The sequence below is a fragment of the Nocardioides sp. Root122 genome (assembly GCF_001425025.1).
Lineage (GTDB): Bacteria > Actinomycetota > Actinomycetes > Propionibacteriales > Nocardioidaceae > Nocardioides.
This window is the reverse complement of sequence record NZ_LMDE01000013.1, coordinates 1-55,941: the sequence shown is the minus strand read 5'-3', so window position 1 is coordinate 55,941 and position 55,941 is coordinate 1. Positions and strand designations below refer to the sequence as shown.

The 55,941-nt window shown below is 72.0% G+C and carries 55 protein-coding genes (1 of these 55 only partly in view); 35 read left to right on the top strand and 20 right to left on the bottom strand.

Annotated features, from left to right (window positions below):
- Both ASC64_RS17365 and secA read left to right on the top strand, forming a co-directional pair.
- A protein-coding gene (locus ASC64_RS17365; protein WP_235563806.1) for a winged helix-turn-helix domain-containing protein crosses the window boundary here: on the top strand, positions 1–744 show its 3' portion. 489 nt of this gene lie to the left of the window's left edge; 744 of the gene's 1,233 nt are visible here — the last part of the coding sequence; its start codon lies beyond the left edge, outside the window; its stop codon occupies positions 742–744.
- 15 nt (positions 745–759) lie between these two features.
- The gene (gene secA, locus ASC64_RS17360; RefSeq protein WP_056908816.1) at positions 760–3,606 is read left to right on the top strand and encodes a preprotein translocase subunit SecA; all 2,847 of its coding nucleotides are present in this window, start codon (positions 760–762) and stop codon (positions 3,604–3,606) included.
- A gap of 10 nt (positions 3,607–3,616) precedes the next feature.
- Here secA and ASC64_RS17355 read toward each other — a convergent pair whose 3' ends face one another.
- Positions 3,617–4,132 carry an Rv3235 family protein gene (locus ASC64_RS17355; protein WP_056908815.1) on the bottom strand — a complete coding sequence of 172 codons (516 nt, stop codon included), beginning with the start codon at positions 4,130–4,132 and terminating at the stop codon, positions 3,617–3,619.
- Between the two features lies 1 nt (position 4,133).
- Positions 4,134–4,778, bottom strand: a complete 645-nt coding sequence (locus ASC64_RS22205; protein WP_200937871.1) for a LysM peptidoglycan-binding domain-containing protein — start codon at positions 4,776–4,778, stop codon at positions 4,134–4,136.
- Positions 4,779–4,890: 112 nt separating this feature from the next.
- On the opposite strand from ASC64_RS22205, the gene ASC64_RS17345 reads away from it, so the two are divergent.
- Entirely contained in the window at positions 4,891–5,427 is a 537-nt protein-coding gene (locus tag ASC64_RS17345) for a hypothetical protein (protein ID WP_056908813.1), read from the top strand.
- Positions 5,428–5,438: 11 nt separating this feature from the next.
- On the opposite strand, the gene ASC64_RS17340 is transcribed toward ASC64_RS17345, so the two are convergent.
- Genes ASC64_RS17340 through ASC64_RS17325 form a run of 4 tightly spaced genes read right to left on the bottom strand, consistent with a single transcriptional unit; the run spans position 5,439 to position 8,808 of the window.
- The gene (locus ASC64_RS17340) at positions 5,439–5,765 is read right to left on the bottom strand and encodes a sec-independent translocase (protein WP_056908812.1); all 327 of its coding nucleotides are present in this window, start codon (positions 5,763–5,765) and stop codon (positions 5,439–5,441) included.
- Positions 5,766–5,781: 16 nt separating this feature from the next.
- Positions 5,782–6,942 carry an Mrp/NBP35 family ATP-binding protein gene (locus tag ASC64_RS17335; protein WP_056908811.1) on the bottom strand — a complete coding sequence of 387 codons (1,161 nt, stop codon included), beginning with the start codon at positions 6,940–6,942 and terminating at the stop codon, positions 5,782–5,784.
- 31 nt (positions 6,943–6,973) lie between these two features.
- Positions 6,974–7,516, bottom strand: a complete 543-nt coding sequence (locus ASC64_RS17330; protein WP_056908810.1) for a DUF1003 domain-containing protein — start codon at positions 7,514–7,516, stop codon at positions 6,974–6,976.
- Positions 7,513–8,808 (bottom strand): magnesium transporter MgtE N-terminal domain-containing protein, encoded by a 1,296-nt coding sequence (locus tag ASC64_RS17325; protein ID WP_056908809.1) that lies wholly within the window; start codon positions 8,806–8,808, stop codon positions 7,513–7,515. Before ASC64_RS17325 ends, ASC64_RS17330 begins: the two co-directional genes overlap by 4 nt.
- Before the next feature lie 194 nt (positions 8,809–9,002).
- On the opposite strand from ASC64_RS17325, the gene ASC64_RS17320 reads away from it, so the two are divergent.
- The 6 genes from ASC64_RS17320 to ASC64_RS17295 all read left to right on the top strand — a co-directional run bounded on the left by ASC64_RS17320 (position 9,003) and on the right by ASC64_RS17295 (position 16,713).
- Positions 9,003–10,931 (top strand): endonuclease/exonuclease/phosphatase family protein, encoded by a 1,929-nt coding sequence (locus tag ASC64_RS17320; protein WP_156385264.1) that lies wholly within the window; start codon positions 9,003–9,005, stop codon positions 10,929–10,931.
- A gap of 177 nt (positions 10,932–11,108) precedes the next feature.
- Entirely contained in the window at positions 11,109–12,272 is a 1,164-nt protein-coding gene (locus ASC64_RS17315; protein ID WP_056908807.1) for an endonuclease/exonuclease/phosphatase family protein, read from the top strand.
- 84 nt (positions 12,273–12,356) lie between these two features.
- Positions 12,357–13,922, top strand: a complete 1,566-nt coding sequence (locus ASC64_RS17310) for a hypothetical protein (RefSeq protein ID WP_056908806.1) — start codon at positions 12,357–12,359, stop codon at positions 13,920–13,922.
- Between the two features lie 27 nt (positions 13,923–13,949).
- Positions 13,950–14,162, top strand: a complete 213-nt coding sequence (locus ASC64_RS17305) for a DUF6752 domain-containing protein (protein ID WP_056908805.1) — start codon at positions 13,950–13,952, stop codon at positions 14,160–14,162.
- Positions 14,159–15,223 (top strand): hypothetical protein, encoded by a 1,065-nt coding sequence (locus ASC64_RS17300; protein WP_156385263.1) that lies wholly within the window; start codon positions 14,159–14,161, stop codon positions 15,221–15,223. The genes ASC64_RS17305 and ASC64_RS17300 overlap by 4 nt, the downstream gene beginning before the upstream one ends.
- A 38-nt stretch (positions 15,224–15,261) precedes the next feature.
- The gene (locus tag ASC64_RS17295) at positions 15,262–16,713 is read left to right on the top strand and encodes a phospholipase D-like domain-containing protein (RefSeq protein WP_056908803.1); all 1,452 of its coding nucleotides are present in this window, start codon (positions 15,262–15,264) and stop codon (positions 16,711–16,713) included.
- 34 nt (positions 16,714–16,747) lie between these two features.
- On the opposite strand, the gene ASC64_RS17290 is transcribed toward ASC64_RS17295, so the two are convergent.
- Positions 16,748–17,353 (bottom strand): hypothetical protein, encoded by a 606-nt coding sequence (locus ASC64_RS17290; RefSeq protein WP_156385262.1) that lies wholly within the window; start codon positions 17,351–17,353, stop codon positions 16,748–16,750.
- Positions 17,354–17,490: 137 nt separating this feature from the next.
- Between ASC64_RS17290 and ASC64_RS17285 the strand changes: the two genes are divergently transcribed.
- A complete protein-coding gene (locus ASC64_RS17285) occupies positions 17,491–18,687 on the top strand; it encodes an acyl-CoA dehydrogenase family protein (RefSeq protein WP_056908801.1) in 1,197 nt (398 codons plus the stop codon).
- Here the strand turns inward: ASC64_RS17285 and ASC64_RS17280 are convergent.
- The gene (locus tag ASC64_RS17280) at positions 18,672–19,853 is read right to left on the bottom strand and encodes an ROK family transcriptional regulator (protein WP_056908800.1); all 1,182 of its coding nucleotides are present in this window, start codon (positions 19,851–19,853) and stop codon (positions 18,672–18,674) included. The two genes, ASC64_RS17285 and ASC64_RS17280, sit on opposite strands and share 16 nt — an antisense overlap.
- Positions 19,854–19,951: 98 nt before the next feature.
- Here ASC64_RS17280 and ASC64_RS17275 point away from each other — a divergent pair, with 98 nt between their 5' ends.
- The 7 genes from ASC64_RS17275 to ASC64_RS17245 all read left to right on the top strand — a co-directional run bounded on the left by ASC64_RS17275 (position 19,952) and on the right by ASC64_RS17245 (position 28,019).
- Positions 19,952–21,475: a sugar ABC transporter ATP-binding protein gene (locus tag ASC64_RS17275; protein WP_235563805.1), complete on the top strand. Its 1,524-nt coding sequence runs from the start codon at positions 19,952–19,954 to the stop codon at positions 21,473–21,475.
- Positions 21,472–22,566, top strand: a complete 1,095-nt coding sequence (locus ASC64_RS17270) for an ABC transporter permease (protein ID WP_056908799.1) — start codon at positions 21,472–21,474, stop codon at positions 22,564–22,566. The genes ASC64_RS17275 and ASC64_RS17270 overlap by 4 nt, the downstream gene beginning before the upstream one ends.
- A 73-nt stretch (positions 22,567–22,639) precedes the next feature.
- A complete protein-coding gene (locus ASC64_RS17265; RefSeq protein ID WP_056908798.1) occupies positions 22,640–23,716 on the top strand; it encodes a substrate-binding domain-containing protein in 1,077 nt (358 codons plus the stop codon).
- Between the two features lie 84 nt (positions 23,717–23,800).
- Positions 23,801–24,985 (top strand): Gfo/Idh/MocA family protein, encoded by a 1,185-nt coding sequence (locus ASC64_RS17260; protein WP_056908797.1) that lies wholly within the window; start codon positions 23,801–23,803, stop codon positions 24,983–24,985.
- 79 nt (positions 24,986–25,064) lie between these two features.
- Positions 25,065–26,072: a sugar phosphate isomerase/epimerase family protein gene (locus ASC64_RS17255; protein ID WP_056908796.1), complete on the top strand. Its 1,008-nt coding sequence runs from the start codon at positions 25,065–25,067 to the stop codon at positions 26,070–26,072.
- 21 nt (positions 26,073–26,093) lie between these two features.
- Positions 26,094–26,930 carry a DUF1707 SHOCT-like domain-containing protein gene (locus ASC64_RS17250; protein WP_056908795.1) on the top strand — a complete coding sequence of 279 codons (837 nt, stop codon included), beginning with the start codon at positions 26,094–26,096 and terminating at the stop codon, positions 26,928–26,930.
- 57 nt (positions 26,931–26,987) lie between these two features.
- On the top strand, positions 26,988–28,019 hold the full coding sequence (locus ASC64_RS17245) for a MaoC family dehydratase (RefSeq protein WP_056908794.1): 1,032 nt from the start codon (positions 26,988–26,990) through the stop codon (positions 28,017–28,019).
- Here ASC64_RS17245 and ASC64_RS17240 read toward each other — a convergent pair.
- Positions 28,006–29,082: a hypothetical protein gene (locus ASC64_RS17240; protein ID WP_056908793.1), complete on the bottom strand. Its 1,077-nt coding sequence runs from the start codon at positions 29,080–29,082 to the stop codon at positions 28,006–28,008. The genes ASC64_RS17245 and ASC64_RS17240 overlap by 14 nt on opposite strands.
- Before the next feature lie 44 nt (positions 29,083–29,126).
- On the opposite strand from ASC64_RS17240, the gene ASC64_RS17235 reads away from it, so the two are divergent.
- Positions 29,127–29,948, top strand: a complete 822-nt coding sequence (locus ASC64_RS17235; RefSeq protein WP_056908792.1) for a class I SAM-dependent methyltransferase — start codon at positions 29,127–29,129, stop codon at positions 29,946–29,948.
- Between the two features lie 71 nt (positions 29,949–30,019).
- The gene (locus ASC64_RS17230; protein ID WP_056908791.1) at positions 30,020–30,205 is read left to right on the top strand and encodes a DUF5302 domain-containing protein; all 186 of its coding nucleotides are present in this window, start codon (positions 30,020–30,022) and stop codon (positions 30,203–30,205) included.
- Between the two features lie 12 nt (positions 30,206–30,217).
- Here ASC64_RS17230 and ASC64_RS17225 read toward each other — a convergent pair whose 3' ends face one another.
- Positions 30,218–31,402, bottom strand: coding sequence for an MFS transporter (locus ASC64_RS17225; RefSeq protein ID WP_056908790.1), 1,185 nt, complete (start codon positions 31,400–31,402; stop codon positions 30,218–30,220).
- A 49-nt stretch (positions 31,403–31,451) separates the two neighbouring features.
- On the opposite strand from ASC64_RS17225, the gene ASC64_RS17220 reads away from it, so the two are divergent.
- The gene (locus tag ASC64_RS17220; RefSeq protein ID WP_056908789.1) at positions 31,452–32,021 is read left to right on the top strand and encodes a histidine phosphatase family protein; all 570 of its coding nucleotides are present in this window, start codon (positions 31,452–31,454) and stop codon (positions 32,019–32,021) included.
- Between the two features lies 1 nt (position 32,022).
- The gene (locus ASC64_RS17215; protein WP_056908788.1) at positions 32,023–32,862 is read left to right on the top strand and encodes a PHP domain-containing protein; all 840 of its coding nucleotides are present in this window, start codon (positions 32,023–32,025) and stop codon (positions 32,860–32,862) included.
- A gap of 112 nt (positions 32,863–32,974) precedes the next feature.
- Here ASC64_RS17215 and ASC64_RS17210 read toward each other — a convergent pair whose 3' ends face one another.
- A complete protein-coding gene (locus ASC64_RS17210; protein WP_056908787.1) occupies positions 32,975–33,463 on the bottom strand; it encodes a GNAT family N-acetyltransferase in 489 nt (162 codons plus the stop codon).
- Positions 33,460–34,212 carry an SDR family NAD(P)-dependent oxidoreductase gene (locus ASC64_RS17205; protein WP_056908786.1) on the bottom strand — a complete coding sequence of 251 codons (753 nt, stop codon included), beginning with the start codon at positions 34,210–34,212 and terminating at the stop codon, positions 33,460–33,462. The genes ASC64_RS17210 and ASC64_RS17205 overlap by 4 nt, the downstream gene beginning before the upstream one ends.
- 60 nt (positions 34,213–34,272) lie before the next feature.
- On the opposite strand from ASC64_RS17205, the gene ASC64_RS17200 reads away from it, so the two are divergent.
- Complete coding sequence (locus tag ASC64_RS17200) at positions 34,273–35,118, top strand: ParA family protein (protein ID WP_056908785.1); 846 nt, start codon at positions 34,273–34,275, stop codon at positions 35,116–35,118.
- Between the two features lies 1 nt (position 35,119).
- On the opposite strand, the gene ASC64_RS17195 is transcribed toward ASC64_RS17200, so the two are convergent.
- Entirely contained in the window at positions 35,120–36,610 is a 1,491-nt protein-coding gene (locus ASC64_RS17195; RefSeq protein WP_439956816.1) for a DEAD/DEAH box helicase, read from the bottom strand.
- Positions 36,611–36,671: 61 nt separating this feature from the next.
- On the opposite strand from ASC64_RS17195, the gene ASC64_RS17190 reads away from it, so the two are divergent.
- Positions 36,672–37,346, top strand: coding sequence for a ferritin-like fold-containing protein (locus tag ASC64_RS17190; RefSeq protein ID WP_056908784.1), 675 nt, complete (start codon positions 36,672–36,674; stop codon positions 37,344–37,346).
- A 68-nt stretch (positions 37,347–37,414) separates the two neighbouring features.
- Here the strand turns inward: ASC64_RS17190 and ASC64_RS17185 are convergent, their stop codons facing one another.
- The 4 genes from ASC64_RS17185 to ASC64_RS17170 form a co-directional block, all read right to left on the bottom strand.
- Positions 37,415–37,729: a GlsB/YeaQ/YmgE family stress response membrane protein gene (locus ASC64_RS17185; protein WP_056908783.1), complete on the bottom strand. Its 315-nt coding sequence runs from the start codon at positions 37,727–37,729 to the stop codon at positions 37,415–37,417.
- 155 nt (positions 37,730–37,884) lie between these two features.
- Positions 37,885–38,103: a DUF3107 domain-containing protein gene (locus ASC64_RS17180; RefSeq protein ID WP_056908782.1), complete on the bottom strand. Its 219-nt coding sequence runs from the start codon at positions 38,101–38,103 to the stop codon at positions 37,885–37,887.
- 67 nt (positions 38,104–38,170) lie between these two features.
- Entirely contained in the window at positions 38,171–38,770 is a 600-nt protein-coding gene (locus tag ASC64_RS17175) for a TetR/AcrR family transcriptional regulator (protein WP_056908999.1), read from the bottom strand.
- 198 nt (positions 38,771–38,968) lie between these two features.
- Positions 38,969–41,287, bottom strand: a complete 2,319-nt coding sequence (locus ASC64_RS17170) for an immune inhibitor A domain-containing protein (RefSeq protein WP_082550591.1) — start codon at positions 41,285–41,287, stop codon at positions 38,969–38,971.
- Between the two features lie 251 nt (positions 41,288–41,538).
- Here ASC64_RS17170 and moeZ point away from each other — a divergent pair, with 251 nt between their 5' ends.
- From moeZ to ASC64_RS17125, 9 genes are all read left to right on the top strand, one after another.
- Entirely contained in the window at positions 41,539–42,738 is a 1,200-nt protein-coding gene (gene moeZ / locus ASC64_RS17165) for an adenylyltransferase/sulfurtransferase MoeZ (RefSeq protein WP_056908781.1), read from the top strand.
- Between the two features lie 37 nt (positions 42,739–42,775).
- On the top strand, positions 42,776–43,648 hold the full coding sequence (locus tag ASC64_RS17160) for a hypothetical protein (protein ID WP_056908780.1): 873 nt from the start codon (positions 42,776–42,778) through the stop codon (positions 43,646–43,648).
- 74 nt (positions 43,649–43,722) lie between these two features.
- Positions 43,723–44,517, top strand: a complete 795-nt coding sequence (locus ASC64_RS17155; RefSeq protein WP_056908779.1) for a DUF4129 domain-containing protein — start codon at positions 43,723–43,725, stop codon at positions 44,515–44,517.
- Positions 44,514–44,951, top strand: a complete 438-nt coding sequence (locus ASC64_RS17150) for a hypothetical protein (RefSeq protein WP_056908778.1) — start codon at positions 44,514–44,516, stop codon at positions 44,949–44,951. Before ASC64_RS17155 ends, ASC64_RS17150 begins: the two co-directional genes overlap by 4 nt.
- A complete protein-coding gene (locus ASC64_RS17145) occupies positions 44,938–45,960 on the top strand; it encodes an AAA family ATPase (RefSeq protein ID WP_056908777.1) in 1,023 nt (340 codons plus the stop codon). Before ASC64_RS17150 ends, ASC64_RS17145 begins: the two co-directional genes overlap by 14 nt.
- Positions 45,957–47,234 (top strand): DUF58 domain-containing protein, encoded by a 1,278-nt coding sequence (locus ASC64_RS17140; RefSeq protein WP_056908776.1) that lies wholly within the window; start codon positions 45,957–45,959, stop codon positions 47,232–47,234. Before ASC64_RS17145 ends, ASC64_RS17140 begins: the two co-directional genes overlap by 4 nt.
- 32 nt (positions 47,235–47,266) lie before the next feature.
- Positions 47,267–47,752 (top strand): hypothetical protein, encoded by a 486-nt coding sequence (locus tag ASC64_RS17135; protein ID WP_156385261.1) that lies wholly within the window; start codon positions 47,267–47,269, stop codon positions 47,750–47,752.
- A complete protein-coding gene (locus ASC64_RS17130) occupies positions 47,749–48,081 on the top strand; it encodes an MGMT family protein (RefSeq protein ID WP_056908774.1) in 333 nt (110 codons plus the stop codon). Before ASC64_RS17135 ends, ASC64_RS17130 begins: the two co-directional genes overlap by 4 nt.
- 5 nt (positions 48,082–48,086) lie before the next feature.
- Positions 48,087–48,761, top strand: a complete 675-nt coding sequence (locus tag ASC64_RS17125) for a lysophospholipid acyltransferase family protein (protein WP_056908773.1) — start codon at positions 48,087–48,089, stop codon at positions 48,759–48,761.
- Positions 48,762–48,782: 21 nt separating this feature from the next.
- Here ASC64_RS17125 and ASC64_RS17120 read toward each other — a convergent pair whose 3' ends face one another.
- Genes ASC64_RS17120 through ASC64_RS17110 form a run of 3 tightly spaced genes read right to left on the bottom strand, consistent with a single transcriptional unit; the run spans position 48,783 to position 52,443 of the window.
- Positions 48,783–50,177 carry a DUF1116 domain-containing protein gene (locus tag ASC64_RS17120; protein WP_056908772.1) on the bottom strand — a complete coding sequence of 465 codons (1,395 nt, stop codon included), beginning with the start codon at positions 50,175–50,177 and terminating at the stop codon, positions 48,783–48,785.
- Positions 50,174–51,682: an FdrA family protein gene (locus ASC64_RS17115; protein ID WP_056908771.1), complete on the bottom strand. Its 1,509-nt coding sequence runs from the start codon at positions 51,680–51,682 to the stop codon at positions 50,174–50,176. Before ASC64_RS17115 ends, ASC64_RS17120 begins: the two co-directional genes overlap by 4 nt.
- Positions 51,679–52,443: an oxamate carbamoyltransferase subunit AllH family protein gene (locus tag ASC64_RS17110; RefSeq protein ID WP_056908770.1), complete on the bottom strand. Its 765-nt coding sequence runs from the start codon at positions 52,441–52,443 to the stop codon at positions 51,679–51,681. The genes ASC64_RS17115 and ASC64_RS17110 overlap by 4 nt, the downstream gene beginning before the upstream one ends.
- Positions 52,444–52,520: 77 nt before the next feature.
- On the opposite strand from ASC64_RS17110, the gene ASC64_RS17105 reads away from it, so the two are divergent.
- From ASC64_RS17105 to ASC64_RS17095, 3 genes are read left to right on the top strand one after another with little or no spacing between them, the layout of a single operon-like run.
- Positions 52,521–53,780 carry a PucR family transcriptional regulator gene (locus ASC64_RS17105; protein WP_056908769.1) on the top strand — a complete coding sequence of 420 codons (1,260 nt, stop codon included), beginning with the start codon at positions 52,521–52,523 and terminating at the stop codon, positions 53,778–53,780.
- A 3-nt stretch (positions 53,781–53,783) separates the two neighbouring features.
- Complete coding sequence (locus tag ASC64_RS17100) at positions 53,784–55,175, top strand: hypothetical protein (protein ID WP_056908768.1); 1,392 nt, start codon at positions 53,784–53,786, stop codon at positions 55,173–55,175.
- A gap of 53 nt (positions 55,176–55,228) precedes the next feature.
- Complete coding sequence (locus ASC64_RS17095; RefSeq protein WP_056908997.1) at positions 55,229–55,708, top strand: group II truncated hemoglobin; 480 nt, start codon at positions 55,229–55,231, stop codon at positions 55,706–55,708.
- Positions 55,709–55,941: the final 233 nt, after the last annotated feature.

Below are 55,941 nucleotides of genomic sequence, written 5' to 3'. Positions count from 1 at the left end.
CGCAAGGTCCTCGACTACCTCTTCCTCGTCGGTGACGTCGCGATCGCCGGGCGCACCAGCCAGTTCGAGGTGCTCTACGACCTCACCGAGCGCGTGCTGCCCGCCTCGGTGCTGGCCGCCCCCACGCCGACACCCCAGGAGGCGGTCACCGAGCTCGTCCGCCGCGCCGCGCGCTCGCACGGCGTCGCGAGCGCCACCTGCCTGGCCGACTACTACCGCCTGCGCCTGCAGCCGGCCCCCGGCAGGGCCAGCGCCAAGGTCGCCATCGACCAGCTGGTCGAGGAGGGCGAGCTGGTCCCGGTCGCCGTGCAGGGCTGGACGCGCCCGACGTGGCTCCACCGCGACGCCGTGCTGCCGCGCAAGGTCGCCGCGCGCACGCTGCTCAGCCCGTTCGACCCGGTGGTCTGGGAGCGGGCCCGCCTCGAGGCGCTGTTCGACTTCTTCTACCGCATCGAGATCTACGTCCCGGCCGAGAAGCGGCTCCACGGCTACTACGTCCTCCCGTTCCTGCTCGGTGACCGGCTCGTGGCGCGCGTCGACCTCAAGGCGGACCGGGCCGCGGGGGTGCTCCTCGTCCCGGGCGCCTTCGCGGAGCCGCACGCGCCCGCCGGGACCGCCGCCGAGCTCGCCGCCGAGCTGCGCCGGCTGGCAGGCTGGCTGGGCCTGGACGACGTGGTCGTGGGCGACCGCGGGGACCTCTCCGGGCCACTGTCCTACGCATTGGGTCCTGCGTTGGACCGGTAGGTACAGTTACCACTCGTGCCTGCCATCATCGACAAGCTGCTCCGCATCGGCGAGGGCAAGATCCTTCGTGAGCTCGAAGCCATCGTGAAGGCGGTCAACGCCATCGAGGACGACTTCGTCTCGATGAGCGACGACGAGCTCCGCGGCATGACCGCCGAGTTCCGCGACCGCCTGAGCAACGGCGAGACGCTCGACGACATCATGCCGGAGGCGTTCGCGGTCGTCCGCGAGGCGAGCAAGCGCGTGCTGGGCATGCGGCCCTTCGACGTCCAGGTCATGGGTGCCGCCGCCCTCCACCTCGGCAACATCGCCGAGATGAAGACCGGAGAGGGCAAGACCCTCGTCGCGGTCCTGCCGTCCTACCTCAACGCGCTCGCCGGCAAGGGCGTGCACGTGGTCACGGTCAACGACTACCTCGCGAAGTTCCAGTCCGAGCAGATGGGCCGCGTCCACCACTTCCTCGGCCTGACCGTCGGCGTGATCCTGCCGTCGATGCGTCCCGCGGAGCGCCGCGAGGCCTACGCCTGCGACATCACCTACGGCACCAACAACGAGCTCGGCTTCGACTACCTGCGCGACAACATGGCCGACTCGGTCGAGGAGTGCGTGCAGCGCGGCCACAACTTCGCCATCGTCGACGAGGTCGACTCGATCCTCATCGACGAGGCGCGGACGCCGCTGATCATCAGCGGCCCGACCCAGGACGAGGTGAAGTGGTACGCCGAGTTCGCGAAGCTGACCCGCACCCTCGTCAAGGACGTCGACTACGAGGTCGACGAGAAGAAGCGCACGATCTCCGTGCTCGAGCCCGGCATCACCAAGGTCGAGGACCACCTCGGGATCGACAACCTCTACGACTCGGTCAACACCCCCCTCATCTCGTTCCTGAACAACTCCATCAAGGCCAAGGAGCTGTTCCGCAACGACAAGGAGTACGTCGTCATGGACGGCGAGGTGCTCATCGTCGACGAGCACACCGGCCGCATCCTGGCCGGTCGCCGCTACAACGACGGACTGCACCAGGCCATCGAGGCCAAGGAGGGCGTGACCGTCCGCGAGGAGTACCAGACCCTCGCCACGATCACCCTGCAGAACTACTTCCGCCTCTACGAGAAGCTCTCCGGCATGACCGGTACGGCCATGACCGAGGCCTCCGAGTTCGACAAGATCTACAAGCTCGGCGTCGTGCCGATCCCGACGAACCGTCCGATGCAGCGCAAGGACAACGTCGACCTGGTCTACCGGACCGAGGAGGCGAAGTACTCCGCCGTCGCCGACGACATCGCCGAGCGCCATGAGAAGGGCCAGCCGATCCTGATCGGCACCGTGTCGGTCGAGAAGTCCGAGTACCTCTCCAACCTGCTCAAGAAGCGCGGCATCCCGCACACGGTCCTCAACGCCAAGCAGCACGCCGACGAGGCGAAGGTCGTCGCACTGGCCGGCCACAAGGGCGCGGTCACCGTCGCCACCAACATGGCCGGTCGAGGCACCGACATCATGCTCGGTGGCTCGGTGGACTTCCTCGCCGACCAGGAGCTGCGCAAGCAGGGCCTCGACCCGGTCGAGACCACGGAGGACTACGACGCCGCGTGGCCCGCGATGGTCGAGCGGATCAAGGCCCAGGTCGCGGCCGAGCACGACGAGGTCAAGGAGCTCGGCGGCCTCTACGTCGTCGGCACCGAGCGTCACGAGTCGCGCCGCATCGACAACCAGCTGCGCGGTCGTTCCGGTCGCCAGGGCGACCCGGGTGAGTCCCGGTTCTACCTGTCGCTGCAGGACGAGATGATGCGGCTGTTCAAGTCGGAGTGGGTCGACCGGATCCTCACCGTGCTCAAGGTCCCCGACGACGTGCCGATCGACGCCAAGCGCGTCAGCAACGCGATCGCCGGCGCCCAGGCCAACATCGAGTCTCAGAACTTCGAGTCGCGCAAGAACGTCCTCAAGTACGACGACGTGATGAGCCGCCAGCGTGAGGTCATCTACGCCGAGCGCCGTCGCGTCCTCGAGGGTGCCGACCTCGGCGAGCAGATCCGCGGCTTCATCGACGACGTCGTCAGCGGCTACGTCCGCGGGGCGACCGAGGGCTACGCGGAGGACTGGGACCTCGACGCGCTGTTCGCCGCGCTCGGCCAGCTCTACCCGATGGGCCTCACCAAGGAAGGCCTCGTCAAGGAGGCCGGCGGCCTGGAGAACATCAGCCGCGAGAAGCTCATCGAGGACCTGCAGAAGGACGCCCAGGAGGCCTACGACCGTCGCGAGGACGAGATGGGCGAGGAGGTGCAGCGCGAGCTCGAGCGCCGCGTCGTCCTCTCGGTGCTCGACCGCAAGTGGCGCGAGCACCTCTACGAGATGGACTACCTCCGTGAGGGCATCTACCTCCGCGCCTACTCCCAGCGTGACCCGCTGGTCGAGTACCAGCGCGAGGGCTTCGACATGTTCGCCGCGATGATGGACGGCATCAAGGAGGAGTCGGTCGGCTTCCTCTTCAACCTCCAGGTCGAGGTCGAGGACGAGCAGCCCGACGAGGAGGTCGCGGCCGTGGCGCCCCAGGTGTCGGCTGCCACCCCGCAGATCGACTTCGCCCAGGCGGCCGCCCACGCCCCCGGCGCGCAGCCGCAGCAGCAGGCCCCGACGATCCGCGCCAAGGGCCTGGACAAGCCGTCGCGCCCCCAGCAGCTGTCCTACAGCGCGCCCAGCGAGGACGGCGAGGCCGAGGTGCACGCCGAGCACGTGGCCTCCGACGACCCGTTCGCCGGTGTCGGGCGCAACTCCCTGTGCCCCTGCGGCTCGGGCCAGAAGTTCAAGCGCTGCCACGGCGCCCCGGGTGGGGCGTCCGGCTACACCACGCGCGCGGGCGGCTGAGTCACCCGGTTCACCCCCAGGCGAGGGCGACGCACTGCCACCGGTCCCGCACGATCTCGAAGCGTGCGGCGACCGCGCGGGAGCGCCTGCCGTAGCGCACGTGCGCGCTGGCCTCGACCGCGTCGCTGCGGATCAGGGCCGTGCGTACGCCGACCACGACCGGTCGCGCCGGGTTGGGTCCGCGGACCCGGCCGGGCGTGAGTGCGGCGGCCGCGCTGACCGTGCGCGCACGCCCGACCAGGTCGTCGTACACCTCCGGGACGGTGTGGCGCAGCAGCTGCGCCACCGGCCGGTCGCCGGCGCCGATCTCCACCGCGGCCTGCAGGTAGCGCCCGACGAAGGCGTCCACGCGGCTCCGGGCGGCCGGGTCGGCCGCGACCAGGTCGTTGGTGTGGGCGCTGCGCAGGCGCGGGCGCGGGGGAGCGGTCCGCGGGGTGAGGTCGAGGGCCAGGCTGCCCTGCACGCTCGCCATCGATGACGCCGGCCTCAGCAAGATGACCTCGGCGTGGGTGTCGTGCGTGCTCATCTCAGTCTCCGTCCTGCTCGAGTCGGTCGTGGTGGGTGCTTCCGGGCAGGCGGAGCGCCTGGCCGGGGAGGATGAGGTCGGGGTCGTCGCCCACGACGTCGCGGTTGGCCTCCCAGATCGCCCGCCAGCGCCGGTCCACCGATCCGGTGGCGCCGGGATGGGTGCGGGCGATCGACCACAGCGAGTCGCCGGGACGTACGACGTAGGTGTCGGGCGCCGTGCCGGTCGTCGGGACCGGCCGCGGCCGGTGGTGCGCCGCGGGGGCGACGGCCCGCTCGGGGAGCGCCAGCCCGGCGAGCAGCTCGCTCCCCTCGCCCCCGGCCGCCACCGCCGGGTGGCCGGTGCCGACCGCCACCGCGACCCCGCACGCCACGAGCACCAGCCGCCTGGTCGTCCCGCCCCCCGTGCGGGTCCTCCCGATCAGCAGCCCGCACACGGTCGCCGTGGTGACGAGCCACAGCCAGGCGAGCGCGACGGACAGCGCTGTCGCACAGGCGGCCACGAGCAGGTCGTCCACCGCGTCCGGGCCCGCCCCGCCCGCCGCGCGCCACGCACCGGGCGTTGCCCCGGCGGTCAGGGCGGCGGCAGCGGACACGGCCGCCCAGACCGTTACCGGCCGCCCGATCGTGTGGAATCCCCGAGACATCGACGCGAACCTTTCGTTTGCGTGTGTTTGCCACATTCAACGAAGGTTTGACATCACTGTCAAAGGTCTCTCCACAGCACCTGGCCGAGCCGGCGCTGGCTAGGCTCGCGCCATGTCCTGGGAGCACGAGCTGTTCGCGCTGTTCGACGACCTCGAGGGGCAGGCCTCGGCGCTGTGGGAGGTCGACCGGGAGGCCGAGCTCGCCGACCGGGCGCGCGCGGAGTACGCGTCGGTCACCCTGGCCAGCCGGTTGATGGCCTCGCGGGGGCGGCAGGTCGCCCTCGACCTCCCGCACGTCGGTCGCCTCGAGGGCAGCCTCGACCGTGTCGGGGACGGGTGGTGCCTGCTCAGCGGGACGGGGCAGGACTGGATCGTCCCGCTCGCGTCCGTCGCGGCCGTCCGCGGCGCCAGCGGCCGCTCCGTGCCCGAGGTGGCGTGGTCGGTCGTCGACCGGCTCGGTCTCGGCTCAGCCCTGCGCAGGCTCGCCGACGCCGACGAGCGGTGTCAGCTCCACCTCGCTGACGGGACCCGGCACGAGGCACACGTGCACAGGGTCGGCGCCGACTTCCTCGAGGCTAGGGGCGCCCAGGACGAGCGGCTCCTGGTGCCGTACGCCGCCCTGGTGGCCGTGCAGCGGCGCGAGGGGTAGGGCCGCGTCGGTCAGGTCGCCTCGACGTCGTAGGGCGGGACCTGGCCCTCGGGCAGCGTGTCGGCCCGGTTCGCGGCCTGCTCGCGGTCGAAGTCGGCCATCGCCTCGCTGATGTGCTTGCGCACGATGGTGCGGGGGTCGAGGTCGCGCAGCTGCAGGTCGGCGTAGTCCGGGCCGAGCTCGGTGCGCAGCTCGTCGCGGGCGCTGTGCGCGAGCGTGCGGGCGCGGTGCAGCAGCTGGGCGGCCTGGCGGGCCAGGTCCGGGAGCTTGTCGGGGCCGAGCACGACGACCGCGACGAGGGCGATCACGGCCAGCTCCAGCAGCCCGACGTCGAACATGCCCCGAACCTACCGGTCAGAACCGGCTGGAGGGGGTGAGTCCGAGCTGCATGCCGGCCAGACCACGCCCGCGGCCCGACAGCGTCTGCGCCACCCGGGTCAGCTCGCGGGCCGCCGGGGCGCTGGGGTCGGCCTCGACGATGGGCTTGCCGACGTCGCCGCCCTCACGCAGGGAGATGTCGAGCGGGATCGTGGCCAGCACCGGGACGTCGTAGCCGAAGCGCTCGGACAGGGTGCGCGCGACGCGCTCGCCGCCGCCGGTGCCGAAGACGTCCAGCCGGTGGTCGTCCTCGGGCGGGCAGTGCGGGCACGGGAGGTAGCTCATGTTCTCGACGACGCCGATCACCCGCTGGTGCATCATCGATGCCATCGTGCCGGCGCGCTCGGCCACCTCGGCAGCGGCCTCCTGCGGGGTGGTCACCACGATGACCTCGGCGCTGGGCAGGTGCTGGCCCAGCGAGATGGCCACGTCGCCGGTGCCCGGCGGCAGGTCGAGGAGCAGGGCGTCGAGGTCGCCCCAGTAGACGTCGGCGAGCATCTGCACGAGCGCCCGGTCGAGCATCGGACCACGCCAGGCCACGACCTGGTCGCGGCGGGGCTTGAGCATGCCGATCGAGATGACCGAGACGCCGCTCGGGGTCGGCACCGGCATGATCAGGTCGTCGACCTGGGTGGGCCGGGTGTCGGCGATGCCCAGCATCGCCGGCACGGAGTGGCCGTAGATGTCGGCGTCGACGATGCCGACCTTGAGGCCCTGGCCGGCGAGCGCGAGGGCGAGGTTGACCGTGACCGACGACTTGCCGACGCCGCCCTTGCCGCTGGCGATCGCGTAGACCTTGGTCAGGGACCCGGGCTGGGCGAAGGGGATCTCGCGCTGGGCGCGGCCGTCGGAGAGGATCTCCTTGAGGCCTGCGCGCTGCTCGGGGGTCATCACGCCGAGGCTGAGGTCGACCGAGGCGACGCCGGGCACCGCGGTCACGGCGGCGGTGACGTCGCGGTTGATGGTGTCCTTGAGCGGGCAGCCGGCGACGGTGAGGAGCACGTGGACCGCGACGGAGCCGTCGTCGGCCACGGCGACGGAGTCCACCATCCCCAGCTCCGTGATCGGACGCTTGATCTCGGGGTCGTTGACGGTCGCGAGTGCGTCCATCACCTGCTGCTGCGTGGGGGTGCTCATGATGCGCCAGTCTACGAGCCACCCCGCAGCGTCACGGTCCCGGCCGGGAAACCTGGTCCGGGGGAGGCTGGTGCTCGGTGGACAGGTCGGGACGGGAGAGCTCCTCGATGTCGCCGAGCAGGCCGCGCAGCTCGGAGCGGAGGAAGTCGCGGGTGGCGACCTCGCCGACGGACATCCGGAGCGAGGCGACCTCACGAGCGAGGAACTCCATGTCGGCGTGGGCGCGGGCGTTGGCCTGCCGGTCCTGCTCGGCGACGACCTTGTCGCGCTGCTCCTGGCGGTTCTGCGCGAGCAGGATCAGGGGAGCGGCGTAGGACGCCTGCAGGCTGAGCATCAGGGTCAGGAAGATGAACGGGAACTCGTCGAAGCGCAGGTCGGCGGGTGCCAGGACGTTCCACGCGATCCACGCCGCGACGAAGAAGCTCATCCACAGCAGGAACTTCGCGGTGCCCATGTAGCGGGCGAACGACTCGGCGAAGACGCCGAACGCATCGGCGTCGAGCGCCGGGCGGCGCACGAAGGAACGACGGGTCTCGCGCGGGGTGTCGAGGCGGGGCCGACGGCTCTCGCTCATCCTGCCCTCCCGGCCGCAGGCCCTCCGTTGATCCGGCCGGGCCGCGGCGCCCGGTCACGCCAGCCCTCGGGCAGCATGTGGTCGAGCAGGTCGTCGACGGTCACCGCGCCCAGCAGCCGGCCCTCGTCGTCGACGACGGGGGCTGCCACGAGGTTGTAGGTCGCGAGGTGCGCGGCGACCTGGTCCATCGAGGCGTCGGGACGCAGCGGGTCCATCGAGTCGTCCAGCGCGGCGGCGACCAGCGTGGACGGCGGCTCGCGCAGCAGCCGCTGGATGTGCGCGGCGCCGAGCAGCTTGCCGGTGGGCGTCTCCAGCGGCTGGCGGCAGACGTAGACCAGCGCGGCCAGGGCGGGCGTCAGCTCGGGGTTGCGCACGTGGGCGAGGGCGTCGGCGATCGTGGCGTCGGGGGAGAGGATCACCGGCTCGGGCGTCATCATCGCGCCGGCGGTGTTGTCGTCGTAGGACATCAGGCGCCGGACGTCCTCGGCCTCCTCGGGCTCCATCAGCCCGAGCAGCGTGGCGGCGGTCTCGGGGTTGAGGTCGGCGATGAGGTCGGCCGCGTCGTCGGCCGACATCTCCTCGAGGACGTCGGCGGCGCGCTCGGAGTCGAGGTGCTCGAGGATCTCGACCTGGTCCTCCTCGGGCAGCTCCTCGAGGACGTCGGCGAGGCGCTCGTCGTCGAGAGCCGCCACGACGGCCGTACGGCGCTCGGGCGGGAGGTCGTGGATCATGTTGGCCGCGTCGGCCGGTCGCATCTCGTTGAGCGCCGCGATCAGGTGGGTGGCGCCCTGGGTGGGCTCGTGCCGCGTCAGGCCGGTCACGTCGCGCCACTCCACGACGTGGGTCTGGCCGCGGCGCCGGAAGCCCTTGCTGGGCTCCTGCACCGCGACGCGGGACAGCACCCAGTCGCGGTTGCGGGCCTGCTCCATCGCCACGTCGTAGACGACGCCGGTGACGCCGCCGTCCTTGGCGGTGTCCTTGATCGTCACCGTGCGGTCGAGCATCTGGCCCATCACGAGCGTCTCGGTCGAGCGCTGCTCGAACCGGCGCATGTTGAGCAGTCCGGTCGTGTGCACCTGGCCGCTGTCGATCGCGGTGATCCGGGTCATCGGCACGAAGATGCGCCGTCGCCCGAAGACCTCGGCGACCATGCCGAGGACGCGCGGCTGGCTCGTCTCCGTGCGGAGCGCGACCACCAGGTCGCGCACCTTGGCCACCTGGTCGCCCTGGGGGTCGAAGATCGGCAGCCCGACGAGCCGGGCCACGAAGACGCGGGTCGGGGTGGTGCTCACGGCCGCAACGTTAGCGTGCGCGGCCCGCCGGGGCGCTCCGCGACAAGCCGTGCGGGACCGGCGCAGGATGTTACCCTTTCAACGCAGGAGTCACTCCTGTCACATCGATCGGGGGCCGGGTGCGTGCGCCGGGTGGTTCGATCGACCACCTCGAGCGACGCCACTTCCCCGACGACACTGTGAGGCAGCAGCCCATGTTCGCCACGTCCTTCCCCCTCCGAGCCCTCGGTGTGGTGGTGCCTGCCGTGATCGCCGTCGCGGTCGCCGGCACCCTCTCCGACCCCTCGAGCAGTCCGCACGCGTCCGTCCGGACGGTGGCGGACGAGGTCCCCGCCGCGCAGGTCGCGCAGAAGTCGGCGTCGACCGCCGTCCAGACCACGCCGGCGACCTTCTTCCGTGCCGCCACCTTCAACGTGCTCGGCGCCGACCACACCGCGCCGGGTGGCAACCGCAAGGGCTGGGACTCCGGCGTCGTGCGCATGGACCGCGTGGTGACCCTGCTCGGCGAGCACGACCTCGACGTGGTCGGCTTCCAGGAGTTCCAGCCGCCGCAGGCAGCCCGGTTCCAGGAGCTGACGGGCACGTCGTGGCAGACCTATCCCGGCCTCGACACCACGACGGGCGCCCCGTCGGTCAACTCGATCGGGTGGCGCACCGACACGTGGCAGCTGCTCGAGGCACGCACCGTGCCGATCCCCTACTTCGACGGTGCGCCCAGCCGGATGCCCGCCGTGCTCCTGCAGAACGTCGACACCGGCCGCCGCGCCTGGTTCTTCAACACGCACAACCCCGCCGACACCCGCGGCAACGCCCAGCAGTGGCGCGACGCCGGCTTCGCGATGGAGGTGGCGCTGGCCAACGAGCTGCGCACCGCCTACCCCGACGCCCCGTTCATCTCCTTCGGTGACAAGAACGAGCGCGAGCACTACTACTGCGCCGTCGCGCCCGGCGCGAACCTGTGGTCCGCCAGCGGCGGCTACGTCGACGGCACGACCTGCTCGCCCCCGGGCGGGGGAGCGATCGACTGGATCCTCGGCTCCAAGGACGTCTTCTTCAACACCTACACCAGGGTCTGGAACGACTACGTCTCCAAGACCAGCGACCACCCGCTCTACACGACCAACGTCGTCGTCCCCGCCTCCGCGCCGGTGACCGCCCAGCACGTCGTGGTCGTCGCGGTGCCCGGCCTCACCTCCACGGTGGTCCGCGGCCTGGGCTCCAAGGCAGCCGAGCTCGAGCGGATGGTCGCCAACGGCGCCTCCACGATGAACGCGCGCACGGTGACGGAGAGCACCGGTCCCGACGCCAACCTGGTCTCGCTCCTCACCGGCCGCCGGGTCTTCCCCAAGGCCGGCGGGCACGGCGTCGGCGCGGTCGGCAAGCGGGGCAAGAAGGCCAGCACGGTGCACGACGCGGCCGGCCAGTACGTCTCCAGCATCTTCGACCTGGCCCACAACAACTCCCTGCGCACCAGCTTCGTGGCCAGCCGGCCCGAGGCGCAGCTCGTCCGGACGAGCTGGAACAAGAAGGCGGGCGGCAAGGACCCCTACGGCGTCGACGACGGCACGGCCAAGTTCGACAAGGCCACCGTGCTGCGCGACGACTCCAAGGCCGTGGCCTGGTGGAAGTCCAAGATCGCCCGTCGCCCCTTCGACCTGAGCGTCGTCGAGCTGTCCGGCGCCTACAAGGAGGGCCAGCGCAGCGGCTACACCGGTGAGCCCTACCAGCGGGCCGTGCGCAAGATCTCCCAGCGGGTCGCGGCGATCCGACGCGGGATCGCTGCCCAGCCGGAGATGAACGGCACCACGCTGCTCGTCGTGGTCGGCACCTCCGGTGCCCAGAAGGCCGGCAAGGGCTCGAAGTCCTGGCCCGAGGGCTTCCGCGTGCCGATGTGGGTGACCGGTCCCGGCGTGCCCGCCGACGACGACCTCTACGGCCTCAACCCGTCGCTGTCCTCGCCCTCGAGCGACCAGCCGAACTACTCGGGGATCCAGCCGATCCGCACCGGCGGTGTCGCGAACCTGGTCACCCGCGTCCTGCGGCTGCCCCCGGTGCCCGGCTCCACCATGGACACCGACCAGCGGTTCCAGATCTTCGACCCCGCGACCCTGCCGGGGGCCTGAGCAAGGGCTCGTCGCCACCTACGGGCTTCGACGTCCGGGCTGGGACGGCCGGGTTGACGTTCGGGTTGAGCGTTCGTTGGGCGGGCCGACGCGCTTCCCGGTACCCTGATGCCTCGAGCCTCAGGCGGGGATCGCGCTGGTGCCTGCCTCAGTCGGCTCCCGAGCCAGAAGGTGACCGTGGACCCCAGGAAGCTCCCCGCGCTCCCGAGCGCGCTCCGGACGCCCCCTGCGTGGCTGGTCCCCAGCGTCGTGGTCGTGGTGCTGGCGAGCCTGCTCTGGTTCTCGTTCGGCATGGGACCCGGTCGCGGCCCGCAGGGGTCGATCGGTCTCGGCTCGCAGTCCACCGACCGCTCGGGCGACTCCGCCGGCAGCCACGCGGACACCGACGACCTCGAGACCGGTGAGCCCGACGAGGGCGAGGGAGAGGGCAAGGACAAGGGCGCCGGCAAGAAGGACCGCACCGACCCGCCGGCGGTAGAGCCGACCTCGTCCACGACCTCACCGGCACTCGAGCGGTCCGTACGCCGCTTCCGTGCGGCCCAGCGCCGGCTCGCCCAGCAGGTCAACCAGCAGCTCGAGCGCCGTACGCAGGCGTTCTCGTTCCGCGTCGCGAGCTTCAACCTCCTCGGCGACTCCCACACGGGCCCGGGCGGCAACAAGCCCGGCTTCCCCGACGCCGGCCCCCGCATGGACATGGCGATCGGAGCGCTGCGCCGCAGCGACATCGACGTCGTGGGCTTCCAGGAGATGGAGTCGTCGCAGTTCGCCATGTTCAGCGCCCGGGCGGGGGAGTACTCCCTCTACCCCGGCCTGGCGATGGGCGACAAGTCGGTCCGCTTCAACATCGCCTGGCGCTCGAGCGTGTGGCAGATGGTCGACGCCCACACCCTGTCGATCCCCTACGCCGGCGGCAGCCGCATCGAGATGCCGGTGGTCCTGCTGGAGTCCATCGCCACGGGCCGCCGGGCATGGTTCGCGAACTTCCACAACCCCGCCGACACCCCCAACCTCGGCAACAACGGGCGCTGGCGCGCCGAGGCAGCGGGCATCGAGATCTCCCACCTGACCGCGCTGCACCAGGAGCAGGGCATCCCGGTCATCGCCACGGGCGACTACAACGAGCGCGAGGAGATCTTCTGCCGCTTCACCGCGGGCGGCGTGTTCACCGCGGCCGCGGGCGGCAGCAACTCCGGCGGGTGCCTGCCGCCGAGCGGCATGCAGGTCGACTGGATCTTCGGCTCGTCCGGCGTCGACTTCGACAACTACTACGTCACCGGCGTCGGCAACGCCTCCGACCACAACATGGTGAACGCCGGGGCCACGCTGCTCGCCACCGGGTGACCGGGCCGCCCGGCGCCACCTCCCTGCCACCTCCTGCCACCTCCCCGACACCTCGCGCGCTGCGCCGTCGATATAGTCAACGCTGTGAAGCCCCTGACCGCGTTGCGCCTTCGCGGCGCACCGGAGGTCCGGGCCATCGACGTCGACGGCGTCCACCTCGCGGGCCGCAAGGAGCGCCTGGTCGACGTCTCGTTCGGGGAGCGGCGCATCTGGTCCTTCTGGCTCCTGCGCGACGGGGAGGAGGAGGACGGTGGCCGGGTCGTGCACTGGCCCAAGCCGCTGCGTCCCCTCCTCGACGGCGTCGCCCACCTCACCCTGACCGACGCCGCGTCCGGCGAGCAGATCTTCTCCGACGAGGTGCGCTTCGGCACGGGCACGGGCCAGATCGAGATCGTCAACGCGGCCGGGCGCCCGCTGGCGATCGACAAGTCGCTCAAGCTCGTCGAGACCTTCGACACCCGTGACGCCGCGCAGGTCGAGCCCCTCCTCGACGCGATCGACGAGGTCCTGGGTGCCCTCCGGGAGGCCGGCGTGCAGCCGTTCCTCGCCTACGGCACCGCGCTCGGCGCGATCCGGGACGGCGGGCTGATCGGTCACGACAGCGACGCGGACCTGGGCTACGTCAGCGACCGCGACCACCCGGTCGACGTGATCCGGGAGTCCTTCAGGCTCCAGCGCACCCTCACCGACATGGGCTACCGGGTCACCCGCTACTCCGCGATCGCCTTCAAGGTGCACGTCGAGGAGAGCGACGGCCTCGACCGCGGGCTCGACGTGTTCGGCGGCTTCATGCGCGACGGCATCCTCTACCTGATGGGCGAGATCGCGGTGCCCTTCGAGCGGTCGTGGATCTACCCGCTCGGCTCGGCGAGCCTGGAGGGCCGGACCTTCCCGGTGCCCGCCGACCCCGACAAGTTCCTCACCGTCACCTACGGTCCCGGCTGGCGCGTGCCCGACCCGGCCTACAAGTTCACCACCCCGGCCAGCACCATCGAGCTCTTCAACGGGTGGTTCCGCGGGATGCGCACGGGACGCGCCGGCTGGCACGGCTACTTCAAGCGGACCGCCGGTCAGGTCGTGCGGGAGTCCGCCGTCGCCCGCCTGGCCGCCGAGCGGCACCCCGACCTGGTGACCTACGTCGACATCGGCTGCGGTCGTGGTGCCGACGTGGCCTGGTTCGCCGACCGCGGCACACGCGCCGTCGGCCTCGACTTCCAGCCCTACGCCTACGGTCCCGAGGCGGAGCGGCGCGCCGACGACGACCGGGTCACCTTCCAGCTCTTCAACCTCCTCGAGCTGCGCCACGTCCTGGCCGTCTCGGCCTGGGTCGCCCGGATGCCGGGCCCACGCGCCGTGGGCTGCGTGCACGTCGTGGAGCGGCTCGGCCGCCGCGGCCGCCTCAACATGCTGCGGTCGGCCCGGATGATGCTGGCCGGCACCTCGGGTGCGCTCTACCTGCAGTTCCTCAGCGAGCGCGGCCGGGACGGCTACGCCCGCCGCACCGGCGTACGCCAGGCCCTCGACGTGGGCGTCGTGCGCGCCGAGGTCGCGGAGTCCGGGGGACGGGTGCTGGAATGCGTCGAGGAGGACGTCTCGGGTGGCTCCGACAGCTCCCGGGTCTGCCGCATGGTCATCGACTGGAGCTCGTGAAGTGGCACTCGAGAAGTGGGAGTTGTGATGTTCGGACGCGTGAAGGCCGGTCGCACCGGCGGGGGTGACCTGGAGTCGAGGGTCGCTGCCCTGGAGGCGGCGGTGCAGGAGAACCGCGCCCTCAACGTGCGGCTCGCCGAGCTGACGGACGTGGTGACCGAGCTGCTGCTCCCGGTCGCCGCCCGCGACGAGGACAAGCTCGAGGAGATCCTGGCGAAGTACCGCGGGGACTTCTCTTGAGCCCAGCCCGGCACGTTCCTCGTCGGGCATTCCTGCACATCGGCCTGCCGAAGACGGGCACGACGTACCTCCAGCACGTCCTGTGGGGCAACCGGGACCGGTTGCGCAAGGACGGCGTCCTCCTGCCCGGCTTCGGGCACCGCGAGCACCTGTGGGCCGCACTCGACCTGCAGGAGCGTCCACGCCTGGCCAAGCGCCACGTCAAGGCGCCCGGGAGCTGGGAGCGACTGGTCGACGAGGCAGCCGGTCGTGACGAGGACGTGCTGCTGACGCACGAGTTCTTCTGCGGTGCGAGCGCCGAGCAGGCCGCCCGCGCGCTGGGCGCCTTCGGTGACGCCGAGGTGCACCTGGTCATCACCGCGCGGCCGTCCGCCGACGTGGTGTCCGCCGGGTGGCAGGAGTCGGTCAAGAACGGCAGCACCGTCGACCTGGACGCGGTCATGGCGGGCAAGGCCGCTGGCGGGCCGGAGTTCAGCATGCGCACGTGGGACCTCGCCGGTGTGCTCGAGCGCTGGACCCCCGACCTGCCGCCCGAGCGCGTGCACGTGCTCGTGATGCCCGGCCCCGGGGAGCCGCGCGACGCCCACTGGCAGCACTTCGCCGAGGTCATCGGCGTCGATCCGCACGGCTACGACGCTCCGAGCGAGTCGCTCAACCCGGCACTGGGCATCGTCCAGATCGAGCTGCTGCGCCAGGTGAACAAGCACCTGACCGGCTACTCGGCGCTCGAGCGCGGGGTCTGGATCCGCGGCTACCTCGCCGAGGACCTGCTGGCCGGGCAGGAGCGGGAGCGCGGCGGGCTGCCCACGAAGTACCTCGACCGCTTCGCCGAGCTCGACCGGGCCGCCGCCTCGCTGGTCGCCGACCGCGGCTTCGACGTCAAGGGCGACCTGGCCCGTCTGAGGGCCCCGCAGCAGGTCGCGGCAGGTGCTGCGCGAGTGCCCGAGAGCGTCTCGCCGGAGGAGCTTCTGGAGTCGGCGGGCCGCCTCGTCGCTGCTATCGTGGCCGACGTTCGCGCGAGCACAGGTGATGTGCCGCCCCGGTTCCGCGGGAACCTCTGACTCGGGCACCCCCGGGGTGCCACGTAGGAGAATTCGACGTGCGTCACAAGATCCTGTCCCTGCTCAGCGTCTGGGGCCTCGCCGCCAGCCTGGCCGTCCCGGCCGTCGCCGCCGGCGGCCTGACCGCGGGAGCGAGCGCAGCGGCGCCCACCGCGCGCAGCGCCGCGCCGTCCGCTGCGGAGCCGGCCGCCCGGAAGCCGGGCAAGCCGAACAAGAAGTGGAAGGTCCCCCTCGGGCCGAAGTTCAACAACCCGATGGTGCCCAGCGAGCGCTTCGTCATCGAGCGCCACATCCTGCGCGCCATCCGCAACACGCCCAAGGGCGAGAAGATCGTCATCTCGGCCTACTCCCTGGACCGCCAGGTGTTCGCCGACGAGCTGATCCGCGCCCACAAGCGCGGGGTCAAGGTGCAGGTGCTCCTCAACGACCACCTCGTGCCCAACGCCCAGGTCCGCATCCAGCGCGTGCTGGGGCACAAGACCACGAGGTCGAGCTTCCTCAAGCGCTGCGTCTCCGGCTGCCGGGCCGACGAGAACGAGTACAACAACCTGCACAGCAAGTTCTACCTGTTCAGCCGCACCGGCCGGAACCGCAATGTCGTCATGCTCGGCTCGCACAACATGACGCTCAACGCCGTGCGCTGGCAGTGGAACGACCTGTGGACCAGCGTGGGCAAGAAGCAGCTCTACGACCAGTTCGTCACCCTGTTCAACGACATGCGTCCCGACTGGGACCGCCGCCGGGCGACGTACTCGTTCTGCGAGGACGGGCTCAACTGCCCGGCCGGTGACCAGCAGAAGTACTTCACCACGGTCTTCCCGCGCTACACCACGCCGCAGACCGACATCATCATCGACATCCTCAACAACGTGCAGTGCGTCTACACCGACGCCGCCGGCGCCCAGAGGCGCACCCTGCTGCGCCTGTCCATGCACACGATGCGCGGCAACCGTGGCAACTACATCGCCGACAAGCTCCGCGAGCTCTACGCCAACGGCTGCAACCTGCGGGTGAACTACGGCCTGATGGGCTTCTACACCAAGCAGCACATCGGTGCGCCGACCGCGCGCGGGCGTGTGCCGCTGCGCTCCACCGGCTTCAACCTCGTCGACGACCCTGTCTCCACGGCGCCGGACGACGAGGAGGAGCCCGAGAACATCGAGCGCTACACGCACCAGAAGTACTTCGTGCTGCGCGGCTCCTACCGCGGCAACGTGGACAGCAACATCGTGTGGACCGGGTCGACCAACTGGTCGAGCCTCGGCACGCCGCAGGACGAGATCCTGTTCGCGATGCACGGTCGCCAGATGGTGCGCGACTACCTGGAGAACTTCGACCTCATGTGGAGGAAGCCCTACAGCCGCGACGCCTACACCACGACGTACTCCGAGTGGAAGATGGTCGACGGGCGTCGTGTGGGCGTGAAGCCGATGACCACCATCGAGCCCGACGGGCTCAAGGCCGGCGGCCCCACGTGGGAGGACGACTGACCGAGGGCCTGCCGTCCGGGGCTGCTCCTGACACCTATTCCTGGAAGCCGGCGTCCTCGGCGGGCAGCAACGTCTCTGCGAGCGCACGCACGTCATCGGGGGAGGCGGCCTGGAGCACGACGGTGCTGCCCTTGAGGTCGAGCGCGATCACGTCCAGGCCGTCCTGGGCCTGCCATGCCGACCACGTGCCGGTGCCGTAGTCGGTGAGGTCGACGTCGTCGACGGCCGCGAGCCCGGAGGCGTCGGCGAGCGCGTCCTCGGCGGTGCCGGGCAGCTGGTCGAGGGTGACGTCGCTGGTCGGGCTGGTGAACTCCATGCGCCACCACTGGGGGTCGGCCTGGTAGCCGCCGCCGACGGCGGTCCACCCGTCGGGGAGCACCGACGGCACCATGGTGATGAGCTTGTCGTCGACCGCCTTGAGGGCGGCCTTGCGGTAGCGCGGCTTGAGCGCGGGCTCCTCGCCGAAGTCGACGAACGTGACCTGCGCGGGCTCCTCGGAAGGCTCTGCGCTCGAGCTCGGGGTCGCCGACGAGCCCGACTCCGGGTCCTCGGCGGTGTCCGTGCCGTCGTCACCGCAGGCGCTGGTCACCAGGGCGAGCGAGGCGGCGAGGGCGGCTCCGGAGCTCAGTGTCAGTCGCATGCGCTCCATCGTCTCACGTCGTGTCACACGCGTCCCACGGCCCGTGTGACCTCTCTCTCTGCTCGTAGCCCTGCCCAGGTGAACGGGCGATAACTAGACTCCGAGCGTTCCGCCCACGAGCGCACAGGAGCCACCGCATGCCCCGCCTCTGCCAGACCGACGGCCTCTCCGAGGACCAGAGCGAGATCCTGAAGGCGGTGCGCCAGTTCGTGGATGAGCAGATCATTCCGGTGGCGCAGGAGCTCGAGCACGCCGACGAGTACCCGACCGAGATCATCGAGGGCCTCAAGGAGCTCGGCGTCTTCGGCCTCACCATCCCGGAGGAGTTCGGTGGCCTCGGTGAGTCGCTGCTGACCTACGCGCTGGTGGTGGAGGAGATCGCGCGGGGGTGGATGAGCGTGTCGGGTGTGATCAACACCCACTTCATCGTGGCCTACATGCTGATCCAGCACGGCACGGACGAGCAGAAGGCGAAGTACCTGCCCAAGATGGCGACCGGCGAGGTCCGCGGGGCGTTCAGCATGTCCGAGCCCGGCCTCGGGTCCGACGTCTCGGCGGTGTCGACCAAGGCGACCCGCGGCGAGGACGGGTCGTACTCGATCACGGGTCAGAAGATGTGGCTGACCAACGGCGCCACCTCGACGCTGGTCGCGGTGCTGACCAAGACCGACGAGGGTGCGGAGTCGGTGTACAAGAACATGACGACGTTCCTGGTCGAGAAGGAGCCCGGCTTCGGCGAGACCGCCCAGGGCGTCACCGTGCCGGGCAAGATCGACAAGATGGGCTACAAGGGCGTCGAGACCACCGAGCTCATCCTCGAGGGCCACCAGATCGCCGCGGAGCAGATCCTCGGTGGGGAGCCCGGCAAGGGCTTCTTCCAGATGATGGACGGCGTCGAGGTCGGCCGCGTCAACGTCGCCGCCCGCGCGTGCGGCCTGGCCTGGCGCGGCTTCGAGCTCGGCATCGCCTACGCCCAGCAGCGCAAGACCTTCGGCAAGGCGATCGCGGAGCACCAGGCGGTGCTGTTCCGGCTCGCGGAGATGGCCACCAAGGTCGAGGTCGCCCACACCATGATGGTCAAGGCCGCCCGCCTGAAGGACACCGGGAAGCGCATGGACGTCGAGGCCGGCATGGCCAAGATGGTCGCCAGCGAGTACGCCAACGAGGTCGTGGAGGACTCCTTCCGCATCCACGGCGGCTACGGCTACTCCAAGGAGTACGAGATCGAGCGCCTGATGCGCGAGGTCAAGTTCATGCTCATCGGCGAAGGCACCTCCGACATCCAGAAGATGATCATCGGCCGCAGCCTGCTCAAGGACTACAAGCTGCGCTGAGCCTCAGCCGCTGCCATCGCCTCGCTGGCCGCCTCGACGACCTCGGGGGAGAGCACGTGCTCGATGGCGAGCGCGGACGCGCCGAGCACGGCTGCCTCGCCACCGGCGCGTGAGGTGACGATGCGCAGGTGCTCGGTCGCCAGGGGCAGCGAGCGCTGGTAGACCGACTCGCGGATGCCCGCGAGAAGGTGCTCGCCGGCGCCGGCCAGCTGACCGCCGATCACGACGACCGACGGGTTGATCAGGTTGGTCATGGTCGCCACGACCTCACCGATGTCGCGCCCCGCCTGGCGGACGACCGCCATGGCGACCGGGTTGCCGGCGCGGACCAGGTCGACGACGTCGCCACCCGTCTTGGCGTCCTCGCCCTGCTCGCGGACCGCCGCCGCCAGCGCCGGACCGGCCGCCAGCGCCTCGAGGCAGCCGGTGTTGCCGCAGCGGCACAGCACGTCGGCGGCCCGGGGGACCCGGACGTGCCCGAGGTCGCCCGCCGTGCCGCGTGCCCCGCGCTGCAGCACCCCGCCGGAGACGATGCCGGCGCCGATGCCGGTGGCGACCTTGATCAGGACGAGGTCGTCGACGTCGCGCAGGTGGGCGCGGCGCTCGCCGAGGGCCATGATGTTGACGTCGTTGTCGACGAGGACCGGCACGTCGTAGACGCGCTGCAGGTGCCCCGGCACGTCGTAGCGGTCCCATCCCGGCATGATCGGCGGGTTGATGGGGCGTCCGGTCGAGTGCTCCACGGGGCCGGGCAGGCCGATGCCGATCGCGGCGAGGTCCTCGATCGGACGGTCGCTGGCCGCGAAGAGGTCACGCACGGTCTGGACCACCCAGCCGAGCACCTCCTCGGGGCCGGCCGCCACCTCGAGCCGGGCGTCGGTCTCGCCCAGGATCTGGCCGTCGAGGTCGGTGAGGGCGGCGCGCGCGTGGGTCGCGCCGACGTCGACCCCGACCACCAGCTTGGCGCCGGCGTTGAGGGCGAACAGCGTCGGAGGCCGACCACCCGTGGAACGAGCGCCGCCGTAGGGCGCCACCAGCCCCAGGCGCATCAGCGTGTCGATCCGGGCGGCGACCGTGGACCGCGCGAGGCCGGTCGCCTCGGCCAGCTGGGAGCGGGTCCACGGCCTGCCGTCGCGGAGGAGGTCGAAGAGCTCGCCGGTGCGCACGAGGTGGAGTCAAGCACATGGTCCTTACTTTCCACAGATAAGACCACACTTTTGTCAGGTACTCGACAAAAGTCGGTGACGCATGCCACAGTTCGGGCGTGACGACCCAGCCGACCACTGCGCCGCTGCTCGAGATGCGCGGCATCGTGAAGCGATTCCCCGGCGTGCTGGCGCTGGGCGGTGTCGACCTCGACGTCCGTCCCGGCGAGGTGCACTGCCTCCTGGGGCAGAACGGTGCCGGCAAGTCCACCCTCATCAAGGTGCTCTCGGCCAGCTACCAGCCCGACGAGGGCGAGGTCCTCTGGGAGGGCCGCCCCGTCGCCCTGCCCACGCCCCAGTCGGCGATGAGGCTGGGCATCTCCACGATCTACCAGGAGCTCGACCTGGTGCCTGGCCTCTCCGTCGCGGAGAACATCTTCCTCGGCCACGAGCTCTCCTCGGGCGGGATGAGCCAGCGCGGCCGGACGAACCGCGCCGCCGCAGACCTCCTCGCCCGCCTCGGTCACGGCGAGATCTCTCCCACGCGCGAGGTCGGACGCCTCACGCCCGCCGCACAGCAGATCGTCAGCATGGCGCGGGCGCTGTCGCAGGACACCCGCCTGCTCGTCCTCGACGAGCCGTCCGCCGTGCTCGACCAGGGCGAGGTCGACAACCTCTTCCGGGTGATCCGCGACCTCACCGCCGAGGGCGTGGCCGTGGTCTACATCTCCCACCGCCTCGAGGAGATCCGCCAGATCGGCGACCGCATCACCGTGCTCAAGGACGGCAGGACCGTCGCCACGGGCCTCGCCGTGGCCGAGACGCCCACGGCCGACCTCATCACGCTGATGACCGGTCGCTCGATCGAGTACGTCTTCCCGCCCCGTGGCGACGCCGTGGTGACGACGGGCGAACCCGTCCTCGAGGTCAGCGACCTCGAGCTGGCGGGCGTCTTCTCCGGCGTCGACCTGAGGGTCCACGCCGGCGAGATCGTCGGGCTGGCCGGGCTCGTGGGGGCCGGCCGGTCCGAGATCCTCGAGACCGTCTACGGCGCCCGCCGTGCCTCCGCCGGCACCGTCCGCGTCAACGGACGCGAGCTGCGGCGCGGGTCCGTCCCTGCGGCGGTGAAGGCCGGTCTCGGGCTGGCGCCCGAGGAGCGCAAGAGCCAGGGCCTGCTGCTCGACCAGGCGGTCTACCGCAACGTCACCGTCTCCACCCTGGGCCGCTTCGCCCGCCTCGGCTTCCTCGACAGCGGCGACGAGCGTCGCCGCGCCGCCGAGGTCACCCAGTCCCTCGACGTACGTCCGGCCGGGGTCGACCGGCTGGTGCGCCTGCTCTCCGGCGGCAACCAGCAGAAGGTCGTCCTGGCGCGGTGGCTGCTCCGCGAGTGCCGGGTGCTCCTGCTCGACGAGCCCACCCGCGGCGTCGACGTCGGCGCGAGGGCGGAGATCTACGCCGTGGTGCGCGCGCTGGCCGACTCCGGGGTCGCCGTCGTCGTCGTGTCGAGCGAGGTGGAGGAGGTGCTCGGTCTGGCGGACCGGGTGCTGGTTGTCCGCGAGGGCCGCGTCGTGCACGAGGGCCCCGCGCACGAGATCGACGAGTCCCGGGTCCTCGACCTGGTCATGGAAGGAAGCGCCGCATGAGCGAGCACCGCACCACCCCCGGCACCGACGGCCCCGACCTGGCTGCCGTCGAGAACCCCGTGGCCCCGTCGAACGACAGCGTCCGGGTGGAGCACGCCGCCGCGGAGCCCGAGGGCACCTCGCGGGGCGCCGGCCTGATGAGCGGGGCGTTCGGACGCAACCTCGGCCTGGTGCTCGCCCTGCTCGTGATCTGCGTCGTCGGCGTGGTCACGGCCGGCGACCGCTTCGCGAGCGTCGACAACATGGTGACCATCCTCCGGCTCGCGTCCATCGTGGGCGTGGTCAGCATCGGCATGACCTTCGTGATCACTGGCGGCGGCATCGACCTGTCCGTCGGGGCGATCGTGGCCCTGTCCTCGGTGTGGGCGAGCACCTTCGCCACCCAGACCATGGCCGAGGACACGCACTGGCTGGTCATGGTGTTCACCGCCCTCGCGGTCGGCGGCGCCTGCGGCCTCGTCAACGGCGTGCTGATCGCCTACGGCAACATCGTGCCGTTCATCATGACCCTCGCCATGCTGGCGTCCGCGCGCGGACTGGCGGAGATCATCTCCGAGCGCCGTACGCAGATCGTGCGCGTGGAGGGGTTCAAGGACTTCTGGTCCGCCGACGTCCTCGGTGTCCCGCTGCTGGTCGTCATCTTCGCCCTGGTCTCCGTGGGCGGCTGGTTCCTCTTCAACCGGACCACGTTCGGTCGACGGACCCTGGCCGTGGGCGGCAATCCCGAAGCGGCGCGCCTCGCCGGCATCAACGTCAAGCGGCACACGGTGCTCCTCTACGTGCTGGTCGGCCTCTGCTGCGGCCTGGCCGCGCTCATGTACCTCGCCCGCACCTCGACCGGCAGTTCCACCCACGGGACGTTGCTGGAGCTCGACGTGATCGCCGCCGTCGTCATCGGCGGGACGCTGCTCACCGGTGGGCGCGGCACCATCGTCGGCACCGTGATCGGCGTGCTCATCTTCAGCACGCTGAGCAACGTGTTCGTCCTCAACAACCAGGACAGCTCGACCCAGGCCGTCGCCAAGGGCCTGATCATCGTCGTCGCCGTGCTGCTCCAGCAGCGCCTGGCCCGACGCTCGACCACGACCTGATCGTCGAGGTCCCCCCGCACTCGGAGCACCACCCGCACCGCCGTACCCACACCGCACACAAGGAGCACAACCCATGCGACTGCGCACCACCACCTCACGGCAGCAGAGCCGCCGCTTCCCCGGCCTCGTGGTCGGCGCGGTCGCCGTCCTGGCCCTCAGCGCCTGCACCGGCAGCGCCGAGGACGCCGCCAACGACGACGAGGGCTCCTCGGACTCCACCCCCGCGGCCGCCGCGGGCGGCAACGACGAGGCCGGCGACACGGTCACCATCGGCTTCTCGGCACCCGCGGCCGACCATGGCTGGATGGGCGCCATCACCCAGAACGTCCGCGACCTCGCCGACGAGTACCCCGACCTCGACCTGCAGATCGCCGAGGGCACCAACGACGTCAGCCTGCAGATCAGCCAGGTCGAGACCTTCATCAACGACAAGGTCGACGCCATCGTGCTGCTCCCGTTCGACGGCGCCGCGATGACGCCGATCGCGCTCAAGGCGATGGAGGCCGGCATCCCGGTCATCAACGTCGACCGCGAGTTCGACGACCCCAACGCCGCGCGCGTCACCGTCCTCGGCGACAACTACGGCATGGGCGTCTCGGCCGGCGAGTACGTCTGCCAGCAGGCCGACGGTGACGAGGACGTGGTGGTCGCCGAGATCGCCGGCATCGACTCGCTCCCGCTGACCCAGGACCGCAGCCAGGGCTTCGAGGACGCGCTCAAGGAGTGCGGTCTCGACGTCGACGCCCGGCAGGCCGCGGAGTTCACCGTCGAGAGCGGCGAGGAGGTCGCCGCCAACCTGCTCCAGGCCGAGCCGAAGATCGACTACCTGTGGAACCACGACGACGACCAGGGCGTCGGCGTCCTGGCCGCCATCGAGAACGCCGGTCGCGACGAGTTCACGATGATCGGCGGCGCCGGCTCGGCCAACGCGATGCGCGCGATCCAGGAGGACTCGGGCGTGCTCAAGGCGACGGTCATCTACCCCTCCACGCAGGGCGCCGACGGCGTCAAGCTCGCCCGCCTGCTGGTGCAGGAGAAGGCGATGGGCGACCTGGTGGAGGTCGAGGTGCCCCGACTGGTGCAGCTCTACGCACCGGTCGTGACCTCGGAGAACGTCGACCAGTTCATCGACACCGCCTTCGAGTCCTGAGGTAGCGGTCGACGCCCCCGCCGCCGGACCGCGGCGGCGGGGGCCCTCCGCCCCTGACCCACCGACGAGACCTGAGGACCACCGATGACGCACCAGCAGGACACCCTGTCCGTGGGGATGGTGGGCTACGCCTTCATGGGCGCGGCTCACTCGCAGGCCTGGCGCAACGCACCGCGCTTCTTCGACCTCCCGCTCCACCCCCGCATGGCCGCGGTGGCGGGCCGCGACGAGGCCAAGGTCGCCGAGGCCGCGGCCAGGCTGGGATGGAAGTCCAGCGAGACCTCGTGGCAGGCGCTCGTCGCCCGCGACGACATCGACCTCATCGACGTGTGCACCCCCGGCGACACCCACGCCGAGATCGCCATCGCGGCGCTCGAGGCGGGCAAGCACGTGCTCTGCGAGAAGCCGCTGGCCAACACCGTCGAGGAGGCGGAGGCGATGGTCGCCGCCGCCGAGAAGGCCAAGGCCTCCGGTGTCCGGTCGATGGTCGGGTTCACCTACCGGCGCGTGCCCGCCATCGGCCTCGCGCGTCGACTCGTCGCCGAGGGCCGGCTGGGCCGGATCCACCACGTCCGGGCGCAGTACCTGCAGGACTGGATCGTCGACCCGGAGGCGCCCATGTCGTGGCGCCTGGACAAGTCGAAGGCCGGGTCCGGTGCGCTGGGCGACATCGGCGCCCACATCGTCGACCTGACCCAGTTCATCACCGGCGACACCATCGCGACGGTCTCGGGGCGGCTGGAGACCTTCGTCAAGGAGCGCCCGCTCCCGGAAACGACCCACACCGGCCTGGCCGGCACCGCGTCGAGCGGGGCCGAGCATGGCACCGTCACCGTCGACGACGCCGCCGCGTTCCTGGCCCACTTCCGTGGGGGCGCGCTCGGTGTCTTCGAGGCGACCAGGTTCGCCAACGGGCGCAAGAACGCGATCCGCATCGAGATCAACGGCTCGCGCGGGAGCATCGCCTTCGACTTCGAGGACATGAACGTCCTGCACTTCTACGACGGCGACGACGACGCGGCGACGGCAGGGTTCCGCCGGATCCTCGCCACCGAGCCCGTGCACCCCTACGTCGCCGCCTGGTGGCCTCCGGGCCACCTGCTCGGCTACGAGCACGGCTTCACCCACCAGGTCGTCGACCTCGTCACTGACATCGCCGGGGGCACGGACCCCGCGCCGTCGTTCGCCGACGGCCTGCAGGTCCAGCGGGTCCTCGCCGCCGTCGAGACGAGCTCGCACGACAACGCCTGGCAGGACGTCCCCGCATGACCGGAGGCGGCCGCTGCACCCGGTCGCCGGCCGGACACCCGCACCGACCAGCAACGCTCGTCCAGAGAAGGAGCTCGCGATGACTCGCCCCGTCACCCTGTTCACCGGCCAATGGGCCGACCTGCCGTTCGAGGAGGTCTGCCGGCTCGCGTCCGGCTGGGGCTACGACGGCCTCGAGATCGCCTGCTGGGGCGACCACTTCGACCCGTGGGCCGCCGTCGAGGACGAGGGCTACGTCGCCGCCAAGCGCGAGGTGCTGGACCGGCACGGCCTGCAGGTCTTCGCGATCAGCAACCACCTCAAGGGTCAGGCGGTGTGCGACGACCCCATCGACGAGCGCCACCGCGGCATCCTGCCCGACCGGATCTGGGGCGACGGCGACGCCGAGGGCGTACGCCAGCGCGCCGCCGAGGAGATGAAGATGACCGCTCGCGCGGCTCGCAAGCTGGGGGTCGACGTCGTGGTCGGCTTCACCGGCTCCTCTATCTGGAAGTACGTCGCGATGTTCCCGCCTGCCACCCAGGACATGGTGGACGCGGGCTACCAGGACTTCGCGGACCGCTGGAACCCCATCCTCGACGTCTTCGACAGCGAGGGCGTGAAGTTCGCCCACGAGGTGCACCCCTCCGAGATCGCCTACGACTACTGGACCACGGTGCGTGCCCTCGAGGCCGTCGACCACCGCGAGGCGTTCGGCCTGAACTGGGACCCGAGCCACTTCGTGTGGCAGGACCTCGACCCCGTCGGCTTCCTCTGGGACTTCAAGGACCGGATCTACCACGTCGACTGCAAGGACGCGAAGAAGCAGGTCGGCAACGGCCGCAACGGGCGCATGGGGTCGCACCTGCCGTGGGCCGACCCGCGCCGCGGCTGGGACTTCGTGTCGACCGGTCACGGGGACGTCCCGTGGGAGCAGTGCTTCCGGATGCTCAACACGATCGGCTACGACGGCCCGATCTCGGTCGAGTGGGAGGACGCCGGGATGGACCGGCTCGTCGGAGCACCGGAGGCGCTGGAGCTCGTGCGGCGCCTGGCGTTCGACGCCCCCGACGCCGCCTTCGACGCGGCGTTCAGCACCACGGACTAGCCGGCCCTAGACTCCCCGCGCATGGAGGGATTCCGTGCGAAGGACGCGGACCGCGACCGCTACGTCGAGGTCATCGAGGCGGCGTACGTCGACGGCCAGCTCGGCGACGCCGACCGCGAGCTGCGGGTGTCCCGCGCGCTGTCGGCCGAGACGCTCGACGAGCTCGAGATCCTCACCCGCGACCTGCAGGTGCCGGCCGGCTTCGTGCCGGTCGCGAACCGCCAGGCGCCGCCCCGCCGCGCGGGAGCCGGCCCGGTGGTGGTCCTGCTGGTGGCGGCGTTCGTCGTGTTCGTCGTCCTCAGCGCGGTCGGGGCACTGGTCCTCTTCGGGGCGAGCGGGGGCTCGGACACCGCCACGTCGGAGGGAATCGGTGTCACACCCGTCCCGGTCACGTCCGGCCGGGCGACGGCGGTGCCCGCGTCCTTCGTGATGACGGCTCCGCAGGTGCGGGCGTTCATCCGGGCCTACGAGGACGAGTTCGGCACCCGCGATGCCTGGGAGGTCGGCTTCTACCCCGAGCGGGTGGGAGTGCAGGTCCCGGTGTCCAGGGCCCGCAGGCGCTTCGAGCACTGGAGCTGGGACGGCACCTGGCGCCAGGACACCCAGGCGTCGGCGGTGCCCGGCCCGCAGGCGCTCGTCGACCTCGGCACCGTCGACGTGCGTCGGATGTTCGCGAACATCGCCCTCGCGGAGAAGACCTTCGACGTGCCGAAGGGCGGGCTCACCCACGTCCTGGTCAACGACCGGGGGCAGGGGCCGGGCGTCACCATCTACATCGGCAACACGTTCGGCGAGACCGGCTACCTCAGGACGGCGCCCAGCGGTGAGGTCATCCGGAGCCATCCCTTCGAGGGGTGACACATCCCACGTGACCATGCGCACCCTGGGCGACCGCGCTGCGGCAGCATGTGCGCCATGAAGACCAACGCCGGCAACTTCTTCGAGGACTTCACCGTCGGGCAGGTGATCGAGCACGCGACGCCGCGGACCGTCACCGAGGGCGACCGGGCGCTCTACGGCGCGATCTACCCGACGCGGTTCGCGATCCCGTCGTCCGCGGAGTTCGCCGCCTCCGTCGGGCTGTCACCGCACCCGGTCGAGGAGCTCATCGGCTTCCACGTCGCCTTCGGCAAGACCGTCCCCGACGTGTCGCTGAACGCCGTGGCCAACCTGGGCTACGCCGAGTGCCGCTTCCACGTGCCGGTCGTGCCCGGCGACACGCTGCGCACCCGCTCGGAGGTCATCGGCCTCAAGCAGAACTCCAACGGCAGGACGGGCGTGGTCTGGGTGCGCTCGACCGCGACCAACCAGCGCGGCGAGGTGGCGATCGACTGGGCGCGCTGGGTGATGGTGCACAAGCGCTCCGCCGAGGCACCCGCACCGGAGACGGTGGTGCCGACGCTGGCGGACGCGGTCGCCCCCGAGGACCTCGTGGTGCCTGCCGGCCTCGACTTCACGGCGTACGACGTCGCAGCGGCCGGCGAGCCGCACCGGTTCGACGACTACACGGTGGGGGAGCGGATCGACCACGTCGATGGCGTCACCCTCACCGACGCCGAGCACATGATGGCGACCCGGCTGTGGCAGAACACCGCCAAGGTGCACTTCAACGCCGAGGCCCGTCCCGACGGCAACCGCCTGGTCTACGGCGGCCACGTGATCTCGCTGGCCCGCGCGCTGTCCTTCAACGGGCTCGCCAACGCCCAGCTCGTCGCCGCGATCAACGCCGGCGCGCACGTCGCCCCGGCCTTCGCCGGCGACACCGTCTACGCGTGGACCGAGGTGCTCGACAAGGCTCCGGTCGACGCTCCGGGGGTGGGCGCGCTCCGGCTGCGCCTCGTGGCCACCAAGGGCCGCGACGAGTCGATGACCCTGCGCGGCGAGGACGGGAAGTACGCCGACGGCGTGCTGCTCGACCTCGACCACTGGGTCCTCATCCCGCGCTGAACCTGGCGAGCAGGTCGGCGGCCACGAGCTCGACGGCCACATCGAGGGAGTCGGCCGGACCGGCACCGAGCCGCTCCAGGACCACACGAGCGGCGGCGAGCAGCTCGTCGTCGCCCACCTCGTCGGGAGTGCGCCCCTCGCGCGGCAGGGCGGGGAGCAGGTCGTCGAGGTCGCCCACGACGTCGTACGCGCTGGCACGCAGGGCGGCGACGGTCTCCTCGGACCGCTCCCTGATCCAGCCGTGATGGCGATCGGGGAGGGCGAACCCCTCCCGCGGCGCCGAGCCGGCGAGCGCCTGGGGGACGAAGGTGCCCTTGACGTGCCGGGTGAGCGCTGGGGAGCGCTGCGGGCGCGGGACGCGCTCGTTGATGCGGCGCAGCAGCTCGGCCTCCACCACCGACAAGGAGTCGTTGGGACGCCGGGCCTCGGTCTCCAGCCCGGCCGGGTCCAGGCCCAGGACGGCGCTGGTGCGCAGCCACAGCTCCTCGCGCGGAGCCCCCGACGGGGGTACGACGACCAGGTGCGCCCGGTCGGCCGGGAGGGCGGCGGACCACAGGGCGAGGATGCCGGGCACGTCCTGGTAGCGCCAGAACTTCTGGTCGCCCTCGCCCCGCCGGACGGTCGCGAGGAAGCGGCGGTAGGGCTGACGGGCACCCATCTTCACCCGCTGCTGCCACGCCGACGGGAGCACCCGTCCCAGGTCACGGGCGGTGAGCACGACGTGCACCTCGTCGGCGGCGCCGGCGAGGTCGGCGAGAGCGGCGGCGACGGCCTCGGGCGGGGTGTCGGAGAAGTGCTCGTTGGTGACGAGCACGTCGCCGGACCACGACCGGGTGTCGTCGACCAGCCGGCGCCAGGCGTCGCGCTCGTGGTCGTCGAAGGTCGCCACCACGTCGCTCATGCCCTTCACGACGGCGGCGGCCGCGAAGTGGTCGCGACGGCCCGACCCGGGCAGCAGCAGGTAGCGGTCGCGGAGGCCGTCGTGCTGCTGCCACCACAGGTCCTGCAGGAACGAGGTCCCCGACTTCGCGGTCCCGACGTGGAGGAACGCGCGGCGAGCCATGGCGGTGACCCTACTGCGGGCCGGTGGTGGGGCAGACTCGGCCCGTGGCCTGGGACCGTGAGTTCTTGTACGACACCTACCCGCGCATCGAGGAGGCCTTCAGCGCCCGCCTCGACGAGAGCCTCGCGCCGCGCGACCCGTCCGTGCTGCTCCAGGTCGTGCGCGAGCTCGGGCTGCGACCCGACAGCCGCGTCGTCGACGTGGGCTGCGGCGAGGGCACGTACGCCTTCCGGCTCGCCACCCACTTCGGCCTGCGAGTGCTCGGCATCGACCCGGTGCAGCGACACCTCGACCTCGCCCGCGAGGTCCGCCGCGACGTGGTGCCGGAGATCGCGTCGCGGGTCTCGTTCGAGCGCGGCTCCGCGACCCGGGTCCCCACTGCCGACGCCTCGATCGACCTCGTCTGGTGCCGCGACGTGATGGTGCACGTCGCGCACCCGGAGGACGCGTACGCCGAGTTCGCCCGGGTGCTGCGTCCGGGCGGCCACGTGGTCGGCTACCAGGTCGTCGCCACCGACCTGCTGCCGCGCGAGGAGGCGGACTGGCTCTTCGCCGTCATGGGCGTCGTGCCCGACAGCGCCGACCCCGCCGTGCTCGACCGCGCGATCGCTGTGTCCGGGCTCGAGGTGGTCGACACGATCGACCTGGCGAGCGAGTGGGGGGAGTGGTCGGAGGAGCAGGAGGGCCGCGCGTCGCGGGCGCTGCTCCACCTCGCGCGGCTGCTGCGCGAGCCGGAGCGCTACCGCGCCGAGTTCGGCGACGAGGCCTACGACGTGATGCTCGGCGACTGCCGCTGGCACGTGCACCGGATGGAGGGCAAGCTCGCCGGCCGGATCGACGTGCTGCGCCGGCCCGGCGGGGGATAACCCCTCGACCGGGCTTGACGCGTTTGGCAGGGTGGCAGTCACCCGACCCACCTCGGATCCAGGAGGACCCCATGGCTGATCAGGACCCCAACGCAGACCTCAAGGCCAAGATGCGCGAGGCCCTCGATCGCAAGAAGGGCCACGATCACCCCGACGACACCGCCGGCTCGCGCGAGAAGGCGCACGGCTCGGAGGTCAACGACAAGAACGTCGCCAAGCCGATGCACCGGCGCAAGGCAGGTGGCGGCGGGGTCTGAGCCCCCGCGTTCTCAGGCGTCGGCGGGCGCGTGGTCGTCCGCCGGCGCGAACGCCTTGGCCAGCCAGAACAGGGCGATGACCAGCACGAGCGGCACCGCGAAGCCGACCCGCAGCGACCCGGCACCGACCGCGCCGGTCATCACCGCCCCGAGCAGGGCGCCCGCGTAGTTGAACTGGTTGAACCGCGCCACCACGGCGTCCACCCGGGCCTGCCGGGTGGCCGGGTCGGCGTTGCGGCCGGCCAGCGCGGCCGCCGCGGAGAAGCTGAGCGGTGCGACGACCGCGACGCCGCAGCCGAGCAGGGTGAAGCCGAGGACGGCCACCTGCCACGTCGGCGAGGCCACGACGACGACCAGCGCGACGAGCGCGACCGCGGCGCCGACCCGCAGCAGCCGCACCGCGCCGACCTGCTCGGTCAGCCGGTCGCCCGCGAGGCGCACCAGGCCGCTGGCCAGCAGGTAGGGCAGGGTCGCGAGGGCGACCAGCTCCTCGGGGGCGGCGAACACGTCGTCGAGGTAGACCGGTCCCCACGTCGCTGCCGCGGTGTCGACCGTGTAGAAGACGACCAGCGCCAGCCCGACCATGACGATCGCGCGCCACGGCACGTCGGTGTCGGTGGACGTCGCTGCCTCGCCGTGGTCGCGCGGCAGGTACGGCGCCACGGTGGCCGCCAGCGGCAGCAGGGCGAGGACGGCGATCGCCGACCACGGCACGTCCGTGCTGGCCAGCGTCAGCACCGCGCCGATCACGCCGCCGAGGGTCCACGCGCCGTGGCACGAGGGCAGCACCACGCGGCCGAGCCGGTGCTCCAGCGCGACGGCCTGCATGTTGCCGGTCGCGTCGACCAGCCCCAGCCCGACGCCGTACGCCGCCAGGGCGACGACGAAGACGCCCTTCGCCGGGGCGAGGACGACCACCGCCACGGAGGCCGCCACGACGAGCAGGCCCACGCGCAGGACCACCGCGCTGTCCAGACGCGGCGCCAGCCGCTCGGCCAGCAGCGAGCCCGCGCCCGCCAGGAGGACCATCATCAGCAGCACGCCCGACAGGGCCAGCTCGCCGAGGTCCCACCGGTCCTGGATGCGCGGGAGACGGGTCGTCAGGCTGATGAAGACCAGCCCCTGGGTGCCGAAGGCGGCCGCGATCGCGAGTCGCGCACGGCCCAGGTCCACGGGGCCGGCGGTGGGTCCACTCATGGCGAGCATCGTGGCAGGAGTCCGGTCCGACCGTGGCAGACTCGCGCGCATGTCCTCCACCGCCGGTCCCGAGCTCTGGTTGGTCCGCCACGGCGAGACCGAGTGGAGCCGCGACGGCAAGCACACCTCCATCACCGACCTGCCGCTCACCTCCGACGGTGAGGAGGCGGCCATCCTGCTCGGCCCGCGGCTCTACGACGTCGACTTCGACCTCGTCCTCACCAGCCCGCGCCAGCGCGCACGTCGTACGGCCGAGCTGGCGGGCTTCGCCGACGTCGAGGTCGACGAGGACCTCGTCGAGTGGGACTACGGCGACTACGAGGGCGTGACCACCTCCGAGATCCGCGAGACGGTGCCCGACTGGTCGGTGTGGACGCACCCCGTGCCCGGCGGCGAGACCGCCGACCAGGTCTCCGCGCGCCTGGACCGCGTCGTCGCCCGCGCCCGTGACCACGACCGGACCCTGGTCTTCGCACACGGCCACTCGCTGCGGGTGCTCACGGCGCGCTGGCTCGAGCAGCCCGCGGCCGAGGGTCGCTTCTTCCGGCTCGACACCTCGACGGTGTCGGTGCTCGGCTTCGAGCGGGAGACGCCGGCCCTGCTGAAGTGGAACAGCTGACGTGCGGATCGACCTCCACACGCACTCGTCCGCGAGTGACGGCACGGACACCCCGGGCGCGCTCGTGCGCGAGGCGAAGGCGGCCGGCCTCGACGTCGTCGCGCTGACCGACCACGACGCCACCTCCGGCTGGGCCGAGGCCCAGCAGGCGGCCGACGAGGTCGGCATCACGCTGGTGCCGGGTCTCGAGATCAGCACGAAGCTCCAGCACCGCGGCGTGCACCTGCTCGCCTACCTGCCGGACCCGACCCACGGCCCGCTCACGGACGTCCTCGACCGCATCATCGCCGGGCGCACCGAGCGCACGCCCGCGATCGTCGCCGCTCTCCAGGCCCACGGCATCGACGTCACCGAGGACGACGTACGCCGTGAGGCGGGGGGATCCGTCGCCGCCGGTCGTCCGCACGTGGCCGACGCGCTGGTCCGGCGGGGCGTGGTCGCCGACCGGGCCGAGGCCTTCGCGACCCTGCTGAGCCCGGGCCAGCCGGGCTACGCCAACCGCTACGCGCCCCCGCTGGAGGAGATGATCCCGATCGTCGTGGAGGCGGGCGGCGTCCCCGTCATCGCCCATCCCTGGGGGCGCCGCGGCGGCACCGTGCTCACCGAGGAGACCTTCGGCATGCTCGCTGAGCTGGGCCTCGCCGGGATCGAGGTCGACCACCAGGACCACCCGCCCGAGCTCCGCGCCCGGCTCCGCGCCATCGCGGCCGACCTCGACCTGCTCGTCACGGGCAGCAGCGACCACCACGGCCTCGGCAAGGTCGATCACGACCTCGGGGTCAACACCACCGACCCCGAGCAGTACGAGCGGCTGGTCGCCCTCGCGGCGCCTCGCCCGTGACGCCCGTCCGTCGGTGCACCCAGAAGGCAGTTCGCGCCTCCGGCATCTCGGACCACGCTCAGCCCGTCGCCTGAGGCGATGAACTGCCTGCACGGTGCGGCTCGGGGAGTGACTACCGGCGCACCATCCGGCGCTCGAGCCCGACGTCCTCGGGCTTGGTGGCGCCGTCGAAGCGGAAGCCCTGGCGCTCGTAGAACCCGATCGCCCTCGCGTTGCCGTCGAGGACCCACAGGTAGGCGTCGGAGTCGCTGATCGCGGCAGTGAGCAGCGCGTGCCCGACGCCCGTGCCGTACGCCGATGCCCGCACGTAGAGCCCCATCAGCTCCAGCGGCGGCAGGCCGTCGGCGGGGTCGTCGCGGCCGGGACCCGTGCTGGAGAAGCCGACGAGCGTCCCGTCGGCCGCCCACGCGAGCAGGTTGGCGCTGGAGCCCGTCTCGATGATCGTGCGCCAGCTCGTGACCCGCTCGTCGCGCCGGGCGCGCCGCTCGGTGAAGACCGACGTCGGCATCAGCGCGGCGTAGGCCTCCTCCCAGACGTCGAGGTGCAGGTCGGCGAACGCCTCGGCGTCCTCGGGGCGAGCGGGGACGATCCGCGCCGTCACCGGCGGCCCATGCTCTGCGTCAGCCGGAGCACGCGGTTCGGGATGGCCTTGGTGAGGGCGATGATCGTCTTGTACTGCGCGCCGGGGATCGAGTAGGCGCGGCCCTTCTCGAAGTCCTCCAGCGCCTTGCGCACGAGGAAGTCCGGCTCGAGCCACATGAAGCCGTCGCCGCGGGTGACCTTCATCCGCTCGTGGAACTCGGTCTTGGTGAAGCCGGGGCACAGCGCCATCACCTTCACGCCACGCGAGCCGTACTCCAGGTGGGCCCACTCGCTGAAGCTGTTGACCCAGGCCTTGGCCGCGGAGTAGCTGCCGCGGGGGAGGAAGGCGGCGACGCTGGAGACGTTGATGATGCCGCCGTGGCCGCGCTCGGTCATCGCGCCGAGGGCGGCGTGGCTCAGCCGCAGGACGGCGGTGACCAGCACCTCGAGCATGGCGGTCTCGTCGTCGGCGCTGTTGTCGAGGAAGCGCTGCTTCAACCCGAAGCCGGCGTTGTTCACGAGCAGGTCGACCGGTCGCGCGCGGTCGGCGACGCGGGCCTCGACCGTGGCGAGCTGGTCGCGGTCGACGAGGTCGGCGACCAGGACCTCGACGTCGACCTGGTGCGCTCGGCGCAGCTCCTCGGCGACCGCCTCGAGGCGCTGGGCGTCGCGGGCGACGAGGACGAGGTCGTCGCCGCGGGCGGCGAGCTGGTGGGCGAACTCGAGGCCGATGCCGGCGGTTGCACCGGTGATGAGCGAAGTCGTCATGGCGTCAGCATTTCAGGACGACCCCGCTGTGTGCGACCCGGTCCGGCACAATGGCGATCGATGAGCACCAAGAGCCGTGGTCCGGCCCCCGTCACGCTGGCCGTCGCCAACCAGAAGGGCGGGGTTGCCAAGACGACCTCGGTCGCCTCGATAGGGGCCGCGCTGGCCGAGCTGGGCCACCGCGTCCTGCTCGTCGACCTCGACCCGCAGGCGTGCCTGACGTTCTCCCTCGGCATCGACCCCGAGGACCTCGACGTCTCCGTCCACCACGTGCTGACGCAGGGCGTGGACGCCACCGAGGTGATCCTGGAGACCGAGGACGGGGTCGACGTGCTGCCGGCGACCATCGAGCTGGCCCGGGCCGAGGCCGACCTGCTGACCCGCACCGGGCGCGAGCACGTCATCAAGAGCACGCTCGAGCAGCTCGCCGAGGACCTCGGCGACGAGGCGTACGACTGGGTGCTGCTGGACTGCCCGCCCTCGCTGGGCGTGCTGACGGTCGCGGCGCTGACCGCCGCCGACGGCGTGCTCGTGCCGCTGCAGTGCGAGACGCTCTCGCACCGCGGCGTCGGCCAGCTGCTCGACACCGTCCACGACGTACGCCGCTTCACCAACCGCGGCCTGGAGGTGTGGGGCGTGCTGCCGACGCTCTACGACGGCCGCACCAACCACTCGCGCACGGTGCTGGAGACGATCAGCGAGACCTACGACCTCGAGGTCGTCGAGCCGCCGATCCCCAAGACGATCAAGTTCGCCGAGGCCCCGGCGGCCGGCCGCTCCATCCTGGCGACCAGCCGCAGCAGCAAGGGCGCGAAGGCCTACCGCGAGGTGGCCGAGAACCTCGTCGCGCGGGCGTCACGGCCGAAGCCGAAGAAGACTGCGAAGAAGACCCCGAAGAAGCGCTGACTCACGCCTTCGGCGCCTCGACGGACTCGCCACCGCGAGTGCGGCGACGGCTGCGGTTGCGGCGGCGCGGGGCGTCGCCAGACTTCTCCGAGGAGGCCGAGGAGGCCGCGCCCGAGCCCGAGTCCGACCCGCGACCCGAGCGACCGCCCGAGCGCTCGCGCGGGGCCCGCTCCTTCTTCTCCACCGGGGCGGGGTCGACGATCCGACCCTTGGTGCCGACCGGGATGCCCTGGTCGTGGAAGAGGTGCTCGGAGGTCGAGTAGGTCTCCTGCGGCTCCGGGAAGGGCAGGTCGAGGGTCTTGTTGATCATCTTCCAGCGGTGCACGTCGGCCCAGTCGACGAACGTGATCGCGATGCCCGAGGCGCCCGCGCGGCCGGTGCGGCCGATGCGGTGGACGTAGGTCTTGTCGTCCTCCGGGCAGGTGTAGTTGATGACGTGCGAGACACCGCGCACGTCGATGCCGCGAGCCGCGACGTCGGTGGCGACGAGTACTCGGATCTTGTCCTCGCGGAACTTGGCGAGTGCCTTCTCGCGCGCGACCTGAGCCATGTCGCCGTGCAGCGGCGAGGCGCTGAAGCCGCGCTCGACCAGGTCGTCCGCGACGCGCTGCGCCTGACGCTTGGTGCGGGTGAAGACGATGATCTTCTCGGCGTCCTCGGCCTGCAGGACCCGGCCGATGATCTCGGGCTTGTCGAGGTCGTGGGCCAGGTAGATGAACTGCGCCGTGGCCGGCACCATCGTGGTGTCGTAGGACGACTCGGCGCGGATGTTCATCGGGTGGCGCATGTGCGTGCGGGCCAGCGCGACGATCGCGGCCGGCATGGTCGCCGAGAACAGCATGGTCTGGCGCGTCTCCGGGGTCTTGGAGAGCAGCGTGATGACGTCGGGCAGGAAGCCGAGGTCGAGCATCTCGTCGGCCTCGTCGAGCACGAGCGCGTGCACGTGCGAGAGGTCGAGGGCGCGGCGGTTGGCCAGGTCGATGAGGCGGCCCGGGGTGCCGACCACGATGTCGACGCCGGCGTCGAGGGTCTCGAGCTGGGTGTCGTAGCCGACGCCGCCGTAGACGGTGAGGACACGCAGGCCGGTGTCGGCGCTGGCGATCGACAGGTCGCTCGAGACCTGGAGCGCGAGCTCGCGGGTCGGGGCGACGATGAGTGCCTGCGGCTTGCCCTGCGGCATGTCGGCGTAGGCCGGGTCGCGCGGGGAGACCGAGCGCTGCAGCACCGGGATGCCGAAGGCGAGCGTCTTGCCGGTGCCCGTGCGGGCCTGGCCGATCAGGTCGGTGCCGAGCAGGGCGACCGAGAGGGTCATCTCCTGGATGGCGAAGGGGGTGGTGATGCCGGCGCGCTCGAGCGCGTCGCAGATCTCGGTCTGCACGCCGAGGTCACGGAAGGTGGTCGTCACGAATGGAGTCGCTTTCGGATGAGTTGGATGTCCCACGCGTATGCGGTCAGCCACTCGGAGAAGGCAATGCCAACCGCGCACATACAGGCGGCCACCGGCAGGTTTCGCCGGGGCTCGGTCCTCTCGATGGTATCGCTACGCTGCGCGCATGACTGAATCGCCCGACGAGGACTACCGCCGCGCCGCCGTCGACCTCCTCGGCGCGATCGCCTACGGCGAGCTGTCGGCCTTCGAGCGGCTCGTGGAGGACGCCAAGCTGGCTCCGGGCATCGACGACAAGATCGCGATCGGCGCGATGGCGACCGCCGAGTTCGGCCACCTGAAGAAGCTGGTCGGCCGGCTCGAGGAGCTCGGTGCCGACCCCGGTGAGGCCATGCAGGCGTTCCGCGACAGCTTCGACAGCTTCCACGCGCACACCGCGCCGTCGGACTACTACGAGGGCCTGGTCAAGGCTTACGTCGGCGACGGGCTCGCCGCGGACTTCTACCGCGAGATCGCCGCCTACCTCGACACCGAGACGCGCGAGGTCATCATCAGCTCGCTCGAGGACACGGGGCAGACCGAGTTCATCGTCGAGCGGGTCCGGGCCGGCATCGCCGAGGACCACCGTCTCGGCGGCCGTCTGGCGCTGTGGGGTCGACGGCTGATGGGTGAGGCGCTGACCCAGGCGCAGCGCGTCGCAGGCGACCGCGAGTCGCTGACCGCCCTGCTCGCCGGGGGAGTGGACCGTCCCGGTCTCGACCTGGCGGCGCTGGGGCGGATGTTCACCCGGCTCACCGAGCTGCACACCGAGCGGATGGCGCGGCTCGGCCTCGACGCCTGAGCCGCATCCCAGACGCGACGAGGCCCCGCAACCGAAACGGTTGCGGGGCCTCGTGCCGTGCGCGTGTGTCAGACGTGCGTGCGGTTGCCGGAGTTGCGGCCGGTCACCGTGGACGCGATGACGACCAGGACCGCGGCGACGGCGATCTCCCAGACGAACCGCCACCAGTCCGGACCCTTGGTGGTGTCGAACATGTCACCGTTGTAGTTGCCCGAGGTGCCGAACAGGCCGTAGTAGAGGAAGCTACCGATGAAGGCGCCGCCAATGCCGCAGAGGATGGTCAGCCAGATCGGGATGTTGTCCTTGTCTCCGGGCGCGATCAGCTTGCCCAGGAGACCGATGACTGCGCCGACGATCAACGTCACGATGATCTGTACGAGCATGGTTCGACTTCCTTCCATGAAACCGTCCGAGCGTTGTGCTCGGCAGGAGTGTCAGCACGGGTGTGCCCGACGTGCTCATCATGTTCCCCGCAAGCGGCCTGAGCAATCGCCACGCCGCCCGCAAGGATGGGGTGCCCACCCCCTGAGGTGAGGCGTCAGCGGAAGCCGACGGTGCTCGCGCTCGGGGAACCGAGCTCGACGTAGGCGATCTTGTCGGCCGGCACGATGACCGTGCGGCCCTTCACGTCTGCCAGCCGCAGCACGCCGCTGCCGGCCAGCGCCTCGGCCAGCTTGGCCTCGATGTCGTCGGGCGTGCTGTCGGTGTCGAGCACGAGCTCACGCTGCGCGTTCTGCACGCCGATCTTGACCTCCACGGTGGTGCTCCTTGCTGTGACGTTCGTCGGGGGATGCTCTGAATGGTGCCGGGTGGGTGGTCGGCGGTCAGCGCCGGCTCAGCTGGTCGTCGGTCATCGGGTAGCCCCGGATGCCTCTCCAGGCCAGCCCGGCGATCAAGGAGGCCGCGTCGTCCTGGGCGATGCTGCCGCCACCCGCGAGCCAGAACCGTGCCGAGACCTGCGCCATTCCCACCAGGGACACGGCCAGCAGCTCGGAGGCCTCGTCGGGCAGCCCGGTGTCGGTGCGGATCACGTCGGCGATCATCGCGGCGCACTCGACGGTGACCCGGTCGACCCGCTCGCGCACGTCGGGCTCGCTGGTCAGGTCGGACTCGAAGACCAGGCGGAACGCGCCCTCCTCGGAGGCCACGTAGCTGTAGAAGACCTTCATCGTCGCCGCGACGCGGTCCTTGTTGTCCGACGTCGAGGCCAGGGCCGCGCGGCAGTTGTCGATGATGGTGTCGCAGGAGGCGTCGAGCAGCGCGAGGTAGAGGTCGAGCTTGCCGGGGAAGTGCTGGTAGAGCACAGGCTTGGACACGCCGGCACGGTCGGCGATGTCGTCCATCGCAGCGGCGTGGTAGCCCTGCGCGACGAAGACCTCGAGAGCCGACTCGAGCAGCTGGACCCGGCGCTCGCGTCGCGGCATCCGGCCGCCGCGCGGTCGCGGGAACGCACCGTCGGAGGTGGTGTCGGGGCTGCCTGCGGTCACGTCGGGCTCCTGCTGGTGGCGGGTACTGGTCAGTACGTGGGGCCGAGCCTATCCGGCGGCCCGGACGCGGAGAGGGACCCCGGTCGCCCGGGGCCCCTCTCTGCGTGTCGGTCGTCGCGTGGTGCGTGCGTCAGCTCACGGGGCGGGGTTGGAGACGTTCACCGTGAGGAACCCCCTCTTGGTGGCCGTGACGGTGGCCTTGACGCCCACGCCCGCGACCTTGACGGAGTTCTGCGGGGCAGCAGCGTCGTAGTAGGCGTTGACGTCGGTGTCGTCGAACGTCGCCTTCTGCTTCACGCCGCCGGCGCAGGCCGCGAGGGTGGTCACGGTCGGGTCCTTCCGGGTGCCGCCCGCGACCTCCTTGTGCAGGCAGGTCGGGTCGACGGTGTCGAGGCCGAAGGTGGCGTCGAAGGGCTCGCGACGGTTGCTCGGGCTGCTGCCGTCGGGGTAGGTCAGCGAGTTGGGGAACGAGTCCACCACCATCGCGTAGCCCGCACCGGGGTGCTCCGCCACGTTGTTGTCGGTGTAGGAGTTGTCGACGTACCAGACCAGCATGCCGTCCTGGAACTTGAAGAACTCGACCCAGTTGGGCTTCGTGAGGCCGTTGGAGAACTGGTAGGGGCCCTCGGAGAGCGTCTTGTCGTAGCCGACGTACTGACGGTTCTCCAGCAGGTAGTAGCGCGAGGCATTGGTGACCTCGACGCCCGTGGAGATCGCGAAGCCGCCCGCGGGCGTCCAGCCGTTGGCGCCGTCCTCAGCACCGTCGATGACGGTGCCCGAGTCGCTCTTGACCGCGATGTCGTCGAGGAACGCGCCGGCCTCGTTGACACCGCCGTCGGTCTTGTAGAGGAACCGGAACAGCGACTCGCGGCCACCGGGCTTGTAGGAGTAGCGCAGGCCCTTCCAGGTGTCGCGCGACGAGCCGTCGATCGGCGAGCCGACAGTGGTCCAGGTCTTGCCGCCGTCGACGGAGTACTGGGCGTAGAGGAAGTCGTAGCCCGCCTCGATCTCGTACCACGCGCTGGCGGTGACGGTGACTGAGGAGGATCCCGGCACCGTGCGGGTGAGCGTGCTCGACATGTCGTCGCCTCGACCGGTCCACCACGCGTGCGTGCCCGAGGGCGGCGTGGTGTAGTTGTTGGTGACCGAGGAGTTGGGCAGGTTCACCTTGATCGCCTGGTCGGCGCCGTCGTAGGTGTGCTGCGAGGGACCGAGGGTGTAGGTGCCGCTCGTGCCGGAGTTGACGTCGGTGTGGTCGAGCCACCCCAGGAAGAGCTTCTCCTCCGGGCCCATCAGGCCGGGGACGGTGCCGATGCCCTCGCCACCCGCCGGCGCGTTGGCGCCGTGGCTGAGCCACGAGCCCGACGACATGAGCGTCCAGAAGGCGCTGCCGTTCTCGCCGCCCGCGGTGTCGTAGTAGTCGGGGAGGCCGAGGTCGTGGCCGAACTCGTGGGCGAACACGCCGAGGCCGCCGTTCTCGGGCTCGACGGTGTAGTCGCCGATGAAGTACTTCGAGTCGCCGATCTTGGCGCCGCCGCCGAGGTTGTTGGTGCCCCCGACGCTCGGGCCGGTGGTGCCGTAGCCGGTGCCGACGTACCAGCGGTGCGACCAGATGGCGTCGGGGTCTGCGCCGGCCTCCTCGCCCTCGCCGGCGTGCACGGCCTGGAAGTGGTCGATGTAGCCGTCGGCCTCGTTGAAGTTGCCGTCGCCGTCGAAGTCGTAGCGGTCCCACACGTCGAACTGGGACAGGTAGGCGTCGATCTGGGCCGGGGTCTGGCCTGCCGCGACCTGCGAGGCGTACCAGGAGTCGGCGGAGTCGTCGATGAACGACCAGGAGCCGCCGTTGTCCTCGACCGTGTTGTCGCCGTAGGTCGACGCGTTGCCCGGCACCTTGACCCAGTCGGTCACGGTGTTGGTCGCGGTGTAGCGGCCGGAGGAGAGCTGCTCGTAGTAGTTCTTGAACGACTCGCCGTCGCCGTTGAACATCTCCTCGTAGTGGGCCTTGTCGAAGTTGGAGACCCAGTAGGTGGAGTTGTCGGTGGCGCGGTCGGGCTGGGGGATCTGGTTGTGCAGCGGGCCGGGCGTGGTGCCGAGCTTGCCGGAGCCGGTGTCGCCGAACTCGGAGAGGATCGTGAAGATCTTGTCGGACTTGTCGACCGGGAACTCGACGAACGTGCCGCCGCCGAGCGCGACCGTCGCGCCGCCGCCCTGCCGCGAGCGCAGCTTGGCGCTGCCGTTGTCGAGCATCGCCAGCGCCTTGTCCTTCAGGCGCAGCTGCTTCGCCGTCCGGGGGCCGGGACGGTTGTCCGGCTTGGACCGTGCCGACTGGCCCGACGAGGGCGAGTCGTCGGAGGGGACGGCCACGGCGGGCGCGAGGGCGGTGAGGCCCAGCGCCAGCGTGGCCGCGCCGGCGAGGACGCCGGGTGCCATCTTCTTCACAGGGATGTTCTCCATCTGTACGTGCTCCGGAGGAGCGGGGCGGGTGTCGTCGCAACGGGCGTGACCCAGGACACACTGGGTCAGCGTCGCGGTGACCCGAGGTGTTACACCGTTCGGCCCCGAGGACGGCAGGGCGGGCGTCGTGGGGGTCCGGATGGCGGGACCGGTGAGCCCGAGCACCAACCGGCGGAGACCATGGACGGGAACAGAGCAGCGTCCCGGCCGGTTGAGGCAGGGACCTGGCCGTCACCCGAAGGAGTCCACCCGTGTCGTTCCCTGCGCTCGTCGAGCCGGCTGCCGAGCTCACCACGGATGAGGTGCGCCGCTACAGCCGCCACCTGATCATCCCCGACGTGGGGATGGCCGGGCAGAAGCGGCTGAAGAACGCCAAGGTGCTGGTCATCGGCGCCGGCGGACTGGGCTCGCCCGCCCTGCTCTACCTGGCCGCTGCCGGGGTCGGCACGCTGGGGATCGCCGAGTTCGACGAGGTCGACGAGTCGAACCTGCAGCGCCAGATCATCCACGGCATGTCCGACATCGGCCGCCCCAAGGCCGTCTCCGCGCAGGAGTCGATCGCCGAGGTCAACCCCTACGTCGACGTGGTGGTGCACAACGAGCGCCTCGACAACGACAACGTGATGGGGATCTTCGAGGGCTACGACCTGATCGTCGACGGCACCGACAACTTCGCCACCCGCTACATGGTCAACGACGCGGCGTACTTCCTCGGGATCCCCTACGTGTGGGGCTCGATCTACCGCTTCGACGGCCAGGCGAGCGTGTTCGCGCCCACCCTGTCCGACGACGCGCCGTGCTACCGCTGCCTCTACCCCGAGCCCCCGCCGCCCGGCATGGTGCCCAGCTGCGCCGAGGGCGGCGTGCTCGGCGTGCTCTGCGCCAGCATCGGCTCGATCCAGGTCAACGAGGCGATCAAGCTGCTGACCGGCATCGGTGACCCGGCCATCGGCAAGCTCGTCATCTACGACGCGCTCGAGCTGGAGTGGCGCAAGCTCAAGGTCCGCAAGGACCCCAGCTGCGCGCTGTGCGGCGAGAACGCCACCGTCACCGGCCTCATCGACTACGACGCCTTCTGCGGCGCGGTCTCCGAGGAGGCCGCCGACGCAGCCGCCGGCTCGACGATCTCGGTCGTCCAGCTCGAGCAGATGCTCAAGGAGCGCGAGGCCGGCGAGCGCGACTTCACCCTGATCGACGTGCGCGAGCCCAACGAGTTCGAGATCAACCGGATCCCCGGCTCGGTGCTGGTGCCCAAGGGCGAGTTCCTCAACGGCAACGCGATCGGCGACCTGCCCGGTGACAAGCCGATCGTGCTGCACTGCAAGTCGGGCGTGCGCTCGGCCGAGGTGCTCGCGATCGTCAAGGGCGCCGGCTACGCCGACGCGGTGCACGTGGGCGGCGGCGTGGTCGCCTGGGTCAACCAGATCGACCCCAGCCAGCCCGACTACTGACGCGTAACCCCTCCCGGCGCACGTCGTTGGGAGGGGCATGCGTACCCCCACGAAGCTCCTGACCCTGGCCGCCGCGGCCGGCCTCGCCGCCGCGGCCGCGACCAGTGCCCCGGCCTCGGCGGCGCCCAAGAAGCAGGTCCGCACGAGCTGGGCCCGCGCCGACACGGCCACCATCCACCCCGGCGTGCAGATGTACACCGAGGGTGCCCAGTGCACCGCGAACTTCGTCTACACCGACACCGCCGGGACGACGTACGTCGGCTACGCGGCGCACTGTGCCGGCCTCGGTGAGGCGACCGACACCGACGGCTGCTCCTCCGACTCCCTGCCGCTCGGCACGAAGGTGGACTTCGTCGAGGGCGGCTCGCTCATCGGTGAGGGCACCCGGGTCGGCGGCGGCACGCTCGTCTACTCGTCGTGGCTGACCATGCAGCGCGACGGCGTCACCGACGCCGACACCTGCGCCTACAACGACCTCGCGCTGGTGAAGGTCGACGCCGCGGACGCCGGCAAGGTCAACCCGTCGATCCCGTTCTGGGGCGGCCCGGTCGGCCTCAACACCACCGGCACCGCGGCCGGCGACACGGTCCACAGCTACGGCAACTCCAGCCTGCGCGGTGGCGTGGAGCAGCTCTCGCCCAAGCAGGGCACCAGCCTGGGCACCGACCCGAGCGGGTGGACGCACCCGGTCTACACGGTGACCCCGGGCGTGCCGGGCGACTCCGGCAGCGCGTTCCTGGACGCCGAGGGCAACGCGCTCGGCACACTCTCGACCCTCGCCCTGGCTCCGCTCGCCGGATCGAACGGTGTCGGCGACCTGGCGCACGAGCTGGCGTACGCCCAGGCCCACAGCGGGATCGCCGGCCTCCGGCTCGTCCACGGCACCGAGCCGTTCAGCCCGCTGCACTGACCCACCCCCCAGCGCCTGCCCCCACCAGGCGCGCCCCCTCGCATGGCGCGAGCCCGTCACCTAGGGTTCGCGCCATGCGTGCGGTCGGGGCTTCGCCGGGTGCCCGTGCCGTGCTGATGGTCGCCGGGACGAGCCTGTTCATGGTGCTGGTCGCGTGGGCGACGTTGATCGGACCCGACGAGGTCTTCACCGGGCCCGGCCCGCGACCGGGGCCGGGGACCACGTCGGCCGAGACGTGTCTCCCATTGCCGGTGGTCACCAACGCCGACGGGTCCACGACGGAGCAGATCCCCGACGACATCAACGAGCGCAACTACTGCGAGCCGCCGGGCGCGGGGATCAGCCAGTACCGCGACCTGGTCGAGCAGCACCCGCCACCACTGTGGATCAAGGTGCTGGGCTGGCTCTTCCTCGGCACGCTGCTCCTCGTCCTCGCCGCCGGGACAGGGTGGCTGCTCGTCGCCCTCGCGCGAGCGGCCTTCTCGAGGAGGCCCGAGGCCCGGCGGCTCGAGGCCGAGTTCGGGGTCCTCGAGGAGCCACGTGCGGTGGCGGAGCAGGTGGTGGCCGACGCCGCCGAGCAGGACGCGCTGCTGCTCGACGGCGACGCGCGCAACGCCATCGTCGCGACATGGCACCGCTTCGAGGTCCAGGGTGGCCGCGCCGGCGTGCCGCGGCGCCCGTCGGAGACCTCCTCCGAGTACGCCCTGCGGCTCCTCGACCTCGCGGACGCCGACATCGGCCCCGTGACCCGCCTCGCCGAGCTCTACCGCGAGGCACGTTTCTCCGACCACCCGATCACCGAGGACCACCGCGCCGAGGCCATGGGAGCGCTCGACGCGATCCGGCGAAGCCTGGGGGTGCGGTCATGAGGGGGCTGTCGCACCGGTGGCGCGGTCGCGTCGGTGGCGGCGTCGTCCTGGCCGTCCTCGGCTACGCCCTCGCCCTCTGGCTCGACTTCGACCCCCAGCCGTTGCCGTACGCGGTGTGGGCCGTCGTGGTGCTCACGATGACGTACCTCGTGATCGACACGGTGGACACCCCAGCGGCCCACTGGCAGCACCCGGTCGAGCCGCGGCCCGACCGCGTCGACGAGGTCACCTCCGACCTCCGCATCCTGTCGAGCCACCAGCAGGCCGACCACCCCTCCGACGCCCTGGCCCAGCGCCTGGTCGCGCTGGCACGGGACCGTTCCCCGGACCTGGCGTCCGAGGTCCAGGACGAGCTCGCCGGCCTGAGCCGGATCCCGCCCGCAGCCATCGACCGCATCCTGACCCGAATCGAGGAGTCCCGTGACCGAAGCTGATCACCACCCCGCCGCAGCCGCACCGGCTGGTCCCGCCGAGGTGGCGCAGTTCGCCGAGCGCGTCCTGGACGAGGTCGGTCGGGCCGTCGTCGGCAAGCGCGAGGTGCTGGCCCTGGTCCTGGCCGGGATCCTCGCCAAGGGGCACGTGCTGCTCGAGGACTTCCCGGGCCTGGGCAAGACGCTCGCCGCCCGGTCGTTCGCCAGTGCGCTCGGGCTGGACTTCTCCCGCGCCCAGTTCACCCCCGACCTGCTGCCGGCCGACCTCACCGGGTCCTACGTCTACGACCAGCGCCGCGCCGAGTTCGACTTCCGCCCCGGACCGATCTTCGCCGGGCTGCTGCTCGCCGACGAGATCAACCGCACGCCGCCCAAGACGCAGGCCGCGCTGCTCGAGGCGATGCAGGAGGGCCAGGTCACCGTCGAGGGCCAGACGCACCGGCTGCCCAGCCCGTTCCACGTCCTCGCGACCGCCAACCCCGTGGAGTACGAGGGGACCTATCCGCTGCCCGAGGCCCAGCTCGACCGCTTCCTGCTGCGGGTCGCCTTCGGCTACCCCACGGCCGGGGAGGAGTACGACGTCCTCCGCCGGCGGCTCGACCGTCGGCGCGAGGAGGTCGACATCTCCCAGGTGACAGACGCCGCGGGCCTGGCCGCGGTGCAGGCGGCGGTCGAACGGGTGGTCGTCGACGAGTCCGTCGCCCGTTACTGCGTCGAGCTGGTCGCGGCGACCCGCTCCCACTCCGAGGTGCTGACCGGTGCGTCCCCGCGTGGCAGCCTCGGACTGGTGCTGACGGCACGGGCCTGGGCCGCGATCCGGGGTCGCGACTACGTCGTGCCCGAGGACGTCAAGGTCGTCTCCCGCGCCGTGCTCGCCCACCGGATCACGGTCAAGCCCGACCTCTGGATGACCCAGGCGTCCGGTGCCCGTGTCGTCGACGCGGTGCTGGCGTCGGTCGAGACGCCGCGCACCCTCGAGTCCCACGCTCCCGGAGGGGGCTCCCAGCGGTGATCTCCTGGCGGCCGACTCCTGCGCTCGTCCGGGCCTGCCTGCTCGCCTTCGGGGGAGTGACCGGTGGGGTCGCGCTCGGGCAGGAGGTGCTGGTCGTGCTGGCTGCGCCGTTCGCCGTGCTGGCGGCCATGGGACTCGCCGGTCGGCCGCACACGGCGCCGAAGGTGTCGGCGCGCCTCGACCACTACCGCCTGCACGAGGGGCAGGCCACGACCTCGCGGCTGGTCGTCGACGACCTCGCCGGCGTCGAGCACGTCACCCGCGTGGCCGCAGCGGCCCCGCACGTGGCGACCCAGCCCCTGCACGGGGCTGCGGGCGGCCTGGTCGACGCGGGGCTGCCGACCGTGGTCTCCAGCCCGCGACGCTGGGGCCGCCGCGCTGTGGGAGCCGAACGGGTCGCCCTGACCTCCGCGTGGGCCGGGTGGCGATGGGGGCCCGTCGACCTGCCCGAGCACGGTTTCAGCGTGCTGCCCCAGACGGCGCCGTACGACAGCCGGGCGGAGGTGCCCCAGCCCGACGGTCTCGTCGGCCGGCACCGGTCACGACGGATCGGCAGCGGAACGGAGTTCGAGGGCATCCGCCACTTCGCGGCGGGTGACCGGCTCAAGCGGATCAACTGGCCGGTCTCGCTGCGCACGGGCGACCTGCACGTGATCACGACGCGCGCCGAGCAGGACGCGAGCGTGTGGATCGTGGTCGACGGGCTGCGCGACATCGGGGTCTCGGGTGGGATCGACGGGGCGTCGAGCACGCTCGACCTGACCGTGCGCGCGGCGGCGGCGCTCGCGGAGCACCACGTCCGCACGGGTGACCGGGTGGGCCTGCTCGTGCTGGCCGCCGACGGCGCCCGGGTGCCGCTGGGGTCGGGCCCGCGCCACCTCCACCGGCTCCAGGGCACGCTCGCCCGGGTGCGTACGGAGGCGCGCAGCGTCGCGCCCGAGCGCCTCGACCTCGGCGCCGGAGCGGGCAGCGTCGTCCACGTCCTGTCGCCGATGTTCTTCACGCCCCTCGTCACCGCGACCGTGAGCCTGCAGCGCAGCGGGGCGTCGGTCGTCGTGATCGACACGATCGGCGACGCGATGTCCGGTGCCGGCGCCGACCGGCTCGCACTGCCCTCGCTGGCGGCCCGCATGCAGAAGGTGGAACGCGACGACCGGCTCCAGCGCCTCGCCGCGCTCGGCACCCCGGTCGTGCCGTGGCGCGGTCCCGGGACCCTCGACACGGTGCTGCGCCAGCTCGCGCGCCGCGGCCAGGTGCCCAAGGTGCGTGCCTGATGGCCTCGGCCCGCAGGATGCTCCGTCCCGGCGTGACCGCACCCGTGGTCCTGCTGCGTGCCCTCGTGTTCCTGCTGCCGTGCGTCGCGCTCGGTCTGGCGCTGCCGCAGAGGCCGCACTGGGCGGTCCTCCTGGGGGTACCGGTGAGCGCAGCCGCGTGGGCGCGCAGCGTCGACCACGCCGTGGGGATCGTCCCCCTCGTGCTCGTCGGTGGCTGGTGGGCCTCGCACGGCGCCGTCGACTGGAAGGCGCTCGTGGTCGCCGTGCTGCTCCTCGGCGCTCACGTCGCGGCGCTCCTGCTGTCCTACGGGCCCGAGACCCTCGTGGTCGACCGTCGCCTGGCCCGGCTCTGGGCCGGCCGGGTGCTCCTCGCCCTGGTTCCGGTGCCGCTCACGTGGCTGGCCGTGCGGGAGCTCGACCCAGGTTGGGCGCCCTCCTGGCTGTGGCTCGTCACGGGCGGGGCGACCGTCGTGCTGCTGCTGGCCACCGCCCGGCTCACCCGGTCCCAGCCCGCATGACCACGGAGGAGGAGCGCGAGCTCTACGCCGAGCTGGTGCTGCAGTGCGCCGAGTCGGTCCCGCGCGGCCGGGTGACGACGTACGGCGCCATCGCGGACGTGGTCGGCGAGCGGCTGGGCCGCGGCGGTCCCCGGCTGGTCGGCAACGTGATGGCGCAGCACGGCGGTGCGGTGGCGTGGTGGCGCGTGGTCCGCGCCAACGGGTCGCTGCCGCCTTCGCACGACGACGAGGCGCGCCAGGCCTACCTCGAGGAGGGCACGCCGCTGCGGCCGAGCGGGTCGGTGGACCTGGGACGGGCGTTCTGGCGCCCGACGTTGCAGGCACAATGACCCGCATGCTCTACACGGTCGCGCACGGCGTCATCCCTCCGGTCGCCCGTGCCGTGTGGCGCCCACAGGTCGAGGGACTGGACCACGTGCCGACGACCGGCCCGGTCATCGTGGCCAGCAACCACCTGTCGTTCTTCGACAGCGTGGTGATCCCGGTGGTCGTGCCGCGCAAGGTCGCTTTCCTGGCCAAGTCCGACTACTTCACCGGCACCGGCGTGAAGGGGGCGCTCACGCGGGCCTGGTTCGAGGGGCTCGGCATGCTGCCGGTCGACCGCGACGACACCAGGGCCGCGATCGCCAGCCTCGACACCGCGCTCGAGGTGCTGCGCAAGGGCGAGGCCTTCGGGATCTACCCCGAGGGCACCCGCTCGCGCGACGGGCGGCTCTACCGCGGGCGCACCGGGGTGGCGCACCTCGCGCTGACCGCCGGCTGCCCGGTGGTCCCGGTCGGCCTCGTCGGCACCCAGGACATCCAGCCCGTCGGCTCGAACCGCCCCCGGCTCGCCAAGGTCGACGTCACCGTCCGCTTCGGCGAGCCGATCACCGTCGCGGGGGACTACGACGGCGTACCGTCCGGGCGCGCGCGCCGCGAGCTCACCGACCGGATCATGACCGCCATCGCGGACCTGACCGGCCAGGAGCTCGCGGGCGTCTACAACGAGCGCCCCGCCGATGCGTAGGCCTCGCGGCCGATCTCCCGCCTAGCGCGCGGCCTCGGCGAGCGCGGCCAGTGCCTTCGGGAAGATCTCCGCGGGCGGGGTGACCAGGCCGGCGCCGACCTGGCCGACACCCGCGACCCGTCCGGCCATGCCGGTGTTGATCTGCGGGAGGATCCCGGTGCGGCACACCTTGGTCACGTCGATGCCTGTCGGCGTGCCCTGGAACTCCAGGACCGGCACGGACCAGCGCGGGTTCTCCGCGAGGGTGATCTCGTGCATGCGGCGGGTGGTGGCCAGGGCGTCGGGCACGGTGCCGCCGACGAGGCGGACGATCGCAGGAGCGGTCGCCATCGCGAAGCCGCCGATGCCGGCGGTCTCGGTGATCGCCGAGTCGCCGATGTCGGCGTTGGCGTCGTCGGGACCGTAGTCGCCCAGGAAGAGCCCCTCGGCGACCTGGGCGGGGCCGGTGAACCACTGGTCTCCGGTGCCCGAGACCTGGATGCCGAAGTCGGTGCCGTTGCGGGCCATCGCCACGACCATCGTCGAGCCCGGGACGTCGCGCCCGGCGTCGAGGGCGAGCTTGCAGGCGGGCATCGCGAGGTTGAGGAAGAAGTGGTCGTTGCCGCCGATGAAACGCAGCGCCTCGCTCACGTCCTTGGCGTCGAACGGCCCCTTCTCCAGGCTGCCGACCATCGCGGGGGAGAGGTCGCGCAGCAGCATCAGGGTGCCGGCGCGGTTGCGGTTGTGCGCCTCGTCGCCCATCTGCAGCATCTGGGTGAGGATGCCGGTGACGTCGCTCGCCTCTGCCGTGCCGCGCACCGCCGCCTGCAGCAGCGGGCCGAGCACGTCGCCCATCCATCGGAGCCGGGTGAGCACCTCCGGGCCGTAGGCGCCGTAGCGCAGCACCTTGCCGAGCCCCTCGTTGAGGGAGCAGTACGTCCGCCTGCCGGTGGCGCGGTCCTCGAGGACCCACATCCACATCGACGGCGTGACGACGCCGGCCATCGGGCCCACGGCGCTGCGGTGGTGGCACGGCTCGAGGCTCACGCTGCTGCCCGACTCGAAGAGGGCGACGGCGTCCTCCGGGTCGTCCACCAGCCCCTCCAGCGCGGCGCCACCCATGAGGGCGCCGCGCAGGGGACCGGAGGCGCGGTCCCACTCGATCGGGGGGCCGGCGTGCAGGAACTGCCCGGGCTCGAGGCCGAGCACCTCGGACGCCGGGGCGACGTCGACGAGGTGGGCGGTGACGCCGAGCATCGCCTCGACGGCCGTCCGGTTGGCCTCGGGGCGCCGCGGGTCGGTGGCGACGGTGGCGAGGTCGCGCTCGGTGCCGGGCATCGGTGGGCGCCAGTCGACGCGCTCGACGCCGACGGCCTGGCCGGCCACGGAGTCGGCGAACATGTCGGCGCCGACGGTGACGACGGTGGTCTCGGTCATCGGGCGGCTCCTTCGAAGCGGGCGATCAGGTCGAGGGCGCGGCGGGTGGCCGACGCGTTGGAGAGGTGGACCTCGGCGCCGGCGGCGACGAGGGCGTCGCGGGTCGCGTCGAGGCCCTGCGGGTCGAGGTCGGTGCCGACGAGGCTGACGACCACGGGGATCGCCCGCTCCGCGCGGGCCGCCGCGATGGCGGGTGCGAGCAGCGCGGCCGGGTCGGGCTCCGCGCCGTGACCGAGCACGAGGTCGAGGAGGATCACGCCGGTCTGCGGGTCCGCGGCCGCGCGCGCGAGCTGCTCGTTGCGCAGGGTCGGGTCGATCATCGGGTGCGCGCGCCCCTGGGTGAGCGCGTCGTCGCCGAAGTCGACCATGGTGTGGTCGTCGACCAGCAGCTCGTCGCCGAGGGCGAGGTCGTCGGAGAGCGGGATGTTGCTGCGGATGGGGCCGAGTGCCTCGGTGGCCATCAGCATCGACTCGTCGCAGAGCGTGCCGCCGACGAAGAGGCCGCGCAGCAGGGGACCGGTGGCTCCGCCGGTGTTGTCGGCGCCGTGGACCGGCCACTGCGGGGCCTCGTGGCCCAGGCGTGCGAGCACGGCCTCGGCGACGGCCGTGAGGTCGCGCTGGCCGCGGCCGAGCAGGCCCAGCTCGACCGGGGTGTCGAGGGCGTCCGCGTCCTTCGCGAGTGCCTCCGCGACCTCCGGTGCCGGAGGCTTGGAGACCACCACGACGAGATCGACGTCGGCGTCCGCGTCGAGGCGACGCAGCGCCTCCCGCGTCGACGTGCCGCCGACGGCGGCGGACAGGTCGCGCCCGCCCACGCCGAGGGCGTGACGTACGCCGACGCCGTCGTGTCCCCGGGCGGCCAGGTCGGCGCCGGCGTGGTGCAGCAGCGCGAGCAGCTGCTGGCAGCCGGTGCCGGACGCGGCGACGATGCCGATGCGCCCCGGACGGACCGCGTTGGCGAAGCCGAGGCCGACGCCGTCGATGACCGCGGTGCCGCAGTCGGGCCCCATGACCAGCGCGCCGCGCGAGGCGGCGTACGTCTTGAGGGCGACCTCCTCGGCCACCGGCACGTTGTCGCTGAAGACCATCACGTCGTGGCCGGCCTCGAGCGCGTCCATCGCCTCGACCGTGGCGCTGGCGCCCGGGACGGAGACGAGCGCGACCGCGCCCGGACCCGTACGGCGCAGCGCGGAGCCCGTGGTGCGCGGCGGTGCGACCGTGGTGTCGCCCGACGCCGGGCGGGTCGGCGCGAGCGCGGCGTCGACGGCGGCCAGTGCGGTCGCGACGTCGGCGTCGTCGTCGAGGCGGAGCGCGACGACCATGTCGTTGGGGGAGGACTCGGGGATGTCGAAGCCCATCCCCTCGAGCACCTCGAGGTTGAGGCCGGTGGCCATCGCCACCTGGGCGGCCACCACGCCGGGCGCGGCCTGCACCGCCCGGCTCACCTGGAGCAGGGTCACCGAGTCGGCGTAGGCGCCGCTCCGTAGCTCGACGTGGTCCTTCATGCAGCCCTCCAGGCCTGTTCGGTGTCGGTGTCTGTGTCTGTGTGGGTGGTGCGGTCGGTGTCGCTGGTCAGGGACGTCAGGGCCAGGCCCGCGCCGGCGAGGAGGCCCGCGCCCGACGTGGCGCCCACGGCCAGCAGGGCCCCCACGGCGCTGGTGGTGGGCTCGGCCAGCCACGCACCGAGCTGGGGGAGCACCTCGCCGCGGGTCGCGCAGTCGAGCAGGGTGGCCGAGAGCAGGGTGGTCGCGCCGAGACGGTGGCGGACAGCGTCGGCGAGCGTCGGGTCCGGACGACCCAGCGCGGCGCGCGTGGCCAACCAGCCGGCGAGGACGTCGTCGCCGAGCGGCGTCAGGCCGGGCCCGCGGCCCACGAGCCGGTCGACGTGGGCGGCCGTCAGCCGACCGTCGGCGGGGAGGTCCAGGTCGGACGTCACGTGCGCCGTCGTCGCCGGGTCGTACGACGCCCGGGGTGCGACCGTGGTCGCGCGCGGGTCGACCACGCGGCCGATCCGGACCGGCTCGTCGCCGACGAGGAGCGTCCCGTCCCGGACGGCCACGGGGCGCCCGGCCAGCGGTGCGAGGTCGGGCAGCGTGGACCACAGGGCGCAGGGCACGCGCGTCGCGGTGGCCGACACCAGCCCGAGGCACCATCCGTCGAGGTCGACGTAGAGCGCCGTCGTGCTCGCGTGCAGGACGGGCCGTGGTCCGTCGGCCGCGGCGGCGAGTCGCGACTGCACACGGAGCGGTGCAGCCACGGGGATCATTCCCCAGACGCTAACGGCTCGTGGCACACTCGCGAATGTGAGTTCCTGACAACGAAGGACATGAAGTGGGCCAAGACTTGATAAGCGATCCGGAGAGGGTCGCCGCGCTCGAGCGCGCCGACGCGCTCCACACCGCGCTCACGCACATCGTCCTCGAGGGCGGCGACCTCGCTGCGATCGCGGAGGCCGTGAGCGACGCCCTCGGCTGCGGCGTCGTGTTCACCTCCACCGACGGCCGCGAGCGCGCCGCCCACCTCGACGACGTGCACCGCGAGGCCTTCGCCACCGCCGACCTGCTCGATCCCACCGGCCGTGTCCGCGTGGAGCGGATCGACCCGCAGGGCACCGCCGTGGGGCAGGGCGAGGCGCTGATCCGACGCGTCGTCGCCGCCGGTGTCGACCTGGCCCGCCTGGTCGCGCTCCGGACCGACGGCACGATCCACGCCTCCGACGTGCAGGCCCTGGAGCGCGCCGCCATCGTGGCCGCGCTGCTGGTGACGCGCGTGGAGGCGATCACCGCGGTCGAGAACAAGTACCAGGGCGACTTCCTGCGCGACGTGTTCCTCGGGCGTGCGGGCGAGGAGGACGATGACGTCGCCGAGCACGCGCGCGCCTTCGGCTGGCAGCTCGGTCGCCCGGTGATGGTCGTCGTGGCCGTGCTCGAGCCCGACGCGGTCGCCGCTCAGGGCCCGGCCGAGAATCGCCGGGCCTGGCACGACCGCTTCGCCGGGGCGTGGCGACAGGTGGCCGCCAGCACGGACCGCAGCATCGCCTCCGTCGCCTTCAGCCGCGAGGTGGTCACGCTCGTGCCGGTCGACCCGGAGCAGGGCGTCGCCGCCGGCCACGCGGCCGTGGACCGGATGATCGAGGGCGTGCGCGGCGACCGGGGCGGCGGCCGGATCGCGTTCTCCGCCGGGGTCAGCCGGATCGCGCACGACCTCGGTGAGCTCCCCGAGGCCTTCCGGCAGGCCCAGCGCGCCGTCGAGATCGGTCGGCGCGTGCACGGGGGCGGGTCGGTGACGCGCTTCGACCAGCTCGGCCTGCACCGGCTGCTCGCGCTCGTGCCCGACGGCGCCGAGCTGTCGGCGTTCGCCAGGGACGTGCTCGGACCGCTCGCGGAGCGCACCCCCGAGGCGGCCGACCTCCGCGAGACGCTGCAGGTGCTGCTCGACACCAACTTCAACGTGGCGGAGGCGGCGCGCGCCCAGTTCTTCCACTACAACACGATGCGCTACCGCGTGGGCAAGCTGCAGCGGCTGCTCGGACCCGTCGCCACCGATCCCCACCTGCGCCTCGACGTCGCGGTCGCCCTGCGGGCGCTCGAGATCGCGGAGTAGGCCGTGCGCCGGTCGTGCTCCCTCCTGGCAGCGGCTGCGGCCGCGGTGTCGACCCTCGTCGCACCGACCACGGCCGTCGCAGCCGACTGGAGCGCGCCGCGCGAGGCGGGCGACCACGCCCTGGCGGTCCCGCTGGACGAGCAGACCGTGGCCCTGATCAGCATCGGGGGGCCGGACGAGGCGACCGTCTACGACCAGCGCGTGGTCGCCGGCAGCGACGGCCCGCGCACCGAGGTGATGACCGTCGAGGGCGCCGAGGGCTGCCGCCCGGTCGAGGCGGTGACATCGCTGGGCAACCTCGCCGTGGCCGTGGAGTGCCGGCAGACGACGGGGTTCGAGGACCCGCCCACGCGGCTCGCCGAGCTGGTGTGGACCGGCGACGACGGGTGGGTGTGGCGCGTCCAGTCCGAGGGGACGCTGGCCTCGCTCGACTACTCCCCGCAGGGGCAGCACGTCGTCTTCGCCAGCAACAGCCAGTACGGCCGTCCGCACCACGTGACCAGCTACCACGCCGACCTCGGGTGGCGTGACCTCCGACGTCCCGAGCTCGGGCTGACCGGCGACGACCTCGTCGCGGCGATCGACGACTCCGGCGACGTGGTCACGCTGCGCGGATCGGGGTTCGAGGACGAGCCCGGCTACTGGTTCGGCGGGCGGATGCGCATCGAGACCTACAGCGACGCACGGGGTCGCTGGACCGTGCGCCACCGGCAGGCCTACCCGGACGGAGGGATCGCGCCCGGGCGCATCGACATGGCGGGCGGTCGCATCGTCGCCGCCGTCGTGCAGTCCCGCTCCACCGGGAGGCTCAACGGTCGTGCCGACCGCGTCCTCGTGCTGTCCGGCACCCCGAGGAAGCCGCGGACGTGGTCCCCGGCCCGGTGGAGCCGTGACGTTCTCGACGTGTCGGCCGCGACCACGCAGGCAGGCGTGGGTGCCGCGAGCTGGCTCGCCGTGGGCGACCGGCGCTCGGTGCGGCCGTGGCTCGCGACGTGGGCCCCCTCGCGGCGTCAGCCGTCGGCGATCCGGCTGGGTGCGGCCAGCTCGCTCGACCAGTCCGTCGTGCCGGGCGACACCTTGGACCTGTCGGTCGCCGCGGACGGCCACGGTGTCGTTGCGCGCACCGGCCGGCAACGCGGTGTGGACACCTCCACGGTCACGGCCACCTCGTTTGCCCTGGGCGCCAGGGGGCGCCTGCGCGACCAGGAGCAGGTGTCGTGGACGCAGCCGGCCCACACGACCGTCGCCGTCACCGCGGGCACCGACGCCGCCGGCATCACGATCGGGCGGATGACGAGCTACTTCCTCGACTCACCCCTCGTGCAGTACGCCGTCCTGCCGTGGGCGGGCGCCTCCCGTCCCGCCGCCCTCGGGCGGCGCGGACTGCGTTACTGAGGTCTGCGGAAAGTCGTGTGCGGTGGTCCGGGGACCGGGTCACCATGGAGTCCATGAGTGGAGTGGACGAGCCCGGGCTGCCGACGCTGTACGACTGGGCGGGCGGCCTGGACCCGCTGCGCCGGATGATCGACCGCTTCTACGACCGGGTCGAGGCCGACGAGGAGCTCTCCGGCTTCTTCCCGGGCGGGGTCTCTGAGCGCCACCGCTCCCACGTGGCCGACTGGTGGGCAGAGGTGCTCGGCGGGCCGACGACGTACACCGAGCGGCATGGCGGCTACGAGTCGATGCTCCGCCACCATCTCGGTCTCGACATCACGCCTGCCCAGCGGCACCGCTTCGCCGCGACCATGAGCCTCGCTGCCGACGAGGCCGACCTCCCCGCCGATCCGGAGTTCCGCGCCGCCATCATCGGCTACCTCGAGTGGGGCACCCGCCTCGCCATGGAGAACTCCCGCCCCGGCGCCCAGCCCGCCCCCCACGCCCCGACCCCTCGCTGGGGCTGGGGCGTCGCCCCGCCCTACCAGGGCTGACCCACCTGCCGCGTCGGTCGAGGAGCGACGGAGTCTCGGTGGGCTCGTTGGTCGAGGAGGGACGAAGTCCCGTCACGAGACCCCTCAGCCTGTCCGCTCGCTCCGCTGGGCGAGGTGCGAGCGCCAGCGAGCATCGGCGCCGCGCTGGACGCTGTCGGACGTGCCTGTGGCCCCGCCATCGTGGGGACTGGCGGGGTGCGGGGCGGGGTCATGGTCGCTCGGGTGGATCGACA

Bases quoted from the DNA above. Each gene is read 5' to 3' on its own strand.
- ASC64_RS17245 (WP_056908794.1), top strand. From the start codon at position 26,988: ATGAAGACCAACGCCGGCAACTTCTTCGAGGACTTCACCGTCGGGCAG.
- ASC64_RS17155 (WP_056908779.1), top strand. From the start codon at position 43,723: ATGCGTGCGGTCGGGGCTTCGCCGGGTGCCCGTGCCGTGCTGATGGTC.
- ASC64_RS17160 (WP_056908780.1), top strand. From the start codon at position 42,776: ATGCGTACCCCCACGAAGCTCCTGACCCTGGCCGCCGCGGCCGGCCTC.
- ASC64_RS17175 (WP_056908999.1), bottom strand. From the start codon at position 38,770: ATGCCGCGACGCGAGCGCCGGGTCCAGCTGCTCGAGTCGGCTCTCGAG.
- ASC64_RS17230 (WP_056908791.1), top strand. From the start codon at position 30,020: ATGGCTGATCAGGACCCCAACGCAGACCTCAAGGCCAAGATGCGCGAG.
- ASC64_RS17200 (WP_056908785.1), top strand. From the start codon at position 34,273: ATGAGCACCAAGAGCCGTGGTCCGGCCCCCGTCACGCTGGCCGTCGCC.
- ASC64_RS17320 (WP_156385264.1), top strand. From the start codon at position 9,003: ATGTTCGCCACGTCCTTCCCCCTCCGAGCCCTCGGTGTGGTGGTGCCT.
- ASC64_RS17190 (WP_056908784.1), top strand. From the start codon at position 36,672: ATGACTGAATCGCCCGACGAGGACTACCGCCGCGCCGCCGTCGACCTC.
- ASC64_RS17285 (WP_056908801.1), top strand. From the start codon at position 17,491: ATGCCCCGCCTCTGCCAGACCGACGGCCTCTCCGAGGACCAGAGCGAG.
- ASC64_RS17095 (WP_056908997.1), top strand. From the start codon at position 55,229: ATGAGTGGAGTGGACGAGCCCGGGCTGCCGACGCTGTACGACTGGGCG.
- ASC64_RS17255 (WP_056908796.1), top strand. From the start codon at position 25,065: ATGACTCGCCCCGTCACCCTGTTCACCGGCCAATGGGCCGACCTGCCG.
- ASC64_RS17120 (WP_056908772.1), bottom strand. From the start codon at position 50,177: ATGACCGAGACCACCGTCGTCACCGTCGGCGCCGACATGTTCGCCGAC.
- ASC64_RS17355 (WP_056908815.1), bottom strand. From the start codon at position 4,132: ATGAGCACGCACGACACCCACGCCGAGGTCATCTTGCTGAGGCCGGCG.
- ASC64_RS17225 (WP_056908790.1), bottom strand. From the start codon at position 31,402: ATGAGTGGACCCACCGCCGGCCCCGTGGACCTGGGCCGTGCGCGACTC.
- ASC64_RS17250 (WP_056908795.1), top strand. From the start codon at position 26,094: ATGGAGGGATTCCGTGCGAAGGACGCGGACCGCGACCGCTACGTCGAG.
- ASC64_RS17240 (WP_056908793.1), bottom strand. From the start codon at position 29,082: ATGGCTCGCCGCGCGTTCCTCCACGTCGGGACCGCGAAGTCGGGGACC.
- ASC64_RS17330 (WP_056908810.1), bottom strand. From the start codon at position 7,516: ATGAGCGAGAGCCGTCGGCCCCGCCTCGACACCCCGCGCGAGACCCGT.
- ASC64_RS17110 (WP_056908770.1), bottom strand. From the start codon at position 52,443: ATGATCCCCGTGGCTGCACCGCTCCGTGTGCAGTCGCGACTCGCCGCC.
- ASC64_RS17125 (WP_056908773.1), top strand. From the start codon at position 48,087: ATGCTCTACACGGTCGCGCACGGCGTCATCCCTCCGGTCGCCCGTGCC.
- ASC64_RS17335 (WP_056908811.1), bottom strand. From the start codon at position 6,942: ATGAGCACCCCCACGCAGCAGCAGGTGATGGACGCACTCGCGACCGTC.
- ASC64_RS17345 (WP_056908813.1), top strand. From the start codon at position 4,891: ATGTCCTGGGAGCACGAGCTGTTCGCGCTGTTCGACGACCTCGAGGGG.
- ASC64_RS17115 (WP_056908771.1), bottom strand. From the start codon at position 51,682: ATGAAGGACCACGTCGAGCTACGGAGCGGCGCCTACGCCGACTCGGTG.
- ASC64_RS17260 (WP_056908797.1), top strand. From the start codon at position 23,801: ATGACGCACCAGCAGGACACCCTGTCCGTGGGGATGGTGGGCTACGCC.
- ASC64_RS17305 (WP_056908805.1), top strand. From the start codon at position 13,950: ATGTTCGGACGCGTGAAGGCCGGTCGCACCGGCGGGGGTGACCTGGAG.
- ASC64_RS17205 (WP_056908786.1), bottom strand. From the start codon at position 34,212: ATGACGACTTCGCTCATCACCGGTGCAACCGCCGGCATCGGCCTCGAG.
- ASC64_RS17150 (WP_056908778.1), top strand. From the start codon at position 44,514: ATGAGGGGGCTGTCGCACCGGTGGCGCGGTCGCGTCGGTGGCGGCGTC.
- ASC64_RS17340 (WP_056908812.1), bottom strand. From the start codon at position 5,765: ATGTTCGACGTCGGGCTGCTGGAGCTGGCCGTGATCGCCCTCGTCGCG.
- ASC64_RS17290 (WP_156385262.1), bottom strand. From the start codon at position 17,353: ATGCGACTGACACTGAGCTCCGGAGCCGCCCTCGCCGCCTCGCTCGCC.
- ASC64_RS17265 (WP_056908798.1), top strand. From the start codon at position 22,640: ATGCGACTGCGCACCACCACCTCACGGCAGCAGAGCCGCCGCTTCCCC.
- ASC64_RS17220 (WP_056908789.1), top strand. From the start codon at position 31,452: ATGTCCTCCACCGCCGGTCCCGAGCTCTGGTTGGTCCGCCACGGCGAG.
- ASC64_RS17185 (WP_056908783.1), bottom strand. From the start codon at position 37,729: ATGCTCGTACAGATCATCGTGACGTTGATCGTCGGCGCAGTCATCGGT.
- ASC64_RS22205 (WP_200937871.1), bottom strand. From the start codon at position 4,778: ATGTCTCGGGGATTCCACACGATCGGGCGGCCGGTAACGGTCTGGGCG.
- ASC64_RS17130 (WP_056908774.1), top strand. From the start codon at position 47,749: ATGACCACGGAGGAGGAGCGCGAGCTCTACGCCGAGCTGGTGCTGCAG.
- ASC64_RS17170 (WP_082550591.1), bottom strand. From the start codon at position 41,287: ATGGAGAACATCCCTGTGAAGAAGATGGCACCCGGCGTCCTCGCCGGC.
- ASC64_RS17270 (WP_056908799.1), top strand. From the start codon at position 21,472: ATGAGCGAGCACCGCACCACCCCCGGCACCGACGGCCCCGACCTGGCT.